This window comes from Mesorhizobium sp. WSM4846, from assembly GCF_055811415.1.
In genome coordinates, this window is sequence record NZ_JBVVPZ010000014.1 from 1 (window position 1) to 55,762 (window position 55,762).

Below are 55,762 nucleotides of genomic sequence, written 5' to 3' on the forward strand. Positions count from 1 at the left end.
GGGGGGGGGGCCCCGCCGGGGGGTTGTTGCCCCTGGGGGGGGGGGGGCTGTTCAATGGGGGGGGGGGGGGGGGGGTCTCCCCCCCCCCCCCCCCCCCCCCAAACCCCCCCCCCCCCCCGGGGGGGGCGCCTCGCACAAACCTGTCTCATCTTCTGCATTCCCCCACGCGGCCTCTACCGCAGCGACGGCCGCCGGCGGCAATTCCTTCGAGAAGGTCAGATACTCCTTCAAGGCCAACCCTTGCTCGGCCGACTCCAGCATCTCCAGCAACGCACGCGGCGTTTGCGGAATCCCTTCAACGACGTAGCCCTGTTCGCTCAGGTCGTGCAGCATCGCCAGCACGCTGGACGGCACGTCGAGGCCGACGGCGTAGCCGGTGCGGCCGGGGGCGCTCGGATAGTCGGGGATCAGGATGGCGAGCTTGCGTTTTTCGCGCGGCGTGCGCTGCAGGCGCACGAACGCCTCGACACGGTTCGCCACCTGCGCGACCCGGTCCGGCTCCGGCCGGTTGGCGAAGGCGCGGAAAGCCAATGCGGGATCGACCTCGCTTTCGCCCTTGAAGGAAACGGCGCCGGCAAGGATGCGGCCATCGAGTTCCGGCAGGACGACATGCATGGCGAGGTCGGCGGGCGCCAGGCCGCGCTGGTTGTCTTGCCAGATGTCACGGCGTGTCGTCGCGACGATGACCTGGAAGACAGGAACGCCGGCGCGGTCGAACGGGGTTTCGACGCCGGGCTCAGCACCCGAGGCGAACGCGGTCGCGGTGATGATGGCGGCCGGCTTTAGCGTGGCAAGCGCGGTTTCGACAAAGGCGAGCGAGGCTGGGTCCTTGAGGCTGGAGACGAAGATCGGCACGGGGGCCATGCCGCGCTGCCGCAGCGCTTCAAAAAGCGCGTCGATCGGCGCGACATCGGCGGCGAGCAGCATCGAGCGGTAGAAGAGGATGGGCACGACGTCCCCCTCCCCCTCGAGGCGAGGGTGGCCCGCAGGGCCGGGCGGGGTCGTTGCGGCAGTGCTCGACGTTGTTTGCTGTTGGCGCACTTCAGAGTGTTGGCGCACTTCACAGGCGACCCCACCCCCGGACTGCGGCCGGACCCTCCCCTCGAGGGGGAGGGGGACGTCGTGCTCGACGACCCCCAGTCCCGGTTGATAGTAGCCGGCTTTTGGCACGCTGACAGGCTCCGCGACCGCCACATCTGATCCGGCGAGACTTGCCAGCCTCCGCACCAGCGCCGTCATATTCTCCGGGCCGCCTTCGCGGAAATAGCCGAGCAGGCCGTCGAGTTCCTGGCGCGGCAGCGTCGAGCCTTCGATCAGCCGCAAATCCTCGTCGCGGCATTCGCCGGGCAGCAGCGCCAGTTTTATGCCGTGCGCGCGGGCGGTCGAGGCGAGCTGGTCGCAGCCGTAGCGCCACCAGTCGTAACCGCCGAGGATGCGAACCAGAACAACCCTGGCGTGCCGGGCGACGCTGTCGATCCACAGGTCGACGGACATCGGATGGCGCAGATCGCGCAAGGCGGCCAGCCGCATCGACGGCAGCCGATCCGCGTCCGCTTTCCATGCCGCCGCCAGCCCGGCCAGGTCGCTGTCGGTGAAGGACAGCGCCACGACATCCGCAGGCGTCTGCCTGAGATCGACAGGCTCGGCGAGATCGTCGAGCGAGGCGGATGTGGTGGTGAGGATGTGCATGGCGGCTCGTGCCTGAGGTCAGCCGGCGAGAATACGCTCGATGGCCGGGCGGTTCAGCCCTTTCAGGCCGATGACGACGAGGCGCGAGCGGCGGTCGTCGTCGGCGGTCCAGGCGCGGTCGTAGTAGTGGTTGACGCGCGGCCCGACAGCCTGCAGCAACAGCCGCATCGGCTTGCCGCCGACCTCGACGAAGCCTTTTACGCGCAGCACGTTTTCTTCCTCCGCCGCCGTGGCGACACGCAAAGCCAGCTCATCGGGATTGGCAATCGACGGAATGTCGATGACGAACGAGTCAAAATCGTCATGCTCGTGATCGAGCTCGTCATCGTGGTGGGTCTTGCGGTTCTCTATGTCGTCCTCGACGGCAAGGCCGAGGCCGAGCAGCACGGAGGGATCGACCTTGCCCTGCGAGGTCGGCACGATCTTCACCGCGCGGGCGGCGTGCTTGCCGATGATGGCATTGGCGCGGGCCGAACCGGCGGCGTCCATCAGGTCGCTTTTCGACAGTATGATCAGGTCAGCGCAGGCGAGTTGGTCCTCGAACACCTCCTCGACCGGATCGTCGTGGTCGAGCGTCTCGTCCTGCGCGCGCTGCGCCTGCAGGGCGTCCATGTCGTTGGCAACGCGGCCTTCGGCCAGCGCCAGTCCGTCGACCACGGCAATGACGCCGTCGACCGTCACCCGGCTCTTCACCGTCGGCCACTGGAAGGCCTGGACCAGCGGCTTGGGCAGCGCCAGCCCGGAGGTTTCGATCAGGATATGGTCGACCCTGGGCGTCAGCGACAGGATCTGGTCGAGCGCCGGGACGAAATCGTCGGCGACGGTGCAGCAGATGCAGCCATTGGCCAGTTCGACGATGTTTTCCTCAGGGCAGGTGTCAATGCCGCATCCCTTAAGAATCTCGCCATCGATGCCGATGTCGCCGAACTCGTTGACGATGATGGCCAGCCGCTTGCCGCCAGCGTTTTCGAGCAGATGGCGGATCAGCGTCGTCTTGCCGGCGCCGAGGAAGCCGGTGACGACGGTGCAGGGCACGCGCAAGACGGAAGTGGTCATATCTGGTCCTTCAAAAGGTCGAGGGGAGGGATGCGAGCGACGAGGCCGCGCTTCAGGCAATCGGGCCGGCCGCGCCATGGAATGAGACCGTCGGTCGAGGTGGCGAAGAGTTTTGCGCCGGTGATGAGATCGGCGCCGCTGGTCGCGCTCAGGTCGCCAAAGACATAGCTCCAGCAGCCGTCGCGCAGGATAGCGGCGCTGAGGCGGCGCTTGCAGTTGCCGAGGCATTCGACGCTGCGGATACGGATGTTTTCGCCAGAGGCGGCGCGGCGCGTGTCTTCGGCCAACAATTCGCCGGCGCGAGGATGGCCGTCGGAGCCGGTCTCGTCACGGCAGGAGGCGCAGACGATCACGGTGACGTCGGCCAGAGCATCATCATCGCCGGACAATACGCCCGCTGTCTCAGCCGAAAAACTGCTGTCGCGTTCCAAATTAGGCTCCTTGCCCGGAAAACCCGCCAGGCGATCGGATTTTTATGTCCTAGACGGCAGGTCTCCTGGCTCGCGGGTCATCGCCCTGGTGCCGCCTTCCCGGGATTTTCCCAGTGGTTATCGGCCTTGGCTCGTCGCTTACAGTTGCGGGGACAGCCGCGGATTTGAAATCGAGATTTCGCACCGCATTCCCTCTTGGCTCCTCCCTTTGCCGAGAAGGAGACCGTCTGAACCGGATTTAGGCTTGTGGAGGCAGTCGTGTCAACGCACGTCTACGACGCCGCAATGTCGGCGAGAGCCGAACCCAGATCCCCCGCAGGCGTCACCTCGATGCGTTCGAGCCCGAGCCAGCCCTGCATCAGCTGCAATTCCTCAAAAAGTTCGGCGGCGGTTTGCGGCGGCGCGCCGGGTTCGGCATAGGCGGCATGGACGCGCAGCACGCCGGCCGGGCGGTCAGCCTTAAGGTCGATGCGCGCCACGATCCTTTCGCCGAGCAGGAACGGCAGCACATAATAGCCGTATTGGCGCTTTTCAGCAGGGGTGTAGATCTCGATGCGATAGCGGAAGTCGAACAGTCTTTCCGTACGCGTCCGTTCGAAGACAACCGGATCGAACGGAGCGAGCAAGGCGCGCGCCTCGATCTTGCGCGGAAAACGAGCGTCCTTGTGAAGATAGGCCGGCTTGCTCCAGCCTTCGACGGTCACCGGCAAGAGGTCGCCGGCGTCGACCAGTTCCTCGATGCGGCCTTTGATATCAGCGGGAGAGAGGCGGAAATAGTCGCGCAGGTCGCCTGCTGTGGCGACGCCGTGGGCGCGGGCGGAAATGCGCAGCAATTCGCGGTGCGCATCCTCAGGCGATGGCACTGGCAGGGCAAGTATCGCCGGCGGCAGCACGCGCTGCGGCAGATCATAAAGCCGCTCGAAGCCACGACGCGACGCGGTGGTAATACGGCCGGCCCAGAACAGCCATTCGAAAGCGTGCTTGGCGTCGCTCCAGCCCCACCAGCCGCCTGAGCCTTTCTGGCCTTCCAGGGCGGAAGCGGCGATCGGGCCGCGTTCGACGACCTCGCGAAAGATGTCTTCAATGTAGGCGGCGCGCTCTCGGCCCCACTTGGCCAGCCCATTATACATTTCCTCGCCACGTTCGGCCCGCTCCATGCGCCAGCGCATCAGCGGATAGGTTTCGACCGGCAGAAAGGAGGCTTCGTGCGCCCAATATTCGAAGACTTTGCGCTTGCGCGTCACCGCGGCGTTGTCGAGCAGGGCGAGCGGGTAGGGGCCAAGCCGCGAATAGAGCGGCATATAATGGGCACGCACCACCGCGCTGACGGAATCGATCTGCAGCAGACCGGTCCGGGCAAGCACACGGGCCAGATGGCGGCGATCGGGCGTGCCGTTAGGGCGAGGATCGGCAAACCCCTGTGCGGCAAGCGCGATGCGCCGGGCCATGGCGAGCGAGATTTTTTCCTTCATGCAGACGGCACTCTGTCGGGTTCGACCAAAGGTGGGAGCGATGATTCCGCACCATGCTAGCAGGGTTTTGGCGGCATCTATGTCAGGAGAGAAAAGTGGAGTAAAAAGTGAAGGAAATCAAACAGGAGCGGATCGGACCAGTTTATTCGGATATGCCGTCGAGCACCGTGTTTTGAACAAGGTTTGACTTGCTTCGCCGAAAGCCCTGCGCTAACCCTCGCCGCGTTGCAGCATAGAGCCCCCTAAAACGGTTCAGTGGTTAAACTGTCACGCTTCCGCAAGTGGGTCCGGTGCTGTAATCAGAGTGGATTGGCCGCCAACGGAAAGCTGCAGCATGAACGCATTGTTGAGTTCGTACCTGCCCATCGTCCTGTTCATCGGCGTGGCGCTGGTCGTCGGCCTGGCGCTGCTTGCCGCACCCTTCCTGGTGGCCTACCGCAATCCCGATCCGGAGAAGCTTTCCGCCTATGAATGCGGCTTCAACTCCTTTGACGATGCCCGCATGAAGTTCGATATCCGCTTCTACCTGGTGTCGATCCTGTTCATCATCTTCGATCTGGAAGTGGCCTTCCTGTTTCCGTGGGCAGTGTCTTTCAGCCAGATCGGCATGCTCGGCTTCTGGTCGATGATGGTGTTTTTGGCGGTGCTGACCATCGGCTTTGCCTATGAATGGAAGAAAGGAGCGCTGGAATGGGATTGAGCGACAATTCCGGCACGCTTGTCGCGCCGAAGCCAAAAGGCATTCTCGACCCCAGCACCGGAAAGCCGGTGGGGGCGAATGATCCTTTCTTCCTCGAGATCAACAACGAACTGGCCGACAAGGGCTTTCTCGTCACCTCGACCGAGGCGCTGATCACCTGGGCGCGCAGTGGCTCGCTGATGTTCATGACCTTCGGTCTTGCCTGCTGTGCGGTCGAGATGATCCACACCTCGATGCCGCGCTATGACTCGGAGAGGTTCGGCGTTGCGCCGCGCGCCTCGCCGCGCCAGTCCGACATCATGATCGTCGCCGGCACGCTGACCAACAAGATGGCGCCGGCGCTGCGCAAGGTCTACGACCAGATGCCGGAACCGCGCTACGTCATCTCGATGGGCTCCTGCGCCAATGGCGGCGGCTACTACCACTATTCCTATTCGGTGGTGCGCGGCTGCGATCGCGTCGTGCCGGTCGACATCTATGTGCCCGGCTGTCCGCCGAGCGCGGAAGCGCTGCTCTACGGCATCCTTCTGTTGCAAAAGAAGATCCGCCGCACCGGCACGATCGAACGGTGAGCGCGATGATGAGCCTGAATGAACTCTCGACCTATCTCGGCGAGAAGCTGAGCGGCCGGATCGGCGATGCGGTGCTTGCCTATGGCGAACTCACGATCTCGCTCGAGCCGCACGATCTGATCGAGGTGGTGAGCTTCCTGCGCGACGATCCAAAATGCCAGTTCATCTCGATCATCGACGTCTGCGGCGCCGATTATCCGTCGCGGGCCAAGCGCTTCGACGTCGTCTATCACCTGCTGTCGCCGAAGCAGAACATTCGCATCCGCATCAAGGTCCAGGCCGACGAGGAGACGGTGGTGCCGTCGATCACCGGCGTTTATCCCGGCGCAGACTGGTTCGAGCGCGAAACCTACGATCTCTATGGCGTGCTGTTTTCGGGCCATCCCGATTTGCGCAGGATCCTGACCGACTACGGCTTCGAAGGTCATCCGCTGCGCAAGGATTTCCCACTGACCGGTTTCGTCGAGGTGCGCTACGACGACGAAGCCAAGCGGGTCATCTACGAGCCGGTCGAGCTCAAGCAGGAATTCCGCAATTTCGATTTTCTCTCGCCATGGGAAGGGACGGACTACGTTCTGCCGGGCGACGAGAAAGCCAAGACGAATTGAGACGCCAGAATGGCTGAAACCTCCGTCCGCAATTTTAACATCAACTTTGGACCTCAACACCCTGCAGCGCATGGTGTTTTGAGGCTGGTTCTTGAGTTGGACGGCGAAGTCGTCGATCGCGTCGATCCGCATATCGGGCTGTTGCATCGCGGCACCGAGAAGCTGATCGAAGCCAAGACCTATTTGCAGGCCGTGCCCTATCTCGACCGGCTCGACTATTGCGCTCCGATGAACCAGGAGCATGCCTTCGCGCTTGCCGCCGAGCGGCTGCTCGGCATCGAGGTGCCGAAGCGCGGCCAATTGATCCGCGTGCTCTATTGCGAGATCGGCCGCATCATGTCGCACATTCTCAATGTGACGACGCAGGCAATGGATGTCGGCGCGCTGACGCCGCCGCTGTGGGGTTTTGTCGAGCGCGAAAAGCTGATGGTGTTCTATGAGCGGGCCAGCGGTTCGCGCATGCATGCAGCCTATTTCCGGCCCGGCGGCGTCCACCAGGACCTGCCGCAGCAGCTGGTCGAGGACATCGGCAACTGGATCGATCCGTTCCTGAAATCGCTCGACGACCTCGACGCACTGCTCACCGGCAACCGCATCTTCAAACAGCGCAATGTCGATATCGGCACCGTCTCGCTGGCCGATGCCTGGGCCTGGGGTTTTTCCGGCGTCATGGTGCGTGGATCCGGCGTCGCCTGGGATCTGCGCAAGTCGCAGCCCTATGAATGCTATGCCGAGATGGATTTCGACATTCCGATCGGCAAGAACGGCGACTGCTACGACCGTTATCTCGTGCGCATGGAAGAGATGCGCCAGTCGGCGAAAATCATGCGCCAGTGCATCGACCTGCTGCTCGGCAAGGAAGGCAGCGGGCCGGTGTCGAACCTCGACGGCAAGGTGGTGCCGCCGAAGCGCGCGGCGATGAAGCGCTCGATGGAGGCGCTGATCCATCACTTCAAGCTCTACACCGAAGGCTATCGCGTGCCGGCCGGCGAAGTCTATGCGGCGGTCGAAGCCCCAAAAGGCGAGTTCGGCGTCTATCTGGTCTCGGACGGGACCAACAAACCCTATCGCTGCAAGCTGCGCGCGCCCGGCTTCGCGCATCTGCAGGCCATGGACTTTTTGTGCCGCGGCCACATGCTGGCCGACGTCACCGCCGTTCTCGGCTCCCTCGACATCGTGTTTGGTGAGGTGGACCGGTAGCAATGAACGCGCTTGTCACCGCAGCGGTCCTGACAATGGCGGCCCAAGTTCCTGCTTGGGGCCCCGATGATCGGCTGCTGTCACGAGACCTGCTGAAGATTGGGTTTGAGCTGGTTGCGGAAGGTGACTTATTGATGGGGCGCACGTTCGAGAGACATGCACCGTTGGATGACGGGATTGTCCTTCATTCCTTTCCGCAGTGCCAGCTGGATTCGTTCGTTGCCCAGGTGCCCAGCCGGCCACGGCCCTATTGTGTCTCCTGGGTTGGCGATCGTTACGACGAATACATCCGCCTGAAGCGCGGGAAAGAAGAGTTTGTGTGCGTGTTAGGGCAATCCGAGAACTGCTATCGCGTCTCCAGCTCGATTCAGTAAGAAACAAATAAAGCGAAACTCCATGTCAGTCCGCCGTCTCGCAGAAGCCAGCCTCCAGCCAGTCTCCTTCGCCTTCAACCGGGCGAATGCGGCAGCGGCGAAGCAATGGATCAAGAAGTATCCGAAGGGCCGCGAGCAGTCGGCGATCATCCCGTTGCTGATGCTGGCGCAGGAGCAGGAAGGCTGGGTGACCAAGGCGGCGATCGAGACGATCTCCGACATGCTCGGCATGCCCTACATCAGAGGGCTCGAAGTCGCGACCTTCTACACCCAATACCAGCTCAATCCGGTCGGCACCCGCGCGCATATCCAGGTCTGCGGCACCACGCCCTGCATGCTGCGCGGCTCGGAAGCGCTGATGGATCTGTGCCGCTCGAAAATCCATCACGACCAGTTCCACACCAACGACAAGGGCACGCTGTCGTGGGAAGAGGTCGAATGCCTCGGCGCCTGCGTCAACGCGCCGATGGTGATGATTTTCAAGGACACTTTCGAGGATCTGACGCCGGAGCGGCTTGCCGAGATCATCGACCTCTATGATGCCGGCAAGGGCGCCTCGGTGACGCCGGGGCCGCAGAACGGCCGCATCACCTCCGAGCCGATCACCGGCCTGACGACGCTGAAGAGCGAAAAGGCAATCCTGAAGACGACCCGCGACAGGGACGCCAAGGCAGCCGCCAAGGCCGCCAGGGAGCCCGCGCCAGCGGCAATTGTCGCGGCGCCGGCGGCTCCGGCCCAGGCATCGGCCGGCCCCGTTGCGCCGTCGAAGGCCAGCAAGCCGAAGACCGATGCGCCCGAAACCAGCCCGGCGCTGGAGACGCCTTCTCCGGCAAAGGTCGCACCGGAGACGGAAAAGGCGGCGAGCGTCAGAGCACCGCGGCATTCGGCGGCCAACGCCAACAGGGCCGCGCCGGAAGTCGAAAAGGTTTTGAAACAGCGCAGTGGTCCGATAGTCAAGGCTGAGCCAGCGGCTGCTTTCAAGGCGCCGGAAGCCAAGGGCACGCAGCTCGGCGCTGCCGGTAAGACGGCCGCCGCGAAGACGACCAATGCCAAGCCGACCAGTGCCAAGCCGACCAGTGCCAAGCCGACCAATGCCAAGACGGCCAAGCCTTCGCTCGAGGACAAGAACCGTCCGGCCGGCATCGCGAGGCCGGCACTGGTCGACGATCTCAAGCTGATCTCGGGCGTCGCCCCGAAGATCGAAGGCATCCTGCATTCGCTTGGTATCTTCACCTACGCGCAAGTCGCGTCATGGAAGAAGGCCGAGCGCGAGTGGGTCGATGGCTATCTCAGTTTCCACGGCCGCATCGAGCGCGAAGACTGGGTCAAGCAGGCCAAGGCGCTGGCCAAGGGCGGGATCGCCGAATATATCCGCGTCTTCGGCAAGAAGCCGGTCTGAGGGACGAACAATGCTTCAGGACAGAGACCGCATCTTCAATAACATCTACGGCCGCTTCGACAAGTCGCTGGCCGGTGCGATGGCGCGCGGCGCCTGGGACAACACGCCTGGCATCATCGCCAAGGGGCGCGACTGGATCGTCAACGAGATGAAGGCATCAGGCCTGCGCGGCCGCGGCGGCGCCGGCTTCCCGACCGGGCTAAAATGGTCGTTCATGCCCAAGCAGAGCGACGGCCGGCCGAGCTATCTCGTCGTCAACGCCGACGAATCCGAGCCCGGCACCTGCAAGGACCGCGACATATTGCGCCACGATCCGCATACGCTGGTCGAGGGCTGCCTGATCGCCGGCTTCGCCATGGGCGCGATCGCCGCCTATATCTATGTGCGCGGCGAGTTCATCCGCGAGCGCGAGGCGCTGCAGCGCGCCATCGACGAGGCCTATGCGGCCAAGCTGATCGGCAAGAACAACACGTCCGGCTACGATTTCGACATCTACATGCACCATGGCGCCGGCGCCTATATCTGCGGCGAGGAAACGGCACTGCTCGAAAGCCTCGAAGGCAAGAAGGGCCAGCCGCGGCTGAAGCCGCCGTTTCCGGCCAATGTCGGCCTCTATGGCTGCCCGACGACGGTCAACAATGTCGAGTCGATCGCGGTGGCGCCGACCATTTTGCGGCGTGGCGCTGCCTGGTTCTCGTCCATCGGCCGGCCCAACAACGTCGGCACCAAGCTGTTCTGCATCTCCGGCCACGTCAACAATCCGTGCACCGTCGAAGAGGCGATGTCGATCCCGTTCCGCGAGCTGATCGAGACGCATTGCGGCGGCATTCGCGGCGGCTGGGACAATCTGCTGGCGGTCATTCCGGGCGGCGCTTCGGTGCCGCTGGTGCCGGCGGAGCAGATCATCGACGCGCCGATGGATTTCGATGCGCTGCGCGACCTGAAATCGGGTCTCGGCACGGCGGCTGTCATCGTCATGGACAAATCGACCGATATCGTGAAGGCGATCGCCCGGCTTTCCTACTTCTACAAGCACGAGAGCTGCGGCCAGTGCACACCGTGCCGCGAAGGCACCGGCTGGATGTGGCGGGTGATGGAGCGGCTGGTGCGCGGCGAGGCGCAGAAGCGCGAGATCGACATGCTGCTCGACGTGACCAAACAGGTCGAAGGCCACACGATCTGCGCGCTGGGCGATGCGGCGGCGTGGCCGATCCAGGGCCTGATGCGGCATTTCCGCGGCGAGGTGGAGCGGCGTATCGACGAGTTTTCGCGCAATGCGCACCGGGCAGAGCCGGTGATGGTGGCGGCGGAATAGACGAGAGTTGAAAGACGGGCGAATGCCCGATTTGAGATACGGGCAAAAGTGCCCGATCTGAAATACGGGCAAGAGCCCGATCTGAAATCCGGGCAAGTGCCCGATTTGAGATACGGGCGAGGGCCCGATCTGAAATACGGGCAAGTGCCCGATTTGAGGAAACAGGCCGGGGCATACGGAAGAAACGACCAGGAGACTACCTATGTCGCTGAATTCGAGACCCGAACATTTGATGCCAGATTTGGACCCGTTCGAGAAGATGAACCAGGACCTGACCAGGATGATGCCGAAGGAGATGGCCAGCGCCGTCAATCTCCTGGCGCACCCTGTCGCGAGTGCGGCAGCGGTGTCGGCGCTCGGCATCGGGCTTGCCAATCATGCCTTTGGGGTGTGGATGGGCGTGCTCTCGGGAGCCGCCGAGGCCTCGCAGCGGCTCTTCCAGCCGATCGTCGACGATTTCGATGCCAGGGTAGAACGCTTTTCGCAGACAGGGACAAGCTCCTCGACCAAGGCGCGCGCGGCGACGAAAACCTTGATCGCCGAGGCGCAGTCCTTCGCCAGGAACGTGAATGACATAGCCGCGAACAGCATGGATGATGCACGCAGCGTGGTGGATGCGGCTGCCGCACCGGCCGGGTTGATGCCGGAGGATTTCAAGCAGCCCAAGGCACTGGATCGTCCGGAAAACCCGGCAGACCTCAAGGCAATATCGGGCATCGGGCCGAAGCTGGAACAGGTGCTGAACGGCCTGGGCATCTGGACCTACGGCCAGATCGCGACATGGACGCCGGAAGAGATCGCCTGGGTCGACGATTATCTGTCGTTCAAGGGCCGCATCGGTCGCGACAACTGGCTTGGCCAGGCAGCGGCGCTGGCCGCCAAGGCCGAGAGGTAGGCGACGCGATGGAGGTCCACGACAGGCGCGATGTTCTCGACGTGTGCAACGCCATCGTCAGCGATTCCAGTTTCGATGACGTCAACATGTCGAACACCCGGTTTCACGACGTCAACCTGTCGGCGGCCACGGTCCACCGCACCAACCTGAGCAACACCAAGGTGGAAGACGGCAATTTTTCGAATGCGTATTTCACCAACGTGAACATAAGCAACGTGAAGATAGAAAACGCGCAGGTTGCGGGCATGATGATCAACGGCATCAGCCTTGAAGACCTGTTCCAGGCATATGAGACGGCGAAGACCGCCGGGGGCAATTGATGGCAAAGCTCAAGGTCGACGGGAAAGAGATTACTGTACCCGACCACTACACGCTGCTGCAGGCAGCCGAGGACGCCGGCGCCGAAGTGCCGCGCTTCTGCTTTCATGAGCGGCTGTCGATCGCCGGCAATTGCCGCATGTGCCTGATCGAGGTGAAGGGCGGGCCGCCCAAGCCGCAGGCGTCGTGCGCCATGGGCGTGCGCGATCTGCGTCCGGGACCGAATGGCGAAACGCCGGAAATTTTCACCAACACGCCGATGGTCAAGAAGGCCCGGGAAGGCGTGATGGAATTCCTGCTGATCAACCATCCGCTCGATTGCCCGATCTGCGACCAGGGCGGCGAGTGCGACCTGCAGGACCAGGCGATGGCGTTCGGCGTCGATTCCTCGCGCTATCACGAGAACAAGCGGGCGGTCGAAGACAAGTATATCGGGCCGCTGGTCAAGACGATCATGAACCGCTGCATCCATTGCACGCGCTGCGTCCGCTTCACCACCGAAATTGCCGGCATTTCCGAGCTCGGCCTGATCGGCCGCGGCGAGGACGCCGAAATCACCACCTATCTCGAAAGCGCGATGACATCGGAACTGCAGGGCAACGTCATCGACCTCTGCCCGGTCGGTGCGCTGACCTCCAAACCCTACGCCTTCCAGGCGCGGCCGTGGGAACTGACCAAGACCGAATCCATCGATGTCATGGACGCCGTCGGCTCGGCGATCCGCGTGGATTCCAGAGGCCGCGAGGTGATGCGCATCCTGCCGCGCACCAACGAGGCGGTGAACGAGGAGTGGATTTCCGACAAGACCCGCTTCATCTGGGACGGCTTGCGCACCCAGCGCCTCGACCGGCCATATGTCCGCAAGAACGGCAAGCTGGCCCCGGCAAGCTGGGCCGAGGCTTTTTCCGCGATCAAGGAAGCGGTGTCGCGAACCGCGCCCGACAAGATCGGCGCCATATCAGGCGATCTCGCCGCCGTCGAGGAGATCTATGCGCTGAAGCTGCTGATGGCCTCGCTCGGCTCGAAGAACACCGACTGTCGCCAGGATGGCGCCGCGCTCGATCCGTCGCTCGGCCGGGCAAGCTATCTCTTCAACCCGACCATCGAGGGCATCGAGCAGGCCGACGCGGTGCTGATCATCGGCGCCAATCCGCGCTTCGAGGCGTCCTTGCTCAACGCCCGCATCCGCAAGCGCTGGCGGGTCGGCAACCTGCCGGTCGGCGTCATCGGCGATGTCGGCGATACGCGCTACGACTATGAGCAGCTCGGCGCCGGACCGGAATCGCTGAAGGATTTGGCCGACGCCAACGGCAAATTCTTCCAGGTGCTGAAGCAGGCGACGCATCCGCTTGTCATCGTCGGTCAGGGCGCGCTGTCGCGCTCGGACGGCGCGTCCGTGCTCGGCCAGGCGGCGAAGCTCAGCCTGGCGGTCAATGCCGCGAGAGCCGACTGGAACGGCTTTGCCGTGCTGCACACTGCGGCGGCGCGTGTCGGCGGTCTCGATGTCGGCTTCGTGCCGGGCGAGGGCGGCAAGAACGTCGCCGGCATGCTGGGCGATATGGAGGTGCTGTTCCTGCTCGGCGCCGACGAGATCGACATGGCCAGCACCGGCGGCGCCTTCGTCGTCTATATCGGCACGCATGGCGACCACGGCGCGCACCGCGCCGACGTCATCCTGCCGGGCGCCGCCTATACCGAAAAATCGGGTACCTACGTCAACACCGAGGGCCGGGTGCAGCAGACCAACCGTGCCGGCTTCGCGCCGGGCGATGCGCGCGAGGACTGGGCGATCCTGCGGGCGCTGTCGGATGTGCTGGGCAAGAGATTGTCGTTCGATTCGCTGCCGCAGTTGCGCGCAAAGCTTTATGGCGAATACCCGCATCTTGCCCGCATCGACCAGGTCGCGGCCGGCAATGCCGACGATATCGCCAAGGTGGCGAAGCTCGGCGGGCGGCTTGGCAAGGGCAGCTTCACCTCGCCGGTCAAGGATTTCTACCTGACCAACCCGATCGCGCGGGCTTCCGCAGTGATGGCGGAGTGCTCGGCGCTGGCGAAAAACGGTTTTAGGCAGGCGGCGGAATAGCATGGACACCTTCTTCTCCTTCTACGTGCTGCCGGCGCTGCTCATCCTGCTGAAGTCGGTCGTGCTGATCGTCGTGCTGTTGATCTTCGTCGCCTACATCCTGTACGCGGACCGCAAGATCTGGGCGGCGGTGCAGTTGCGCCGCGGCCCGAACGTCGTCGGCCCATGGGGCACGCTGCAGGCTTTCGCCGACCTTCTGAAGTTCGTGTTCAAGGAGCCGGTGATTCCGTCCGGCGCCAACAAGGGCGTTTTTCTGCTGGCGCCCTTGGTTTCGGCGGTGCTGGCGATCTCGGCCTGGGCGGTGATCCCGGTCAATGAGGGCTGGGCGATCGCCAACGTCAATGTCGGCATTCTCTATGTCTTCGCCATCTCCTCCCTCGAGGTCTATGGCGTGATCATGGGCGGCTGGGCGTCCAACTCGAAATATCCGTTCCTCGGCGCGCTGCGCTCGGCGGCGCAGATGGTGTCCTACGAGGTCTCGATCGGCTTCGTCATCGTCACCGTGCTGCTTTGCGTCGGCTCGCTCAACCTGTCCGACATCGTGCTGTCGCAGCAGGACGGCCTGGGCACAAGGGTTGGCCTGCCCAACACCTTCCTTGACTGGCATTGGCTGTCGCTGTTCCCGATGTTCGTCATCTTCTTCATCTCGGCGCTGGCCGAAACCAACCGCCCGCCCTTCGACCTGGTGGAAGCCGAATCGGAACTCGTCGCCGGCCATATGGTCGAATATTCGTCGACGCCGTTCCTGCTGTTCTTCCTCGGCGAATATGTCGCCATCGTGCTGATGTGCGCGCTGGCCACCATCCTGTTCCTCGGCGGCTGGCTGCCGCCCTTCGACTTCGCTCCCTTCACCTGGGTGCCGGGTCTGATCTGGTTCGTGCTCAAGGTCTGCCTGGTGTTCTTCATGATCTCGATGGTGAAGGCCTTCGTGCCGCGCTACCGCTACGACCAGCTGATGCGGCTCGGCTGGAAGGTCTTCCTGCCGATCTCGCTGGCGATGGTGGTGATCGTCGCCGCGTTCCTCAAGATCACGGGGTTTGCGTGATGGGCAGTCTGACCGTTGGTTTTCTAGGTGCAGCTGTCGGCGTGCTTTTTGCGCTCTTTGGCAACGCCGTTGTGCTGCCCTACGTTTTGCGACAACAGGACCAAAGGTTGGCAGCAAACTACCGAGCGCCGGTGCTTGGCTGGGATAAACAGATGTTGGCGTCGCTTACGAGGCTTGTGTACCGTTTCCTGATGCCTGTCATTTTCGGATTTGTCGGCGCAGTCGCTGCAGTACAGATTTTTGGGGGTGCTGAATGAGCCCGCTAGCCCAAGCCGCAAAATCCCTGCTGCTGCAGGATTTCGTCAGCGCCTTCTTCCTGTCGATGCGCCAGTTCTTCGCGCCGAAGGAGACGATCAACTATCCGCACGAAAAGGGGCCGACCAGCCCGCGCTTCCGCGGCGAGCATGCGCTGCGCCGCTACCCGAACGGCGAGGAACGCTGCATCGCCTGCAAATTGTGCGAGGCGATCTGCCCGGCGCAGGCGATCACCATCGAGGCCGGCCCGCGCCGCAACGACGGCACCCGCCGCACGGTGCGCTACGACATCGATATGGTGAAGTGCATCTATTGCGGCTTCTGCCAGGAGGCCTGCCCGGTCGACGCCATCGTCGAAGGGCCGAATTTCGAATTCGCGACCGAGACGCGCGAGGAACTTTATTACGACAAGGACAAGCTCCTGGCCAATGGCGACCGCTGGGAGCGCGAACTGGCGCGCAACATCTCGCTGGACGCGCCGTACCGCTGACATTTGACGCATGGACGAGGCGAAGGGCCTCGTCCAGAGGATGATCCCGAAAAGTTGCAGACTTTTCGGACAAGATCATCCTCCGGAATTGAAAGTGTCGCATGTTTCTTTCGATCGGGTCTTTCAACCCGATCGGAACATGCGATAGAAACACGCGGCTTCGGCACCGGAGGCGGAACGAAGCACACAACGGACAGTGCGAAAGCCGGTCCGACAGGAACCCCGGGGGAACCCATGCTGAATGGATTAGAGGCGGCTTTTTTCTACCTCTTCGCCTTTGTCGCGGTGGCGTCGGCGTTCATGGTCATTTCGGCGCGCAATCCCGTGCATTCGGTGCTGTTCCTGATCCTGACCTTCTTCAATGCCGCGGGCCTGTTCATGCTGACCGGCGCCGAGTTCCTGGCGATGATCCTGCTCGTCGTCTATGTCGGCGCGGTCATGGTGCTGTTCCTGTTCGTCGTCATGATGCTCGACGTCGATTTCGCCGAGATGAAAGAAGGCGCCCTGCAATACGCGCCGATCGGCGCGCTGGTCGGGCTGATCCTGGCGGCTGAGCTGATCGTCGTGCTCGGCGGCTATACATTCGCGCCGCAACTGGCGGCGACGGTTGCAAAACCCATTCCGGACCTTGCCGCGCGCTCGAACACGGCAGCGCTCGGCGACATCCTCTACACCGACTACCTCTACTACTTCCAGATTGCCGGCCTTGTGCTGCTGGTCGCCATGATCGGCGCCATCGTGCTGACGCTGCGCCACAAGCCGGGCATCAAGCGGCAGTCGATCGCCGCCCAGGTCGGCCGCACGCCGGCAACGGGGATGGAAATCCGCAAGGTCAAGACGGGCGAAGGAATCTGAGATGGTCGTCGGCATCGCACATTATCTGACCGTATCGGCGATCCTGTTCACGCTCGGCGTGTTCGGCATTTTTCTCAACCGCAGGAACATCATCGTCATCCTGATGTCGATCGAGTTGATCCTGCTCGCGGTCAACATCAATTTCGTCGCCTTCTCGGCAGCGCTCGGCGATCTCGTCGGACAGGTGTTCGCGCTGTTCGTGCTGACGGTCGCAGCGGCTGAAGCGGCGATCGGCCTCGCCATTCTCGTCGTCTTCTTCCGCAACCGCGGCTCGATCGCGGTCGAAGACGTGAACATGATGAAGGGTTGACGGAAACCACCATGTATCAGGCCATCGTCTTCCTTCCTCTGCTCGGCTTCCTGATCGTCGGCCTGTTCGGCACGTCGCTCGGCGCCAAGGCGTCCGAATACATCACCTCCGGCTTCCTGGTGATATCAGCCGTGCTGTCGTGGGTCGCCTTCTTCGCCGTCGGCTTCGGCGAGGGCGAGGTGTTCACCGTGCCGGTGCTGCGCTGGATCCAGTCGGGCGGGCTGGAGGCCGCATGGGCGCTGCGCATCGATACGCTGACGGTGGTGATGCTGGTCGTCGTCAACACGGTGTCGGCACTGGTCCACATCTACTCGATCGGCTACATGCACCACGACCCGAACCGGCCGCGCTTCTTCGCCTATCTGTCGCTGTTCACCTTCGCCATGCTGATGCTGGTGACGGCTGACAACCTCGTGCAGATGTTCTTCGGCTGGGAAGGCGTCGGCCTCGCCTCCTATCTGCTGATCGGCTTCTGGTACAAGAAGCCGTCGGCCAATGCCGCCGCGATCAAGGCCTTCGTCGTCAACCGCGTCGGCGATTTCGGTTTCGCGCTCGGCATCTTCGGCGTGTTCGTGCTGTTCGGCTCGGTCAATCTCGGCACCATCTTCGCCAATGCGGCGACGTCCATTCCGGCCGAAGGCGCGCCGGAGGGCGCAGCCGTATTGACCTTCCTCGGCTATGCGCTCGACAAGCAGGCTGCGATGACCGTCGTCTGTCTGTTGCTGTTCATGGGCGCCATGGGCAAGTCGGCCCAGGTGCCGCTGCACACCTGGCTGCCGGACGCCATGGAAGGCCCGACGCCGGTCTCGGCGCTCATCCATGCCGCCACCATGGTGACGGCCGGCGTGTTCATGCTGGCGCGGCTGTCGCCGCTGTTCGAACTGTCGCATTCGGCGCTGATCGTGGTCACCTTCATCGGCGCCTTCACCGCCTTCTTCGCGGCGACCGTCGGCCTCGTCCAGAACGACATCAAGCGCGTCATCGCCTATTCGACCTGCTCGCAGCTCGGCTACATGTTCGTGGCGCTCGGCGTCGGCGCCTATGGCGCGGCGATCTTCCATCTGTTCACGCACGCCTTCTTCAAGGCGCTGCTGTTCCTCGGCTCGGGCTCGGTGATCCATGCCGTCTCGGATGAACAGGACATGCGCAGGATGGGCGGCCTCAGAACGCTCATTCCGAAGACCTACTGGATGATGGTGATCGGCACGCTGGCGCTGACCGGCGTCGGCATTCCGGTGACGGTCATCGGCACCGCCGGCTTCTTCTCCAAGGACGCGATCATCGAAAGCGCCTTTGCCACGCACAATCCGGTCGCCGGCCTTGCCTTCGTGCTGCTGGTCGTCGCTGCCTGCTTCACCAGCTTCTATTCCTGGCGCTTGATCTTCATGACCTTCCACGGCCAGCCGCGGGCGAGCCACGAGGTCATGCACCACGTCCATGAATCACCGCCGGTCATGCTGGTGCCGCTGTACATCCTTGCGGCGGGCGCGCTGTTCGCCGGCGTGATCTTCCATGGCGCCTTCATCGGCGAGGGCTATGCCGAGTTCTGGAAGGCGTCGCTGTTCACGCTGCCGGAGAACCACATCCTGCACGACATCCACGAAGTGCCGTTTTGGGTGAAGCTGTCGCCGTTCGTCGCCATGCTGATCGGCTTTGCGGTTGCCTGGCAATTCTACATCCGCGCGCCGGAGATGCCGAAGAACCTGGCGGCGCAGCATCGCGGGCTCTACGCCTTCCTGCTCAACAAGTGGTATTTCGACGAACTCTTCGACTTCCTGTTCGTGCGGCCGACAAAACGCCTCGGCCACTTCCTGTGGAAGACCGGCGACGGCACCGTGATCGACGGACTTGGTCCGGACGGGGTTTCGGCGCGCGTCGTCGACGTCACCAACCGGGTCATCAAGCTGCAGACCGGCTACCTCTATCATTATGCCTTCGCCATGCTGATCGGCGTTGCCGCATTCGTCACCTGGATGATGCTCTGATGACCGCCTGGCCGATCCTCTCGCTGGTCACCTTCCTGCCGCTGGTTGGTGTGCTGTTCATTCTGCTGATCAACGACGACAGCGAGAATGCCCGCCGCAACATCCGCGCCATTGCCTTGTGGACGACTGGTATCACCTTCATCATCTCGCTGTTCATCTGGACCGGCTTCGACAATGCGGAGCCCGGCTTCCAGTTCGTCGAGAAGTTTGCCTGGCTGGATTCCGGCATCTCCTACCATATGGGCGTCGACGGCATCTCCATGCTGTTCGTCATCCTGACCACCTTCCTGATGCCGCTCTGCATCCTGGCTTCGTGGGAATCGATCGAGAAGCGCGTCAAGGCCTACATGATCGCTTTCCTGCTGCTGGAGACGCTGATGATCGGCGTGTTCTGCGCGCTCGACATCGTCTTGTTCTACGTTTTCTTCGAGGCCGGCCTGATCCCGATGTTCATCATCATCGGCGTGTGGGGCGGCAAGCGGCGCGTCTACGCCTCGTTCAAGTTCTTCCTCTACACGCTGGCCGGCTCGGTGCTGATGCTGCTTGCCATCATGGCGATGTTCTTCCAGTCCGGCACCACCGACATCCCGACGCTCCTGACGCACAACTTCCCGGCCTCCATGCAGACCTGGCTATGGCTCGCCTTCTTCGCGTCTTTCGCCGTGAAGATGCCGATGTGGCCGGTGCACACCTGGCTGCCGGACGCGCATGTCGAGGCGCCGACGGCCGGTTCGGTGATCCTGGCCGCCATCCTGCTGAAGATGGGCGGATATGGCTTCCTGCGCTTCTCCCTGCCGATGTTTCCGATCGCCTCGGAGATGTTTGCGCCGCTGGTCTTCGCGCTGTCCGTCGTCGCCATCATCTACACCTCGCTGGTGGCGCTGATGCAGGAGGACATGAAGAAGCTGATCGCCTATTCGTCGGTCGCCCATATGGGCTTCGTCACCATGGGCATCTTCGCGATGAACCAGGAAGGCGTCCAGGGGGCGATCTTCCAGATGCTGTCGCACGGCCTGGTCTCCGGCGCGCTGTTCCTGTGCGTCGGCGTCATCTACGACCGCATGCACACGCGCGACATCGACGCCTATGGCGGGCTGGTCAACAACATGCCGAAATACGCCACCGTGTTCATGATCTTCACCATGGCCAATGTCGGCCTGCCCGGCACCAGCGGCTTCGTCGGCGAGTTCCTGACCATGCTCGGCGTGTTCCGGGTCAACACCTGGGTGGCGTTCTTCGCCGCAACCGGCGTCATCCTGTCGGCGGCCTATGCGCTGTGGCTGTATCGCCGGGTGATCTTCGGCGCGCTGACCAAGGACAGCCTGAAAGGCCTGCTCGACCTGTCGACGCGCGAGAAGGTGATCATCTACCCGCTGGCCGTGCTGGTCATCTTCTTCGGCGTCTACCCGGCGCCGGTCTTCGACGCGACCGCCGCATCGGTCAAGGCGCTCGTCACCAATGTCACCGCATCAATCGACACCGCGCAGACCGCGGCGGCGAACTGACCCGAGAGGTTTGCGAACCATGACGCCGGACCTTCTCTCCAGCCTGTCGCTGTCGACACCAGAGCTGATCCTCGCCGTCGGCGCCCTGGCGCTGCTGATGCTCGGCGCCTATTCGCGCGCCAACACCACAACCACGGTGAGCGGCCTTGCCGTCGCCGTCCTGGTGGTTGCCGGCGTCTGGACGATCTTTTCCACCGGGCAGGGCAGCGCTTACGGCGAAGCCTTCGTCCAGGATCCCTTCGCCCGCTTCATGAAGGTGCTGGCGCTGATCGGGTCGGCGGTGACGCTGGTCATGTCGATGCGGTTCGCCAAGGCGGAGCATTTCGACAAGTTCGAATATCCGGTGCTGATCCTGCTGTGCACGCTCGGCATGATGCTGATGATCTCGGCCAACGGCATGATCGGGCTTTATCTCGGCCTCGAACTGCAGTCGCTGGCAATCTACGTGCTGGCGGCGATCAACCGGGACAATCTGCGCTCGACCGAGGCGGGGCTAAAATATTTCGTCCTCGGCGCGCTGTCGTCGGGCATGCTGCTTTACGGCATCAGCCTCGTCTACGGCTACACCGGCAACACCGGCTTCCAGGAGATCGCCGCAGCACTTGGTGGCGGCGAGCGGCAGCTTGGCCTGGTCTTTGGCCTGGTCTTCGTGCTGGCCGGCCTCGCCTTCAAGATATCGGCGGTGCCGTTCCACATGTGGACGCCCGACGTCTATGAAGGCGCGCCGACGCCGGTGACGGCCTTCCTCGCGGCGGCGCCGAAGATGGCGGCGATGGCGCTGATCGTGCGCGTCACCATGGACGCCTTCCAGCCGATCGCCGCCGACTGGCAGCAGATCATCGTCTTCATCTCGATCGCCTCGATGCTGCTCGGCGCCTTTGCGGCGATCGGCCAGACCAACATCAAGCGGCTGATGGCCTATTCCTCGATCGGCCATATGGGCTACGCCCTGGTCGGCCTCGCCGCCAACAGCCAGGCCGGCGTGCGCGGCGTTGCCATCTACATGCTGATCTATCTGGTGATGACGCTCGGCACCTTCGCCTTCATCCTCGCCATGCGGCGCAAGGAAGGCAATGTCGAACAGATCAGCGATCTCGCGGGGCTGTCGTCGACCAATCCGATCATGGCGACGATCCTGACCATCCTGATGTTCTCGCTGGCCGGCATTCCGCCGCTCGCCGGCTTCTGGGGGAAGTGGTACGTGTTCCTTGCCGCCATCAACGCCAACCTCTACGCGCTGGCGATCATCGGCGTGCTGGCCTCGGTGGTGGGCGCCTATTATTATCTGCGGATCATTAAGATCATGTGGTTCGACGAACCGGTCGGCGGCTTCGTGCCGATGGCGACCGAGCTTCGCATCGTGCTTGGCGTCTGCGGCGCCTTCGTGCTGTTCTACGTGCTGATCGGCGGGCCGATCGGCACCTATGCCGAAGCCGCCGCCAAGACATTCTTCTGACGGGATGGCATTTCGGCTGGCTCCAACAGCGGCCTCGGAAGGGTTCCGGCTCGAGGCACATGACACCGTCGGTTCCACCAATGCGCTGGCGCTCGACCATGCGCGGGCGGGAGATCCGGGCAAGCTCTGGGTCGTTTCGAAAAAACAGGAAAGCGGGCGTGGCCGGCGCGGCCGGGTCTGGGCGACGCCCGAGGGCAACCTGGCGGCGACGCTGCTGGTGGTCACCAATGCCGAGCTTCGCCTGGCCGCGACGCTCGGCTTCGTCGCCGGGCTGGCGCTGGCCGATGCGCTCGACGCCGTCGTGCCGAAGGGCAGGATCGCAATCGGCCTCGACGGCGGCAGCGATGGCAAAAACCGTTTCGAGCTGAAATGGCCGAATGATGTGCTCGCCTCCGGCGCCAAGCTTGCCGGCATCCTGCTGGAATCGGCGATACTCGAAGGCGATCGCTTTGCGGTGGCGGTGGGCATCGGCGTCAATGTTGTGGCATACCCCAAGGATTTGCCTTATCCGGCGACATCGCTTAGCGCGCTGGGCGCTGCTTGCGATGCCGAGACATTGTTTCTGGCGCTGTCGGATGCCTGGAGCGAGAATGCGCGGCTGTGGAACGATGGGCGCGGGCTGTCCGCCGTCAGGCGGCGCTGGCTGGCGCGCGCGGCAGGGCTTGGCGGGCAGGTTGCTGTCAGAATTGACGGTAATGTGGTGCGCGGCACGTTCGAGACCATTGACGAGGACTGCCGTTTCGTGATCCGCGACGATGAGGGTTCGGTTCTGACGATCGCCGCCGGCGACGTGCATTTCGGTGCGGTCGCGTCGGCCCAGGTTTGACAGGCCCCAGGTTTGGCAGGCCAAGTTTTTTACGGGCTCAGGTTTGACTGGCCCCAGATTTTGACGGGCTTGGGTTGACCGGCCAGGAAAGGAATGATCATGGCGACAGCGGAAAACGCCGAACTCGTCTTCGTGCCGCTTGGCGGCGTCGGCGAGATCGGCATGAACTTCGCCCTCTATGGCTACGGGCCGGCCAATGCGCGCGAATGGATCGTCGTCGATGTCGGCGTGACCTTTCCCGATGCCAGCCTGCCTGGCGTCGACCTGGTGCTGCCCGACACGCGCTTCATCGAGGAGAACATCGCCAATCTGCGCGGCATCGTCATCACGCACGCGCATGAGGACCACTACGGCGCGCTGCTCGACACATGGCCGAAGCTCAAGGCGCCGGTCTGGATGACGCCGTTCGGCGCTGGATTGCTGGAAGCCAAGCGGCAGGGCGAGCAGGGCGCACCAAAGATCCCGGTGACGATCTACCGCGCCGGTGAAAAGTTCAGCGTCGGCCCGTTCGAGATCGAGGCCATCCCGGTCGCGCATTCGATCCCCGAGCCGATGTCGCTGGCGATCACCTCGCCGGCCGGCACCGTCATCCACACCGGTGATTGGAAGATCGATCCGGCGCCGACGATCGGTCCGCTGACCGACGAGGCGCGCATTCGCGCCTATGGCGACAAGGGCGTGCTGGCGTTGATCTGCGATTCCACCAATGCGCTGCGGGAAGGGGTGTCGCCGTCGGAAGTCGCGGTTGGCGAAGGCCTCAAGGGCGTCATCCAGAGCGCCAAGGGCCGCGTCGCGGTCACCACCTTCTCCTCCAATGTCGGACGCATCGTCTCCATTGCCAAGGCGGCACGCGATGCCGGCCGCCAGTGCCTGGTGCTCGGCCGCTCGCTGAAGCGGGTCATCGATGTTGCCGGCGAGCTCGGCTATATGGATGGGCTGCCCGAATTCATCGCCGAGGAGGATTTTGGCTTCATCCCGCGCGAAAACCTCGTCATCATCTGCACCGGCAGCCAGGGCGAGCCGCTTGCGGCACTGGCGAAACTGTCGCGCGAGGAGATGAAATCGGTGTCGCTGACGGCAGGCGACACGGTGGTGTTTTCCTCGCGCACCATTCCCGGCAACGAGAAGGGTATCCTTGAGATCAAGAACCGTCTGATCGATCTCGGCATCAAGATCATCGAGGACGGCGATGCGCTGGTGCATGTCTCGGGCCATCCGCGCCGTAGCGAGTTGCGCAAGATGTATGAATGGGTGCGGCCGCAGATCGGCGTTCCGGTGCATGGCGAGGCGGCGCATCTGGTGGCGCAGGGATCGCTGATGTCGGTGTCCGGCATCGGCCAGGTGGCGCAGGTGCGCAACGGCGACATGCTGCGGCTCTATCCCGGTGCGGCGACGATCATCGACCAGGTGCCGTTCGGCCGCATCTACAAGGACGGCAGGCTGATCGGCACCGACCAGGCGATGGGCATTCGCGACCGGCGCAAGCTGTCTTTCGCCGGCCATGTCGCGGTCAATGTCGTGCTCGACGACAAATATGAGCTCGCCGGCGATCCCGATCTGGTCGCCATCGGCGTCGCCGAGGCCGATGCCCGCGGCGAGAGCCTGGAAGACCTGATGATCGATGCGGCAATCGGCGCCGTGGACTCCATCCCCCGTCAGCGCCGAAGAGATCTCGATCTCGTGCAGGAGGCAGTGCGCCGCGCCGTCCGCGGCGCCGCCAATGAAGCCTGGGGCAAGAAGCCGCTGGTGACGGTGTTCGTCACAAGGTAAGGGAATAGGGGAGTAGGGCAGTACGGCAGTAGGGGGAGAAAGTCGTTTTTCCCTACTCCCATACTGCCCTATTGCTTTACTGCCCTGAGGAAAACCAATGCTTGGACGCTTGAACCATGTCGCGCTCGCCGTACCGGATCTGGCTGCGGCGACAGCGGCTTATCGCGACACGCTCGGCGCTCGGGTGACCGCGCCGCAGGCGCTCCCGGAGCATGGCGTGACGGTGGTGTTCGTCGATGTCGGCAATACCAGGATCGAATTGCTGGAGCCGCTTGGCGAGGGTTCGCCGATTGCGGCATTCCTCGAGAAGAACCCTTCGGGCGGCATGCATCATCTGTGCTATGAGGTCGACGACATTCTTGCCGCGCGTGATCACCTCATCGCCAGCGGCGCCCGCGTCCTCGGCGACGGCAACCCGAAGACCGGCGCGCACGGCAAGCCGGTGCTGTTCCTGCATCCCAAGGATTTCTTCGGCACGCTGGTCGAACTGGAGCAAGCATGAGCTGGGTTTCATTTCTCGCCCTGTTCTTCATCACATGGTGGGTGGTGCTGTTCGCCATCCTGCCGTTCAGCCTGAGAACGCAGGACGAGGATGAGGACGTGACGCTGGGCACGGTATCCAGCGCGCCGCGCGGACCGCATATGCTGCGTGCGGTGCTGCGGACGACGATCGTCACGCTGGTTCTGCTTGGCATCTTTTATGGCATTACCCGGGGGCTCGGCCTCGGCATCGACGACATCCCGCACATCGTGCCGGATGTCAGCCGGAGTCCCGAAAACTAGACCGCCGGTACGGCTGGCCACATCTTGCATGCGAGCACCAATCCGGGCCGGAAGCCGATGCAGGTTTCGAACCGGCTGTGCTGACGCAAGGTAAAGCGGTTTAGCAATTTGTCGTGCTAACCAAATGATTGCACAAAAAAAATGCAAGGCACGAGGCCTTGCAATTTAAACGCGTCCGATCTGTTTCCGGTATCCGGCGGCAGCGAGTAACCGCGCCTAGATCGCATCCTCCCAAGACTTTGACCGCGTAGGAGAGCAGATTTCTTTCCGCCCTCTCGTTTATCGGCGCACATTAGACCAAGCCGGGTGAAAATGTCACGCAGAATTTTGCCCGGAAATAAGCAATCTCGTGCTGCACTGCACAATAGTATGGCAGGCGTTGCTTGCGAAACGACCAGCAAGGCGAACCCGGCACTGCGGCGCCTTTGCGACGCCCCAGTGGCCGCCCAGTTGGCTGCCAGTTGGCTTGGGGGAGGCGGGTTTCCATTCCGTCATGAAATGGCTATGAAGCCGGGGCAAGCAAGCCTGCGCTGCGCCGATTCCGGTGTGGCAATCCTCTCTCTCACGGACCGGTCCATGCGTTTGTCGCGCTATTTCCTGCCTATCCTTAAAGAAAATCCGCGCGAGGCCGAAATCGTCTCGCACCGGCTGATGCTGCGCGCCGGCATGATCCGCCAGCAGGGGCAAGGCAGTTTTTCCTGGCTGCCGCTCGGCAAGAGGGTGCTGGACAAGGTCTGCCGGATCGTTCGCGAGGAGCAGGACCGGGCCGGCGCGCTTGAGATTCTGATGCCGACCATCCAGTCGGCCGAGCTGTGGCGCGAAAGCGGCCGCTATGACGACTATGGCAAGGAGATGCTGCGCATCAAGGACCGGCAGGATCGGGACATGCTCTATGGGCCGACCAACGAGGAGGTGGTCACCGAGATTTTCCGCGCCTATGTGAAGTCCTACAAGGATCTGCCGCTCAATCTCTATCACATCCAGTGGAAATTCCGCGACGAGGTGCGGCCGCGCTTCGGCGTCATGCGCAGCAGAGAGTTCCTGATGAAGGACGCCTATTCCTTCGATCTCGACTTCGAAAGCGCCAGGGCGGCCTATAACAGGATGTTCGTGTCCTATCTCAGGACGTTCACGCGCATGGGGCTGCAGGCAATCCCGATGCGTGCCGACACCGGGCCGATCGGCGGCGACCTCAGCCACGAATTCATCATCCTGGCCGACACCGGCGAGAGCCAGGTCTATTGCCATCGCGACTATCTCGCACTTGACGTGCCGGGGGCGGACACGGACTTCTCGAACGATGCCGAGATCGGCGACATCGTCAAGAAATGGACGACGCCCTATGCGGCGACCGACGAGATGCACGACGAGGCGGCGTGGGAGAAGGTCGCGACAAGCGACCGGGTCTCGGCGCGCGGCATCGAGGTCGGCCACATCTTCCATTTCGGCGACAAATATTCGAAGCCGATGGGCGCCAAGGTGACCGGGCCCGACGGCAAGGATCATTTTGCTTCCGGAGGTTCCTACGGCATCGGCCCGACGCGGCTGGTCGCGGCGATCATCGAGGCCAGCCACGACGACAACGGCATCATCTGGCCGGAGGCGGTGGCGCCTTTCGACATCGGCCTGATCAATATGAAAGCCGGCGACGCCGACTGCGACCGCATCTGCGATGAACTCTATGCGGCGTTTGTCGCCGTCGGCAAGGACGTGCTCTACGACGACACCGATCAGCGGCCGGGCGGCAAGTTCGCCACAGCCGACCTGATCGGACTGCCGTGGCAGGTGATCGTCGGGCCGCGCGGCGTCGCCGCCGGCGAGGTCGAGATCAAGAACCGCAGGAACGGCGAGCGTGAAACGCTGCCGGTCGCGGACGTGAAGAAACGCTTCGGTCTTGCCGCATGAGTGGAGCGGCAGCAGCTAAACCCATGGCCGCCGGAGCTTTTTCCGTGTTTGAACGCATGGTCGCGTGGCGCTATCTGCGCTCGCGCCGCAAGGAGACGGTGATCTCCGTCATTGCCTCGATCTCGTTCCTCGGCATCATGCTGGGCGTCGCCACGCTGATCGTGGTGATGGCTGTCATGAACGGCTTTCGCGCCGAGCTCCTGACGCGCATCCTCGGCGTCAACGGCCATCTGATCGTTCAGCCGCTCGACATGCCGCTGGAGGACTATGCGCAGGTCGCCGGCCGCATCAACGGCGTGCCCGGCGTCCAATACGCCATTCCGCTGATCGACGGGCAGGTGCTGGCGCAAGGCAATGTCGGCGGCGGGTCGGGGGCGCTGGTGCGCGGCATACGCGGCGAGGACCTGGGCAAGATTTCAATCGTCGCCAACAATATCAAGCAGGGCTCAATCGCCGGCTTCGACACAGGCGAGGGCGTCGCCATCGGCAGCCGCATGGCCGACAATCTCGGTCTTGTGCTCGGCGACACCATCACGCTGATCGCGCCCGACGGCGATGTGACGCCGCTCGGCACGACACCGCGCATGAAGGGTTACCCGGTCACGGCGATCTTCGAGGTCGGCATGTCGGAATATGACAGCTCTATCGTCTACATGCCGTTTTCGGAAGCGCAGCTCTATTTCAACATGGATGGCCAGGCCCAGGCGATCGAGATCTATGTCGACAATCCCGACAATGTCGACGCGCTGAAGCCCAAGGTCGAGGAGGCAGCGCAGCGGCCGATCACCATGGTCGACTGGCGAGAACGAAACCGGACATTCTTCGATGCGCTGCAAGTGGAGCGCAACGTCATGTTCATGATCCTGACGCTGATCGTGCTGGTCGCGGCGCTCAACATCATTTCGGGGCTGATCATGCTGGTGAAGGACAAGGGCCACGATATCGCCATCCTGCGCACCATGGGCGCCACGCGCGGCGCAATCCTGCGCATCTTCCTGATGACGGGGGCGGCGATCGGCGTGGTGGGCACCCTCGCCGGCGTCCTACTCGGCGTTGTCATCTGCCTGAACGTCGAGCGCATCCGCCAGTTCTTCTCCTGGCTGGCCGGCGAAAGGCTGTTCAATCCCGAACTCTATTTCCTGAGCCAGTTGCCTGCCCGCATGGACGCCAGCGAGACGATCTCGGTGGTGCTGATGGCGCTGGTGCTGTCGTTCCTGGCGACCCTGTTTCCGGCATGGCGCGCGGCCAGGCTCGATCCGGTCGAAGCGCTGAGGTACGAATGATGGCCGAGGCCATTATCGAGCTGAAGAGCGTCGAGCGGCATTATGTCCAGGGGCCGCGCAAGCTGACCATCCTCAACGGCGCCGATTTTTCGTTGAAGCGCGGTGAGATCGTGGCGCTGGTGGCGCCTTCGGGCACCGGCAAATCTACGCTGTTGCACACCGCCGGGCTGCTGGAGCGGCCGGACGCCGGCGATGTGATTCTGGCAGGCCGCGCCTGCGGGCGGCTTTCCGACGACGAGCGCACGGCGATCCGCCGCAACGATGTCGGCTTCGTCTATCAGTTCCATCACCTGCTGCCCGAGTTCACGGCGCTGGAAAACATCATGATGCCGCAGCTGATAAAAGGGCTGACGCGCAAGGAGGCTGCCGAGCGGTCGGCGCAACTGCTCGACTACATGCAGATCGGCAAACGCGCGCAGCACCGGCCGTCCGAACTGTCCGGCGGCGAGCAACAGCGCGTCGCCATCGCGCGCGCCGTCGCCAATGCGCCGCTGGTGCTGCTGGCCGACGAGCCGACCGGCAACCTCGACCCGGTCACCGCCTCCTATGTGTTCGAGGCACTGGGGGCGCTGGTCCGGCAGTCGGGCCTGGCGGCGCTGATCGCCACCCACAATCACGAGCTTGCCTCGCGCATGGACCGTCGCGTCACGCTCGCCGACGGCAAGGTTGTTCCGCTTTAGGTGTATCGATATTCAGCCGGCCTGCCAACGGCGGTTTTCTGCGCTTCCGGCCTTCGCCGGCCGAAGCATTCATGAGCGGTCGCAGCAGTTAAGGCTACGGCCGGCGTAGGCCGATGCTCACGTACTTACGTACGCTCCGCTCCGGTTCTCGGAGACCACCCAGTCTGGTCGCTTCGCGCCCGTCTTCGACTCCGGCGCGGCCTGACCTGAATCTCGACACACCTAACGGGCTGACCACCAGCGGCCGTGTTTTCCCGCACGCAGCCCAGCGCGGAAACAGTGAATCCGTTCTCAACCTTTCCTTAACCGTGCCGAACTGAGCGCCCGAATTTCACGACACGCTTTGATTGAGGCCGTTGACATTCGAACAAAATCAGAACAAAATGCGAACATACTGAAAACAGGAGAGCGTTATGACCGGTCTTGTTCAGGATGTCGTGTCACTGGTGTGCATGAGCACGTTTCTCATTTCCATGGCGATCTGGATCGGAGCGATGTGAGGCAGCGCGCCCGTTCTTCACGGGGTGAGGGGCTGCGTCGGAGCTCTGCGGTTCAGCGCCGCTTTGTCAGCCGGCCTTGCGGGCCGTTTCGACAAGCAGAGCTGCGGTGGGTCCGAAGACATCCTCGAAGGCGGATTTCAGCGCGACATCGAGATCGGCCATTGCCAGGGGGAGGCCGAGGTCGACGAGGCTGGTGACGCCGTGGTCCTGCACACCGCACGGCACGATGCCGCTGAAGTGGCTGAGATCCGGCTCGACATTGATGGCGATGCCGTGAAAGCTCACCCAGCGCCTCAGCCTGATGCCGATGGCGGCGATCTTGTCCTCGGCGAGCGATCCGTCGGGCAGGGCGGGGCGATCCGGCCGCACCACCCAGACACCGACACGGTTCTCGCGCCGTTCGCCGCGCACGTTGAAAGCGGCCAGCGTGCCGATGATCCATTGTTCAAGTGCCGCGACGAAGGCGCGGACATCCTCGCGCCGCCGCTTCAGGTCGAGCATCACATAAGCGACCCGCTGGCCTGGCCCATGATAGGTGTATTCGCCGCCGCGCCCAGCTGCAAACACCGGGAAACGGTCGGGCTCGATCAGGTCCTCGATGCGGGCGCTGGTGCCGGCGGTGTAGAGCGGCGGGTGCTCGACCAGCCAGACCATCTCGCCGGCGGCGCCGCCTCGGATCGCTTCGGCACGCGCCTCCATCACGGCAAGCGCATCCGGATAGGCGGTGAGGCCGGGTTCGATCCGCCATTCGACCGGCGCCGAACCGGGCAGGGGCAGGAACGACGTGGCGATCTGGCTGCGTTCTGTCATGGTGTGTCTCGTGTCGCCTCACATATGGCGGCAATCGGCTGAAACGTCCAGTTGCGAGCGCGTTTCAGCTCTTTGGAGGGTTATGCCGAAGCCCGGGCATTTATTGCGCGACGCGCCCTTGTTTCGCTGGAAACGATTTGCTACACGCCGCGAGCCGGTTCGTTCCGGCTCCTACCACGTGCGGTCGTGGCGGAATTGGTAGACGCGCAGCGTTGAGGTCGCTGTGGGGCAACCCGTGGAAGTTCGAGTCTTCTCGACCGCACCAGCTTTATCCAATAAGCTGTTATTTTTATTGTGCGTTTTTTGTTTCCCTGCAGTCCTTCCAAGACTGTTTGTGCAAACTGAACACTGCGCGAACCCGTTGCTGTTTGGATGCGGAATGCCGCGCCCTGACCGCGTGGTTTGCCCCGCCATCATATGCCAGCTGCTTCAAAGACCGAACCGTGCCGCGAAACGGACACGTGGGAATGCTCGGCGAAATGCGCTTTCCACGCAAGCGGCTATATATTGATGTGATTGCGCGGCAAAATAGCCCGCTAGTGCGTTATCTCAAGGCTTGTTTGCGGACGCGACTTTCCAGCCGCATGAGCAAATAGTCGACCTCTTGTCTGGCCGCCGCCGACAATGCACTGCCCGGCTTGCGCTGGGCGTCCGACGCGATGGCGCCGCGCTTCATCATCACGTATTTTCGTATCGCAAGCCCCACGCCGGGTTGCTGCTCATAGCGCAGATAGGGCAGGTGGGCGTCGAAAAGATCGTGCGCCTTGTCGCGCTCGCCGGCGGCGGACAGTTTCACCATGTCGACCAGCATATCGGGGAAGGCATAGCCGGTCATCGCGCCGTCGGCACCGCGCTCCATCTCGAAGTCGAGAAAGAGGCCGCCATTACCGGTAAGGATCGACAGCGGCCGCAGCGAGCCGTCCTTCTGGAAGCCGCGTAGCGCGCTGATCTTCTCCAGGCCCGGCCAGTCCTCGTGCTTGAGCATGAAGCAGGCCGGGTTGTCGGTGACGATGCGGCGGATGACGGCCGGCGTCATGATCACCGAGAGGGTCAGCGGATAATCCTGCAGGACGAAAGGAACATCCTCGCCGACCGCTTCGGATGCGTTGCGGAAATAGGTGACGATCTGGTCGTCGGTGCGCAGCGCCGGCGGCGGCGCGATCATCACGCCCTGTGCGCCAAGCTCCATCGAGGCGCGCGCGAGGCTGCGCATGGCGGCGAAGCCGGGGGCGGAGACGCCAACGATGACCGGCAGCCTGGTGCGCGCCACGATACGTTTGACGATCTCGAGCGATTCGCCGGCATCGAGCTTCGGGGCCTCACCCATGATGCCGAGGATTGTCATCCCATCGACGCCGCAGCGCTCGTAGAAATCGACCATCGAATCAAGCGATTCCCAGTCGATCTTGCCATCCGCCTCGAACGGCGTCGGGGCAATGGTGTAGACGGTTTTGGTGTCAGGGCCGATGGCCATGAGCTCCTCCTAAATCCAGCTTTCAATCATAGCGCAGGACCGACAGTCCGATCCAACCCGGCTGTCGGTCCGGACGGGCGGGGTCCGTTCGTCGTTCCATCGTATGCGGACAACTGGTTGGCCGATCTGGACAATGGCTGCACGGGATTGCGCCGCGGGTTGAAACCCGCGGAAAAGAGAAGGTGTTGCGCCGTCGGACAATGCAATCATGCTCTGCGAGCCGTCAACCTTCTTACGCCGCGAGTTCAGCAGTTGCAGGCGGCGATCCGTGCCGCGATTGCCCTCAAGAACTGTCGATCCTGGGGAATGACTTTGCCAAAGTCAAAATCCAGCCTTAACCTTCTGCAATGCATTCCAGGTCGAGCATCCGGTTTTACCTGGGAAAGCCGCACGCAACGGAGCCCTATTTATGAGTGACAGCCAGGTAAGGATTGCGGCCGGGAACACCATTCGAAGCCTGCATGCCGATCTGCCGGTCAACGCCACCTTCCATATCTGGCTCAAGGCGACCAGGCCGGACGTTCCAGGCTCGCTGTCGTTTTCCAACGTTCGCGGCAAGTTCGGCGAGGTGAGCGTCGCGAACGCCGAAGAGCATGAATTCAGAATTTTTCACGTCTTCGGCGGCGGCAGTGTCGAACTGGATTACGATGCGGATCAGACCTCGGTTTCGGTTGCCTACTGGTTCGCATTGGCCGACGTGCTGGAGACAGGCATTACAGTTCTCCACACCAATCCGGGAAATGCCCCACCGAACATCCCCGACAGCTATCATTTTCGTCCGCCGTTCGGCTGGATGAACGATCCGAACGGATTTGGCCGGTTTGGAGGCCGCCCACATCTGTTCTATCAGCATTATTCGCATGGGCTTCGCTGGAACACGATGCATTGGGGGCACGCCGTCTCTTCGGATTATTTGCGGTGGCGTCACATGCCAATCTTCCTGTTTCCGTCGGAAGATCTCACCGCCAGGCCCGACAAACGGGGCGGCGCCTATTCCGGCTCGGCCATCCCGCTTGCCGATGGCCCGGGCATTCGCGTCTTTTTCACCGAGCAGGTACAGGACCGTATCCCGGAACAGCAGATCCAACTCACGGCCACGTCCAGCGACCTCATCATGGCGGGAGATGCGCACGTCATCCTGCCATACCGCCCGCTTGACCAGGGATTGACAGCGGATTTTCGTGACCCATACGTCTTTAGGGGACCGGATGGCCTTTGGAAAATGCTGCTGGGCAGCCAGAGCGATGAAGGCGGCGTTGTCCTGCTCTACGAAACCCGTGACCATACGGCCGCCACCGGCTGGACGTATGTCGGCAAGCTTCTGGTCGAGAAACACTATCGGACGACGGCGATCGAATGTCCCTGTCTGCTGCCGCTCGACGGGCCTGCGACCGACCCAGCGACGCGCTGGGTTCTGATTCTCGGGCTGATGAACAGTGAAGACCAGTCGACCCGGCGCAAGAACCTGACAATGGCCATTGTCGGCTGGTTCGATGGTCGGACCTTTGCCAAGGAATTCGAACAGGAACTGGACTTCGGGACGGATAATTACGCCTTCCAGGCCTTCGCCGACGGCGATGCCATTGTTGGCATAGGCTGGCTTGCCAACTGGGCCGACACCGGGCCGGCGATCGATTTTCCCACGGCCATGACGTTGCCTCGCAATATCCATCTGTCTGCAGGCGAGTTGCACACCCCGCCCATCGGCGCTGCCGAGAGCCTGCGGAGCCATATTCTGGACCGGACACGCCTCGCAGCCGGAGAGCAGGTAAGCTTTATCAACGGCGCCGTCGAAATCCTGTTCGAGCTCGAAAAGCCGGGTGCCCATTTCCACTTGAAGCTGCAACATCCAACCGTCCGGCTCGAGGTTGTCGTCGACGACGAGGGACTTGCCATTCGTCATGGAGACGACGCAGCGGCATCCCCTCACTATATTGCCAAGGGAGCCCGTCCAAAACGGCTGCGGATATTCCTCGACTACGGATCGATAGAGGTTTTTGCTGATCGCGGTCGTTGGGCTGGCACGAAACGGATCAGCGGGTTTGAGCCGGTGCAATCGGCACGTCTCATCGCCGAAACGGGCGCCATTCTACACGCGACGGTGTGGGCGCTCAAACCGTGACAACGAGATAAATATTTCCAGTTCAGGATCGGGCGTCCGCAAACACCGACCAATGAACGAGGCCTTCGACGACGCCAAGGGCGAACTGTTGCTTGGCGCTGTAGATCAGCGGGTTGTCCCGCGCCATGTCACGCAGTTCGGGAAGCGCGTTGGCGACGACAATTCCACGCGCCGCCGGCAGCTCGAACATGCTGCGGTCGTTGTTGGTATCGCCGGCGACGACCACCTCATCGAGGCCGATGCCGAGTTCATTGCAGAGCCAGGCCAGCGCCTGGCCCTTGTCTGCTGAGCGCGGCAGGATGTCGAGATCGCGTCCGCTCGAATAGACCATCGTCACCGACAGGCCGGCCTCGGCCAGAGCACGCTCGATGCTGGCAAGGGCTTCCGGACTGGCGTCGAGCAGGTACCAACTCGATTTGAAGGCGTGCTGATAGCCGTCGGGTTGGCGGACGGTGTCTTTGAGCGACCCGAGCACCGCATCGATCTTTTCAAGCGACCAGCCTTCCGAAAACCTCTGGGCAAAGTGGCTCAATTCAGGAAAATGTGCGAGGCGCGGGGTGTGCCGCGGACCGGCGAGCATCGTGCCGACACCGCCGATCACATAGTCCGGCGCCGGCAGGCCGACTTCGTCGACGAAGTTCAAAATATCATCGGCCAGGCGACCGCTGTTGTAGACGAGAACCGGCCGGTGCTCGGGATCGAGCGCTTGCCATTTTGATCGAAAGCGTGACGTCGCCGGCGCATCGCCCGCCAGGGTCCCGTCGAGATCACTCGACAAAAGCGCGATCGGTTTCAATCGCCGTCGTTCCACGGCTCGTCCCAGTCATGATCGTCGACCGCCTTCAGCACCGGACGGCCTTCGACAAGGCTGACCAGCTGCTGCGCGATGCCGGTCCAGGTGAACAGGCTGCGCGCCTTGTGCGCGCCCATGCGGCCCAGGCGGCCGTAAAGGCGCTGGTGCTTCATCGGCTTGACGATGGTGATGCCGAGATCTTCCTTGTCGAACGGATCGCCAAAAAGCGCATGCCGGCCATAGCTGATCCCGCGATAGAGGCCGCCATGGATCGTGACCACTGTCGGCGTTCCGCAGGCCATTGCCTCGATCGCGGTCATGCCGAACGGCTCGTAGCGGCTCGACAGGACGAACATGTCCGCCGCCCGATAGGTGTCGGCCAGGTCCTCGTCGGCGACATAGCCGGAGAAGACGACACGATCCTGCAAGCCTAGCTGCTCGACCTGTTGCTTGAGCTGGTTGAGGATCTTCTGTTCCTGCTCGTCCATGTTCTCGCCGCCGACAGCGAGCCTCAGGACCGCATCCGGCACACGCGGCGCCACCACGGAAAACGCATCGATCAGCAGGTCGTAGCCCTTATTGGTGGCGAGCCGGCCGAGCGCCAGGACCGTTCGCCCTTCGAAGCCGAGCCGATGGCGGATCAACCGGCGAGACGCCTCGCTGACGGGGAAGAACCGGTTGTCGTCGTAACCGGGCGGGATCATGTGCACGCGGTCGCGCTCGAGGCTGTAGTCCTCGACCAGCATGTCGACCTGCGGGGGCGTCGTTGCGATCACCATGGCGCAGCTTCGATAGATGATCGTCTCGTGCTTGATGCGCTCGGTGAAATTGAACTCGGCCTCGAACGTATCGGCCTTGTCAGGGTAGTCCGTCTTCATCTGGCGCTGCTTCCAGATGCCGAGCGAATGCGGCGTATGGATGTGCGGGATATTGAGCGCTTCCGACAGTCGCTGCCCCGCTACGCCCGCATCCCAGTAGTGACTGTTGATGAAGTCGTAGGAGAGGTTTTCCCGGCGAATCAGCCGCAGTGCGTTTTCACACCACTCGAGAAGGTGGCGGTGGAGATATTCCTTCGGAATAAAAACGGGTCCGCCACAGGCGACACGCAGGACGCGAACCCCGTCCGCCACTTCATCGACAGGAGGCTGGTCTTCAAATCGTCGCGTCCAGATATCGACGGCATAACCCAACTGGGCCAGCTTTTTGGCAAGTTCCAGGACATAGACCACCTGTCCGCCGGTATCGGCCGCGCCCAGTGGCGGGTTGGCTGCTACGTAGCCGTGGGTTGAAATGAGAGCAATTCGAGGTATCGCCGCATCCGAGTCCGGCATCTGTATCCTTCTCTACGATTGATCTGCGCACGCCGCAGCATGCACAAGTTGGGTTATATAAGGTTTCCAGCCGCCATCCGCAAATGTCGAAAGCGCCAGGCGGCCGCCAGGCTGGTGGCACGTCGGTGAGAATATTGACTCCGCCCGCAATGGTAGGCCCCAGAGACGCCGATAGGGAACATACCGAGGAGCCTCGGCGCGACGCTTATGGGAGAGCCGAAGACGTTGTGCGATTGGTGGATGATTGCGCCGGCTGACATCGACTTCGAAATCTGACAGACGCTGTAGCAATTTGACGCTGCTCATGATCCTTTCTGGAAATCGATTCCGATTTTCATGGTCATGCGCTAGACCTGACACGCAGCTTTTCCGGAATTCTGAATGGCGGGAGGCGCTTGTGGAAGGCCAGGACGAACAGACGACCGGCGCCAGGACCGCTGAGGACAGCGCCGACATCTATGGCGAGGATGGCGCCATTCTGTCGTCGTTCCTTGCCCAGATCGGCGCCGCGATCGCCGATCGCGACACGCTGACGCTAAAGCGTGAAGTCGACGACCTGCACCAATCGGAACTCGGCGACCTGATCGAGGCGCTTCATCCAGAACAGCGCCGCGCGCTGGTCGAATTGTTGGGCGCCGACTTCGATTTTTCCGCGCTGACCGAGGTCGACGAGGCTATCCGCCGCGACATCGTCGACAGCCTGCCCAACGCCCAGATTGCCCAGGGGGTGCAGGACCTCGATTCCGACGACGCGGTCTACATTCTCGAGGATCTCGAAAAGGAAGACCAGGACGAGATCCTGTCGCAACTGCCGTTCACCGAGCGGATCAGGCTGCGCCGCTCGCTCGACTATCCCGAAGAGACCGCCGGCCGCCGCATGCAGACCGAGTTCGTCGCGGTGCCGCCATTCTGGACGATCGGCCAGACCATCGACTACATGCGCGAGGACAATAACCTTCCCGACCGCTTCAGCCAGATTTTCGTCATCGATCCTAGCTTCAAGCTGCTCGGCGCCATCGACCTCGACCAGATCCTGCGCACCAAGCGCTCGATCAAGGTCGAAGAGGTGATGCATGAGACCAGGCACGCCATTCCGGCGACGATGGACCAGGAAGAGGCGGCACGCGAGTTCGAACAATACGACCTTCTCTCCGCTGCCGTCGTCGACGAGAACGAGCGGCTGGTCGGCGTACTGACCATCGACGACGTGGTCGACGTAATCCAGCAGGAAGCCGAGGAGGATTTGCTGCGCATGGGCGGTGTCGGCGACGAGGAATTGTCGGACAGCATCCTTTCGACCTCGCGCTCGCGCGTTCCGTGGCTGCTCGTCAACCTTTTGACGGCGTTCCTGGCGGCCTCGGTGATTGGTCTGTTCGACCGCACGATCGAGCACATCGTGGCGCTGGCCGTGCTGATGCCGATCGTCGCGGGCATGGGCGGCAATGCCGGCTCGCAGACCATGACGGTCACGGTGCGGGCGCTGGCGACCAGGGACCTCGACATCTACAATGCCGGCCGCATCATCCGCCGCGAGATGGGGGTGGGCTTCATCAACGGCATCATCTTCGCCATCCTGATCGGCATCGTCGCCGCCGCCTGGTTCCGCGATCCCAATCTGGGCGGCATCATCGCCGCGGCGATGATCATCAACATGTTCGTGGCCGCACTTGCCGGCATCCTGATCCCGCTGCTGCTCGACCGGTTCAAGATCGACCCGGCCGTGGCTTCGGCGGTCTTCGTCACCACGGTCACCGACGTCGTCGGCTTCTTTGCCTTTCTCGGCCTTGCCACATGGTGGTTCGGCGTGTGAGCGACGCCCGTTCAATTGACTTTTACGTAAATGCCATGCGAGATTTTGGAACAGCCTCTGGCCGATTCTGACACGCGTGCGGATAGCGAGGCCGCATGGTTGGAACTCGCAACGCGGCCGGGCATTTGGAGTAATGATGCGGGAATATTATTCGATAACCGAACTGACCCGCGAATTCGATGTTTCGACGCGGACGCTGCGCTTCTACGAGGATGAGGGGCTGGTGCAGCCGGTGCGGCGCGGCCGTACGCGGCTGTTTCGCCCGTCGGACCGGCATCTCATCCGCCAGATCATGCGCGGCAAGAGGCTCGGCTTTTCGATCAACGAGATTCGCGAAATCATCCAGATGTACAAGGAGCCGCCCGGCGAGGTCGGTCAGCTCAACCTGATGATCAAGCGCATCGAGGAAAAGCGCGAGAATCTGCGCCAGAAGCGCCGCGACCTCGAAGAAACCCTGGCCGAACTCGACCAGGCCGAGGAATCCTGCGTCGAGCGGCTGGTGGAGCTTGGCGTCAACACCTGATCGGCCTTTTTGATAATTCTACTCTGGCGGCCAGCCAGAGCGAATTCTGAAAAGACCTTGCCGCCTCAAATCCAGCGCCGCACCGTTTTCGCGTAATCCCGGTATTTCTTGCCGAATTTCGTTGCCAGAACCTTTTCCTCGCCCTCGATCGCCATTTTCTGCGTTGCGAAGGCGGCGATGATCGCCAGCGGCAGGAACCAAACGTTCCCCGAGATAAGGGCGATGCCGATCATCAGCAGCGTGTTGGCCAGATAGATCGGATTGCGGCTGACGGCGAAGGGGCCCGTCGTCACCAGATGGTCCGGCACGGCGTTCGGGTGGAGCGTCGTCTTTGCCCGGATCATGGTGCGGATCGCCGTGAACCAGAGTGCGACGACGCCGAACAATGCCACCCAGCCGGCCGCGAACAGGATGTCGCCCAAAAGGCCGCCGATCCATGGCAGCGGATAAAGCAAGCCAAGCGCGATGCTGACGGCTATGGCCGCGACATAGATCAGCGGCGGCCACGGTATGAGCCCCGATTTCGGCTGTCCCGGTTTCTGTTGGCCCGGTTTCTGCTGGCCTGGTTTCTGCTGATGGTCGGTCATTGTGCTCCTCCCTCCATCAAAGTGCCGTCGGCTTTGGCAGTGCAGGCGCCGGCGAGATCGTCGAGATGCGCCTTCCATTCCGCAGCCTGGTCGTTGCGGTAGAGCCGATCAAGCGTGGTCTCGCCCTCGAGCGTATCGAGCATGCAGACACAATAGCTGCTGCAGAACTCCGTGTCGCGCGATTGCTCGCACGATGCCTGGCACTCTTTGAGGAAGGTGACCGGCCTGGTTTCGACGGCTGCCGGCATGACTTGCGAAAACAGCCAGAGCGAGCCGATCAGCACCGGCTGGTGGATCAGGTAGAAGGCGAGGCTGTGCCGGCCGATAAAAACCAGCGGATCAGTCCAGCGGCCGGGCGCCAGGCCCGCCAGCCGCGTCAGCACGCCGGAGGCGAAGGCAAGCTTTGCCGCTGCGATGCCGGCAAGCACAGCGCCGAACCATGGAAACAGCGGGACATAATCGTTGGAGCGCGGGTTGGTTGCCGACAGGCCGACCCACCACAGGGCCGGATGATCGAAGATCTCGGACCTGAGGTAAAGCGGCGCGGTGATGACGAAAGCTGCGACAACCAGCGTCAGCAGCGCCGGCAGCCGCAGAAACGCCAGGCCGAGCAGGCTGGCCAGCGCGATCTCGTGCAGGATGCCGAAGAAGATGAAACTGTCGGGTGTGGCAAGCCTTGTGGCGGCCGATATGGCGAGCGCCGCCCCGCCGACCATGGCGAAGCGTTTCCAGAAGCCGTTCCAGCGGATTTGCTTGCCATGGGCGAGGAACAGGCTGACGCCGACCAGGAACAGGAAGGTCGAAGCGATGCAGCGCGCGTAGAATTTCCACCAGCCAAAGGCAGTCAGGCCGGGATCGGTGTAGCCGAAGAATTCGAGATCCCAGGTGAAATGGTAACTCGCCATGGCAAGCAAAGCGATGCCGCGGGCGACGTCGATAGCGATGATGCGCCTGGATCGGTCCTGAACGGCCGGCGTAGGAATGGTCATGGTCTCGCAATTCTGATTCAGTGCTGCAAGACGACTATCATGGTTGCCCCGGACAAAAGAAGACAGGCGCCGTTCCTTCTTCCTTCTCCCCTTGTTGTGGGAGAAGGTGGATTGGCGCGCAGCGCCATGACGGTTGAAGGGGTGCTGGCCGGAGCGCTGTTGGTGCCAAGCTGGAACACCCCTCATCCGACCTCGCTTCGCGAGGCCACCTTCTCCCACAAGGGGAGAAGGAAGAGCCCACGAGAAACGATTACCTTGACGGCGCATTCGCGCTGCTAGCTGGCGGAATTTGGTTTGCCGGGCGCGGCGATTCTGCCTATAGTCGCAGCCGTCGTCGGTTCCGTTTTGGAACCAAAGAGGGAATGCGGTAAGGGCAAAATCTCCCAATGCCGTGGCTGCCCCCGCAACTGTGTGCGGTAGTCCTCTCCATATGCCACTGAAGAATTTCTTCGGGAAGAGCTTCTTCGGGAAGGTGGGGAAGGGCGCTGATCCGCGAGCCAGGAGACCTGCCGGCGACAGGAGAACTGACTTCTATGCCCTCGGGTGGAGGGCGAAAGGACAAGACATGAATACCGCTTCCGTCTCGCTCGGCGCTTCCGTCTCCTCGCAGTCGCGCTTCGTGCAGTTGGCGCTTGCTGCATTTCTCGGCGTTTTCGTCATGGGTTTTGTCGGCTTCTCGCATATCGATGCGGTCCACAATGCCGCTCACGACTATCGCCATTCGATGGGCTTTCCCTGCCACTGACGAGGGGCTGTCACCATGACACTGTTTCGCAACGTCGTGTTCATCGCGGCGATCGCAGGGCTTGTGGCCGGCGTCGTTCTCGCCTGCATGCAGGCTTACGCCACGGTGCCACTCATCCTCAAGGCAGAAGTCTACGAACAGACCGGCGGTGGTCACACGCATGACCATGGTTCAGCGCCGGCCGCAGCAGGCAGCAATGCCATGAGCAGCGCCGTGCCGGCTGAAGCAGCCACCGCGGAAGAGGAAGGCTGGGCGCCGGCCGATGGCTTCGAGCGCTTCGCCTTCAACGTCGTTGCCAACGTCGTCACCGGCATCGGCTTTGCGCTGATCCTGGTCGCCGCTTCGGAGTTCGCCGGCGGCATCGGCAATTGGCGACAGGGTATGTTCTGGGGCCTTGCCGGCTTTGCCGTGTTCACGCTGGCTCCGAACCTTGGCCTGCCGCCCGAACTGCCGGCGATGCCGGCGGCCGATCTCGCCCAGCGCCAGGTCTGGTGGACGGCGACCGTGCTGGCGACCGCGGCCGGCCTCGGGCTGCTCGCCTTTCGCAAATCGCTGCCGCTCGCGGTAATTGCCGTGGCGTTGATCGTGGCGCCGCATTTTGTCGGCGCGCCGCAGCCCGACAGTTTCGAATCGCCGATCCCGGAAGGTCTGCACCATCAGTTCGTGGTGGCGGTGACGCTGACCAATCTGGTGTTCTGGCTGGTGCTCGGCGCTGTCGTCGGCTTGGTGCGCGGCCGCTTGACCGGCACCGCAACCAGCCTGCGCGATAGCCTTGCCTGATCGCGCTGCTCCAGGCAGCAAGCTGACCCTGGTCGTCGGCGGTGCACGCTCGGGCAAGAGCGCGCATGCCGAAAGCCTGGTGACGGCCTGTCCAGCGCCGTGGACCTACATCGCCACGGCGCAAGCCTATGACGACGAGATGCGCGAACGCATCGCGCTGCACTGGGCACGGCGCGGCGAGGGCTGGACGACCGTCGACGCGCCGCTCGATCTCGTCGGCGCGATCGAGGCGCTGCCTGACGGCCGGCCCGTCCTGATCGACTGCCTGACGCTGTGGCTGTCCAACCACATGCTGGCCGAACGCGACATTGAGGCCGAATGCCGAGGGCTGGCGGATGTGCTGTCGCGGCCGCGCGGGCCGTGGTTCGTGGTTTCCAACGAGGTCGGGCAAGGCATCGTGCCCGACAATGCGCTTGCCCGCCGGTTTCGCGATGCCGCCGGCCGGCTCAACCAGCAGGTCGCCGCCGTCGCCGGCACGGTGCTGCTGATAGTGGCGGGACTGCCGCTCAAGGTGAAGTGATATGACCGATATCGATGACAGGGACGAGCAACGCCACCGCGCCAAGATGGCCAAGCGCAAGGCGGTGCAGGACGCCGAGGTCGCGGCCAAGACGGTCGAGAAGGGACTGCTGATCGTTAACACCGGGCCCGGCAAGGGCAAGACCACTGCCGCCTTCGGGCTGGCGCTGAGGATGCTCGGCTACGGCAGGCGCGTCGGCGTCGTCCAGTTCATCAAGGGCAAATGGCATACCGGCGAGAAGGACGCCTTTGCCGCTTTCGGCGACCGGGTCGTCTGGCACACGATGGGCGAGGGTTTTACCTGGGAAACGCAGGATCTGAAGCGCGACATCGCCGCCGCCGAGGCTGCCTGGGCCAAGGTGCTCGAGCTGATGGCCGATCCATCGATCAGCCTTCTGGTGCTCGACGAATTGAACATCGCGCTGCGCTACGACTATCTCGATCTCGACACGGTAGTGGCGGCGCTGAAGGGCCGCCGCGAAAACCTGCATATCGTCGTCACCGGCCGCAACGCCAAGCCGGCGCTGGTCGATGCCGCCGATCTGGTCACCGAGATGGGCGTGACCAAGCATCACTTTTCCGCCGGCGTGAAAGCGCAGCAAGGCATAGAGTTTTGAGGTTTTGCCCGCCTCTTCTTCCTTCTCCCCTTGTGGGAGAAGGTGGATTGGCGCGTAGCGCCAAGACGGTTGAGGGGTGCTGGACGGAGCGCCGTCGGTACCAAGCTGGAACACCCCTCATCCGGCCGCTTCGCGGCCACCTTCTCCCACAGGGGAGAAGGGAAGGCCGCTACCGGCGCGGGTCTGGACGTCACGCAACGATGACGATCACCGACAGCAAGCCGAACAGTCCCATCAGCAGAAAGTCGGCAACCCGATAGAGTCTTAGCGCTCGCCTGATGTCCACGCTCTCGACATCGCGGCGGCCGCCTTCACCCATGAATGCGTCGTCGACCATGACGCCGTCGTAGGAGCGCGGCCCGGCCAGCGCCAGGCCGAGCGCGCCGGCCATCGCCGCCTCCGGCCAGCCGGCATTCGGCGAGCGGTGCTTTTTCGCGTCGCGCTGCACGGTGCGCCAGGCGTTGCCGGCATCGGCGTCTTTGACGAGGAACGCGGCCAGCACGATGAGCAGCGCGGTCAGCCGCGACGCCGGCAGGTTGATCAGATCGTCGAAGCGCGCCGCCGCCCTGCCGAAGGCCTCGTGGCGCGGCGTGCGGTGGCCGATCATCGAATCGGCGGTATTGGCGGCCTTGTAGGCGACGCCGCCGGCCAGCCCGCCGACGCCGATCCAGAAGACCGGCGCGACGACGCCGTCGGAAAAATTCTCGGCCAGGCTTTCGATCGCCGCGCGGCAGACGCCGGCTCTGTCGAGCTTTTCCGGATCGCGGCCGACGATCTGCGAGACGGCAACACGACCGATGTCGAGTCCGCCATTGTCGAGTCCGTCGGCCACCGCCTCGACATGCTCGGCCAGGCTCTTCTGCGACAGCAGCGATGTCGCCAGGAGCGCGGTGAGGATCAATCCGGCTGGAATGCCCGCAAGCATGGTTTCCACCGCGAAAGCGATGGTGGCCGGCACAAGCACGATGATCACCAGCGCATGAACACCGCGCCGGCGGCGCAGGGCGTCGGAATCAGTATCGCGGTTGAGCCTGCGGTCGAGAAAGGATATCAGCCTGCCGAACCAGGTGACGGGATGGCCGATGGCGCCGAGCAGCCAGCTGGGATAGCCGACAGCGAATTCAACAAGCAGTGACAGGAAAGCGATCAGGATCGACATGAAGTCTCTTGATGGAGCGGCGGCAGTGGTGGATCACGGCGGAAGCCTTGGCCGGGCGAGGGCGCTTTTTCCGCATGCGCCGCAGCCCTTCGTCGACCTCTCGACCGGTATCAATCCGCACTCCTATCCGTTTTTCGAGCTGCCCGCCACCGCCCTGTCGAGATTGCCGGAAGCTGCGCGGGTCCGTGATCTGGCCGATGTCGCGGCAAGCGCCTACGGCGCGCCATCGGCGGCCAATGTGGTGGCAGCGCCGGGCACGCAGATCCTGTTGCCGCGCGTCGCTTCGCTGGTCAGCCCCGGCAAGGCGCTGGTGCTCGGGCCGACCTATGCCGAGCATCAGCGGGCAGCGGCAATCGCCGGCCATGCGGTGACGGAGATCGATGATTTCGATACCCTGGCAGGAGCCGACCTTGCCATCGTCGTCAACCCCAACAATCCGGACGGTCGCATCGTCGAGCGCAAGAAGCTGCTTGCGCTTGCCGAAAGTTTGCGCGCCAGAGGCGGGTTGCTGGTCGTCGACGAGGCGTTCATCGATGTCGGCCCGCTTGGCGAAAGCCTGGCCGGCGATGTCGAGCATGGCGGCATCATCGTGCTGCGGTCCTTCGGCAAGTTTTTTGGCCTTGCCGGCCTGCGGCTCGGCTTTGCATTGGCCGACACACTGACGGTCGAACGGCTGGAGGCGCAGTTCGGGCCGTGGGCGGTTGCCGGACCGGCGCTCGAATATGGCATCCGCGCGCTTGCCGACAGCGGCTGGCAGGCCGAGATGCGGCGCCGTCTGGCCAGGGATGCAGCACGGCTCGATGCGCTGTTCGGCCGCTTCGGTATCCCGGTCGCCGGCGGCACCACGCTGTTTCGCTATGTCAGGCTGAGGGACGCCGCCGGTCTGTTTTCGGGGCTTGGCGAGCGCGGCATCCTGCTCCGCCATTTCTCCGGCCGGCCGGAGGTGCTGCGCGCCGGGCTGCCGGGCGAGGGCGAGGAATGGCAGCGGCTCGAATCGGCTCTTGCCGACTGGTCGCAACAGCGCGACGATGGGGCCTAAAGCGCGTCGCAATTGAACGGACTCATGCGACGCGCTTAAGTTCTTTTTTTATGCATGTCGTTATCGCAAAACCGCTGCGCACTTTTGCGCGACATGCACTGGGAGCTCAACCAATGATCCATGTCTGTTCGCTGTCGAAAGTCGAGGAAACCGTCGCGAAGACCGGGGCCGAGCGGCTGCTTTCGCTGCTGGCCGCCGGCACCGAGGTGACGCGGCCGGCGTCGATCGCCCGGGAGAACCATCTGCACCTGGTCATGCACGATATCGCGGTGGCGCAGGAGGGCATGACCATGCCGGGTGAGGAGCATGTTCGCAACCTGCTCGATTTCGCGCGCCGATGGGATCGTGCAGGGCCGCTGGTCGTGCATTGCTATGCCGGTATCAGCCGGTCGACGGCCTCGGCCTACATCATCGCGGCGGCATTGGCGCCGAAGCGCTGCGAGGTGGAATTGGCCGAGACGCTGCGCGCGCTGTCGCCCACCGCGACACCCAATCCGCGGCTGATCGCGGTCGCCGACGCGCTGCTCGATCGCAACGGCCGCATGACCGGTGCGATCCAGGCGATCGGGCGCGGCGCCGATGCCTTCGAAGGCACGCCTTTTGAGTTGAAGATCGACGGCTGATTCCTAGTCTTGAGGACAGTTGTTTATCCATCAAGCCACCAAGCAACCTACTCGTGCTGTGATCGCTGCAGGTATTGGCGACGTCGGCGCTGCCCCTCATCTGCCTGCCGGCATCTTCTCCCCGTATAGTGACGGGTAGAAGGGGCTGGCCGCAGCGCTGGCGCCTTTTTTGCAATGCCGGCGATTGGCGAAAACATTGATGAGGGCGCCCCTCGCCCCGTTTACGGGGAGAGGATGCCGGCAGGCAGGTGAGGGGCGGCGCGGCGCTGGCGAAAAGCCTCCTAGGCCAGCCAATCTGCAAGCTTGGCCTTGCGCACGTCCTTCAACAGGCTGATGAAACCGTCGGCTTGATGGTTGGCGGTCAGCCGGCCCTTTTCGGCCGTTGCAATGCTGGCGTCGCCGACCACGCCGTTCGGGTTGAGGTCGGTGGCGATCCAGGCGAAGGCGTGCGTTCCCGTATGGCGCAGCAGCGAGAATTCCTGTTCGGCGTGGGCGACGTTGGACACGAAATTGTCGGCCTTTGCCATGTCGACCAGATCCGGCCGGAAATGCAGCATCAGCGAGGTCTCGACATCGCCGCCATGGATGCCGTGGCGGTCCTCAAGCTCGGTATACATGCCGGCCGGCCGGCCAAAGCGCTGCCAACTCGTCTTCACCGCCAGCATCTTTGCCCGCACGCGCAATTCTCGCGTCATGATGCCCATGATCTCCTCGTTGCCGCCATGCGAGTTGACGACGATCAGCTTCCTTAACCCGGCCCGTGCGACCGACAGGCCAAGCTCGGTCCAGGCCTCGATCAAGGTCGCCGCCGGCAATGTAAGGGTTCCCGGCGCATGCAGGTGCTCGTTCGACTTGCCCACCGCCTGGACCGGCAGGATGCGGATGTCGAGATCGCCAGGCAGGCGCGCGATCACCGTTTCGAGCATGCCGTTCATGATCGAGGTGTCAGTCGAAACCGGCAGATGCGGCCCGTGCTGTTCGATCGCCGCCACCGGCAGAACTGCGATTGTCGCCTCCGGGTCGATGGTGGCGTATTCTGTGGTCCGATAGTCGCCCCACCACACGCGTTTCGTTGCAACGGTCATATCATGCCTCTTCGATGCAGACCTAGCGCGGGAAGGATCGCCTGTCGATCACCCTGCCGCGATGACCTCGATCTCGACCTTGAATTCCGGCCGCGCGAAACCGGATACGATCATCAGCGTCGAAGCCGGCGCCGGGCTGGTGAACAGGCGATCGCGAACGTCCATATAGGGTTTCAGAAAGACGCGATCGGTGACATAGGCGTTGATGCGCACGATGTCGGAAAGTCCAAGCCCGGCGTCGCCGAGAATCGCTGCGATGTTTTGAAAACAGAGCTCGGCCTGAGCGCCGGCATCCTCCGGGATCTGATCGTCCACAGTGATGGCGACCTGGCCAGAACACAGCACCAGCCGCTTGCCAGGCGGCACCTCGACGCCATGGCTGTAGCGGGCAAAGGGCGGCTTGATCGACTTCGGCGTCAGGAATTTGAACATGAAAATCTCCGGTCTGACTGCCAGCGTAAAGCCGGATCAGGCGAGCCTTCAAGATGCAGTGCATACTATCAGGGCGATTATGGACAGGCGTTCAAAAAATAGGCACGATGCCCCCGGTACGGCATGACCCGTCCAACTTTCGCGCCCCACTGTTGCGCAAGGCGGGCGGTCCGGGCGATGGCATGTGTCTTGCTTCTTCGATCGATGGTGTCGAGCCCGGCGCGCGGCGCGCCGGAGTCAACTGAGGGTGGTGTGAATGGACGGAAAGCTCAAGATTTCGGCTGGCGCGATCGTGCTGCTTGCCGCAAGCACGCTGAACGCGGCAGCAAACGAGAAGATCACCTTCGGCACCAACTGGCTCGCCCAGGCCGAGCACGGCGGCTATTATCAGGCGGTGGCTGATGGCACCTATGCCGCCTGCGGGCTCGACGTGACGATCATGCAAGGTGGACCGCAGGTCAGCGGCCGGCCGCTGCTGCTTGCCGGCAAGATCGACTTCTACATGGGCGGCAACATGCTGCAGGCCTTCGATGCCGTGCAGCAGGAGATTCCGCTGCGCGTCGTCGCCGCCTCGTTCCAGAAAGAGCCGCAGGTGATCATGAGCCATCCGGGTCAGGGGCTCGACAGATGGGAGGATCTGAAGAATGCGGACCAGTACATTATTGGTGACGAAGGTGCACAGAGCTACTTCCAGTGGATGATCACGGAGTTCGGCTTCGATCCGGCCAAGCGCGTGCCCTATACGTTCAACCCCGCACCTTTCATCGCCAATCCGAAGTCGATCCAGCAAGGCTACGTGACCTCGGAGCCCTTCGCCGTCGCCAAGGAAGGCGGCTTCCAGCCCAATCTGTTCCTGCTCGCCGACTACGGCTTCGACACCTATGCGACGACGATCGAGACCATGCAGGCGACGATCGACAAGCGGCCGGAGGTGGTTCAATGCTTCGTCGATGGCTCGGCCAAGGGCTGGTACAATTATCTCTACGGCGACAACGCTGCCGCCAACGCGGCGATCAAGAAGGACAACCCCGACATCAGCGACGAGCAGATCGCGTTCTCGATCGAGCAGATGAAGAAATTCGGCATCGTCGATTCCGGCGATACGGAAAAACTCGGCATCGGCGCGATGACCGACGCGCGCATCCAGAGCTTCTACGACAAGATGGTCAAGGCCAAGGTCGTGCCGGCCGACGTCGACATCAAAAAGTCCTACACACTGGCCTTCGTCAACAAGGGCGTCGGGATCGACCTGAAGAAATAGCACCCGGGCATGATGCAGGAGAAAGTGGCGCAAGCGCCGGCAAGCGCATCGGGCAAAGGTCCGATGCTGCTGGCGCTGCGCGGCGTCGGCAAAGTCTTTTCCAACGGCGTGACAGCGCTCAGCGACGTCGACCTGACGATCCGGGAAGGCGACTTCCTCAGCCTTCTCGGCCCGTCCGGCTGTGGCAAGTCAACGGCCTTGCGCCTCATCGCCGGTCTTGCAACGCCGACCTCCGGCCTGCTCGACTGGCGCGGCAGTAGCGCTGCCGATCGCTCTGACATCGGCTTCGTCTTCCAGGAACCGACGCTGCTGCCGTGGGCCGACGTCTTCGACAATGTCTGGCTGCCGCTCAGGCTGAAGGGCATGTCGCGGGCCAAGGCTGCGCCTGTCGTGATGGAGATGCTGGCGCGGGTTCATCTGACCGGCTTCGAGAAAGCCGTGCCGCGCGAATTGTCCGGCGGCATGAAGATGCGCGTCTCGATCGCCCGCGCCATGGTGACCAAGCCGCGCGTGCTTTTGATGGACGAGCCATTTGCGGCATTGGACGAGATCACCCGCTTCAAGCTCAACAACGATCTTCTGGAACTGTGGCAGGACGAGCGTTTTACCGTCGTCTTCGTCACCCACAGCGTCTTCGAAAGCGTTTTCCTCTCCAACCGCGTCGTCGTCATGGCGGCGCGGCCGGGCAGGGTGTTCAAAGAGCTCGCCATCGATGCGTCCTATCCGCGCAACGAAGCCTTCCGCACCTCGCCCGCCTATGCCGCGCTCTGCCGCCAGGCGTCCGATGTGCTGATCGGCGCCATCAACTCAACCGCCGGACCGCATCATGACGGCCATTGATCATCCTGCCGTAACCCTGGATCCAGAGGAGGCGCGTCGCGTGCGCCAGGAGCGGCTCGAGCGGATCGGCCGATGGCTGCTGCCGCTGGCGATCATGGTCCTGGCGATCTGGCTGTGGGACCGCATCTGCGTCTGGAACGACATCCCGAAATATATCCTGCCGCGCCCCGGCGTGGTGCTGCAAACGCTGTTCGACGATGCCGGGCTGCTGTTCTCCTCGCTGCTGGTGACGCTCAGGATCACCTTCCTCAGCCTGCTTCTGGCGGTCATCGGCGGTGTCGGGCTGGCGGTGCTGTTTACGCAATCGAAATGGGTGGAGATGTCGCTCTTCCCGTTTGCAATCGTGCTGCAGGTGACGCCGATCGTCGCGATCTTCCCGCTGATCAACATCTATGTCGACAACCAGACGACGAAGCTTCTGCTGTGTGCCTGGATCGTCGCCTTCTTCCCGATTCTGTCCAACACGACGCTCGGCCTCAACTCCGTCGACCGCAACCTGCGCGACATGTTCAGGCTCAACGGCGCGACCCGCTGGCAGCAATTGCGCTATCTGCGCCTGCCGGCGGCGATGCCCTATTTCCTCGGCGGGCTGAAGATCGCCGGCGGCCTGTCGCTGATCGGCGCGGTGGTGGCGGAGTTCGTCGCCGGGGCCACCGGACAGTCGTCGGGGCTGGCCTCGCGCATCATCGAGGCCGGTTACCGGCTCAACGCACCGCGGCTGTTCGCTGCGCTGATCCTGATCTCGTTCACCGGCATTTTGATTTTCCTGGTGCTGTCGCTGATCTCGCACCTGATCCTGCGACGCTGGCACGAGAGTGCGCTGAAGCAGGAGCGATGATGGTGTTGGAGATACCAGCCTCTGGTCCTTACCATCTTGCTAACGTTCGTGTTCATCAGTCGCTCACGCCCGACCTTGCCGCTGTCTATGACAGCGATGGCTTTGCACTCGCCGACATCGCCGTCGCCGACGGCAGGATTGCCAGCATCGTCGCACATCGCCGGTCCAATACACCCGCAGGCGCCGTCGACCTCGGCGGCCGCATCGTCATGCCGTGCTTCGTCGACTGCCACACGCATATCGACAAAGGGCATATCTGGCCTCGAAAACCCAATCCGGACGGCACCTTCATGGGTGCGCTGAACGCCACCGGCGCCGACCGTGCTGCCCGCTGGAGCGCCGAGGACGTCGTTCGCCGCATGGATTTTTCGCTGCGCTGCGCCTACGCGCACGGCACAAGGGCTTTGCGCACCCACCTCGACAGCGTCGCACCGCAGGAGGAGATCTCCTGGCCGGTGTTCGAGACGGTACGGGAGAAATGGCGTGGCCGCGTCGAGCTGCAGGCCGCCTGCCTGCTCGGCATCGAAGGCGTACGCGACAAGAAATGGTTCGAGAGCCTGGCCAAACGCGTCGCTGCGGCCAACGGCGTGCTTGGCGTCGTCACCTATATGCTGCCGGACCTGGAAGAGCTTCTCGATCGGGTTTTCGCGCAGGCGATCAAGCATGGCCTCGACCTCGATTTCCATGCCGATGAGACCGACAACATCTCGGCGATCTCGCTGAAGAAGATCGCCGAGGCGGCGCTGTGGAACGGGTTTGAGGGAAACATCCTCGTCGGCCACTGCTGCTCGCTGGCACGCCAGCCCGATCTCGACGTGCTCGACACGCTGGACAAGATGGCGAAGGCGGGGCTTGCCGTGGTGTCGCTGCCGATGTGCAACCTCTATCTGCAGGACCGGCGCGGCGACCAGACCACGCCGCGCTGGCGCGGCGTGACGCTGCTGCACGAGATGAAGGCGCGCGGCATTCCCGTCGCCGTCGCCTCCGACAACACCCGCGATCCGTTCTACGCCTATGGCGATCTCGACATGCTGGAGGTCTATCGCATGGCGACGCGTATCGTGCATTTCGATCACCCGGTCGGCGACTGGCCGCAAGCGGTGACTTCGACGCCGGCCAGGGTGATGCGGCTCGACGGTTTCGGCACCCTTGCCGCCGGCGGTGGTGCCGACTTCGTCGTCTTCAGGGGGCGGAACTGGACGGAATTGCTGTCGCGACCCGAATCGGATCGCATCGTGGTGCGGGATGGTCGCGCCATCGAGCGCCAATTGCCCGACTATGCCGAACTCGACGATCTGATGGAGAAATGATGGACATTTCGGCACTGAAGCGCGACCTCGACGGTCTGAAGATCGACGACCATCCGGCGATCATCCAGCAGAAGAGCCGCGATTTCTACTGGTACAGTCCGGTGCTGAAGCAACAGCTCGATCACGTGACCGGCGACCTGATCGTGACACCAAAGACCGAGGACGAGGTGATCCGCGTGCTTGCCGCGTGCCACCGGCATAGCATTCCGGTGACGCCACGCGGCAGCGGTACCGGCAATTACGGTCAGGCGATGCCGCTGTCCGGCGGCGTGGTGCTCAATCTCGCCGAGATAAATACGATCAAGATCATATCGCCTGGTCGCGTCGTGACCGGACCCGGTGCCGTCCTCGCCGACATCGACAGGGCGACGCGCGCGCATTCCAGCCAGGAGCTGCGGATGTCGCCGTCGACCTATAACACCGCTTCGATCGGCGGTTTCGTTGCCGGCGGCTCGGGCGGTGTCGGCTCGATCCGCTGGGGCGGGCTGCGCGACCTCGGCAATGTCATCCGGCTCAGGACCGTGACCATGGAGGCGGAGCCTCGCATCATGGATCTTGCCGGCGAGGAGGTGCTGAAGGTGATGCATGCCTACGGCACCAACGGCATCATCACCGAGGTCGAGATGCCGTTGACCGCATCCTACGACTGGATCGACGTCATCGTCGGCTTCGACGATTTCATGGATGCGGCCGGCTTCGGCAACGATCTCGCCATCCAGGACGGCATCCTGGCGAAGCTGATCACGCCGATCGCCGCGCCGATTCCCTACGACTATTTCAAGCGGCACCAGAAATTCTTCCGGCGCGAGCAAAGCATCGTCGTCTGCATGATCGCCCCGCAGGCGATGGACGGCTTTGTCGCCCTCACGGCGCGCAGCAAGGGCGAGATCGTCTTCCGCGCCGACAAGGAGGCCGATCTCAAGGGCTTGCCGCCGGCCTATGAGCTGACCTGGAACCACACGACGCTGCGCGCCATCAGGGTCGACCCTGATATTACCTATCTGCAGACCCGCTATCCCTCGCCGGATCACCTCGCTTACGTCAAGGCGATGATCGACCGCTTCGGCGACGAGGTGCCGGTTCATCTCGAATTCATCCGCTTCGACGGCGCGATCGGCGTCGCCGGACTGCCGCTGGTCCGCTTCACCACGGCGGAGCGGCTCGACGAGATCATCCGCATCCATGAAGACAATGGCTGCTGGGTCTTCAATCCGCACCGCTACACGCTGGAAGAGGGCGGCATGAAGCAGACGGACGAGGTGCAACTCGCCTTCAAGCGCGAGACCGATCCGCAAGGGCTGCTCAATCCCGGCAAGATGATCGCCTGGGAGAACCCTGACTACGACTATCGCTCGGGCAAGTCGTTCCTGTTCAAGGGCTTGCAGAAGGCGGGGTGAACGATGACGAGCGTGTGGCGCTGTCGCGCTGACCTGCGAGGTCTTCGGTGAAAATCCTCGTGCTCTATGCCCACCCGGTCGAAACCAGCTTCAACGCCGGTCTGCACCGGACGATCGTCGAGCGGCTGACGGCCGCCGGTCACGCCGTCGACGACTGCGATCTCTATGCCGAGGATTTCGACCCGCGGCTGACACGGGCCGAGCGGCTCGGTTATCACGACGAGCGCGGCGCCGGTGATCCGGCAGCGCCCTATGTCGAGCGCCTGCTGCGGGCAGAGGCGCTGGTGCTGTCGTTTCCGGTGTGGAACTACGGCTATCCGGCGATCCTGAAAGGTTTTTTCGACCGCGTCTTCCTGCCCGGCGTCTCGTTCAAGCTGGCCAATGGCAAGGCGCAGCCGTCGCTGCACAACATCCGCAAGCTGGCGGCGGTCACCACCTATGGCGGCAGCCGGCTCCACGCCATGCTGATGGGCGACCCGCCGCGCAAGCTGGTCAAGCGTGTGTTGCGCGCGACGGTCAAGCCAGGCACCTCGGTGTCCTATCTCGCGCATTATTCGATGAACCTGTCGACCGATGAGACGCGGAAGAGATTTACGGCGAAAGTCGCCGCCAGCATGGATGCCTTCTGATGCGGGTCCTGGTGGTTTATTGCCATCCGGTCCCGGAAAGCTTTTGCGCCGCGATCCGGGATAGTGCCGTCGAGGTGCTGAAGGCGAGAGGCTGGGAGGTGCGGCTGCTCGACCTCTATGCGGAAAATTTCGATCCGGTCATGGGCTGCGAGGAGCGACGCTCCTACAATGAGCACGCCCCGCAGGATCCGGCGCTCAAGCCGCATATCGAAAATCTCAACTGGGCCCAGGCAATCCTCTTCATCTATCCGACATGGTGGTACGGGCTGCCGGCGATGCTGAAGGGCTGGCTCGACCGGGTGTGGGCGACCGACGTCGCCTTCCGACTGCCGGCCGGCAAGGGACGGATCCAGTCACTGGTGAGGCATGTGACGAAGATCGGGGTGATCACGACCTGCGGCGCACCGACCTGGTGGAGCGTCGTCGTCGGCCAGCCGGGACGCAAGACGATCCTGCGCGGCATGCGGGCGCTATGCGCGACCCGCTGCAGGACGTTCTTTCTGGCGCACCACCTGATGGATGCGTCGACACCCCGGAGCCGGGCTGCTTTCCTTGCGAAAGTGCGGGCGAAACTGGAGCGGTTTTGAGCTGGCGGAGATCTCCTTCTCCCCCTGTGGGAGAAGGTGGATCGGCGCGCAGCGCCGAGACGGATGAGGGGTGCTGGACGGAGTGCGGGGGGTGCCAAGCTGGAACACCCCTCATCCGACCGAGCTTCGCTCGGCCACCTTCTCCCACAAGGGGAGAAGGAAGGGCGCCCTACATCCGCACCCGTTCCGCTTTCGGATCATACATCGGCTTCAGCGACACTTCCGCGGCGAAGCGCTCGCCGGCGATTTCGATCTCGTACGACGACGACAGCACATCCGCCTCGCTCTCGCCTTGGCACGACACGTAGCCGAGGCCGATAGCGCCGCCGAGATGATGGCCGTAATTGCCCGAGGTGACCGGGCCGACAATCTTGCCGTCGCGCAGGATCGCTTCGTTGTGGAAGAGCAAGGGTTGCGTGTCTTTCAGGCGGAACTGCAACAGCCGGCGGTTCAATCCGGTTTCTTTTTTTCTCAGCACGGCATCGCGGCCAAGAAAATCGCCCTTGGCAGTCTTCACTGCGAATCCAAGGCCTGCCTCCAGCACATTGTCCTCGTCGGTGATGTCGTGGCCGAAATGCCGGAATGCCTTTTCGATGCGGCAGGAATCCAGCGTGTGCAGGCCGCAAAGCTTCAGGCCGACATCGGCGCCGGCCGCCTCGATCGCCTCGAACACGTGTACGGCCTGGTCGGTCGAGACATAGAGCTCCCAGCCCAGCTCGCCGACATAGGTCACGCGATGGGCGCGGGCCAGCCCCATGCCGATTTCTATCTCCTGAAACGTTCCGAACGGATTGGTTTCGTTGGAGAAATCGTTCGGGCTCAGCTTTTGAATGAGCTTCCTCGAATCCGGGCCCATCAGGCAGAGCACGGCTTCGGCCGCGGTGACATCGGTGATGACGACGAATTCATGGGCGAGATACTTTTTCAGCCAGGCGAGATCACGCTGCAGCGTGGCGCCCGGTACGACGAGGAAAAAGGTGGTTTCAGACAGCCGCGAGACGGTGAGATCGCTCTCGATGCCACCGCGCTGGTTGAGCATCTGGGTGTAGACGATCTTGCCCGGCGCCACGTCCATATCGTTGGCGCAAAGCCTCTGCAGGAAGGCGCAGGCATCGCGGCCCTCGACACGGATCTTGCCGAACGAGGTCATGTCGAACAGGCCGACGCCGTTGCGGACCGCCAGATGTTCATCGCGCTGGTTGTCGAACCAGTTCTGCCGTTTCCAGGAATAGCGGTACTCGCGCTCCTGGCCCTCACGCGCGAACCAGTTGGCCCGCTCCCAGCCGGCAACCTCGCCGAACACCGCGCCGCGTGCCTTCAGATGTTCATGGAGCGGGGAGCGCCTCACGTTCCGAGAGGTCGCCATCTGCCGGTACGGAAAATGGTCGGCGTAGAGCAGGCCGAGCGTCTCGGAGACGCGCTCTCTGAGATAGCGGCGGTTTTTTTGGAACGGCTGGGCGCGGCGGATGTCGACCTCCCACAGATCGAAGGGTGCTTCGCCATCGTTGATCCATTGCGCCAGCGCCATGCCGGCGCCGCCCGAGGAGACGATGCCGATGGAGTTGTAGCCGGTCGCCATCCAGTAGCCGGACAACTCCGGCGCCTCGCCGAGATAATAGCGATCATCAGGCGTGAAACTCTCGGGGCCGTTGAAGAAAGTGTGGATGCCGGCGCTGGCCAGCATCGGCATGCGGTTGACGCC

General features: G+C 63.0%; 54 protein-coding genes, 1 tRNA gene, 1 pseudogene and 2 riboswitches (1 of these 58 cut by a window edge). Of the genes and pseudogenes, 42 read left to right on the forward strand and 14 right to left on the reverse strand.

Going from position 1 to position 55,762, the window contains the following annotated elements; genetic code table 11:
* Positions 1-141: 141 nt before the first annotated feature.
* The 4 genes and pseudogenes from AC0L15_RS14120 to AC0L15_RS14135 form a co-directional block, all read right to left on the reverse strand.
* A pseudogene (locus AC0L15_RS14120) lies at positions 142-1,689 on the reverse strand (cobaltochelatase subunit CobN); the annotation flags it as partial.
* A gap of 18 nt (positions 1,690-1,707) precedes the next feature.
* Positions 1,708-2,745 (reverse strand): cobalamin biosynthesis protein CobW, encoded by a 1,038-nt coding sequence (gene cobW, locus AC0L15_RS14125; RefSeq protein WP_473496503.1) that lies wholly within the window; start codon positions 2,743-2,745, stop codon positions 1,708-1,710.
* Complete coding sequence (locus AC0L15_RS14130; RefSeq protein ID WP_287235744.1) at positions 2,742-3,176, reverse strand: DUF1636 family protein; 435 nt, start codon at positions 3,174-3,176, stop codon at positions 2,742-2,744. The genes cobW and AC0L15_RS14130 overlap by 4 nt, the downstream gene beginning before the upstream one ends.
* Positions 3,177-3,214: 38 nt before the next feature.
* Positions 3,215-3,419, reverse strand: a riboswitch (cobalamin riboswitch).
* Positions 3,420-3,448: 29 nt separating this feature from the next.
* The gene (locus tag AC0L15_RS14135; RefSeq protein ID WP_287235743.1) at positions 3,449-4,648 is read right to left on the reverse strand and encodes a winged helix-turn-helix domain-containing protein; all 1,200 of its coding nucleotides are present in this window, start codon (positions 4,646-4,648) and stop codon (positions 3,449-3,451) included.
* 334 nt (positions 4,649-4,982) lie between these two features.
* Between AC0L15_RS14135 and AC0L15_RS14140 the strand changes: the two genes are divergently transcribed.
* The 25 genes from AC0L15_RS14140 to AC0L15_RS14260 all read left to right on the forward strand — a co-directional run bounded on the left by AC0L15_RS14140 (position 4,983) and on the right by AC0L15_RS14260 (position 29,260).
* A complete protein-coding gene (locus AC0L15_RS14140) occupies positions 4,983-5,348 on the forward strand; it encodes an NADH-quinone oxidoreductase subunit A (protein ID WP_023798850.1) in 366 nt (121 codons plus the stop codon).
* Complete coding sequence (locus AC0L15_RS14145; RefSeq protein ID WP_027156092.1) at positions 5,339-5,920, forward strand: NuoB/complex I 20 kDa subunit family protein; 582 nt, start codon at positions 5,339-5,341, stop codon at positions 5,918-5,920. Before AC0L15_RS14140 ends, AC0L15_RS14145 begins: the two co-directional genes overlap by 10 nt.
* A gap of 5 nt (positions 5,921-5,925) precedes the next feature.
* Positions 5,926-6,528 carry an NADH-quinone oxidoreductase subunit C gene (locus AC0L15_RS14150; RefSeq protein WP_473496504.1) on the forward strand — a complete coding sequence of 201 codons (603 nt, stop codon included), beginning with the start codon at positions 5,926-5,928 and terminating at the stop codon, positions 6,526-6,528.
* A 9-nt stretch (positions 6,529-6,537) separates the two neighbouring features.
* Complete coding sequence (locus AC0L15_RS14155) at positions 6,538-7,728, forward strand: NADH-quinone oxidoreductase subunit D (protein ID WP_287247333.1); 1,191 nt, start codon at positions 6,538-6,540, stop codon at positions 7,726-7,728.
* A gap of 2 nt (positions 7,729-7,730) precedes the next feature.
* Positions 7,731-8,102 carry a hypothetical protein gene (locus tag AC0L15_RS14160; protein WP_287247332.1) on the forward strand — a complete coding sequence of 124 codons (372 nt, stop codon included), beginning with the start codon at positions 7,731-7,733 and terminating at the stop codon, positions 8,100-8,102.
* Positions 8,103-8,124: 22 nt separating this feature from the next.
* Positions 8,125-9,501, forward strand: a complete 1,377-nt coding sequence (gene nuoE / locus AC0L15_RS14165) for an NADH-quinone oxidoreductase subunit NuoE (protein WP_287247331.1) — start codon at positions 8,125-8,127, stop codon at positions 9,499-9,501.
* Between the two features lie 10 nt (positions 9,502-9,511).
* Positions 9,512-10,816 (forward strand): NADH-quinone oxidoreductase subunit NuoF, encoded by a 1,305-nt coding sequence (nuoF, locus tag AC0L15_RS14170; protein ID WP_287192428.1) that lies wholly within the window; start codon positions 9,512-9,514, stop codon positions 10,814-10,816.
* 202 nt (positions 10,817-11,018) lie between these two features.
* Positions 11,019-11,711: an NADH-ubiquinone dehydrogenase gene (locus AC0L15_RS14175; protein WP_287247330.1), complete on the forward strand. Its 693-nt coding sequence runs from the start codon at positions 11,019-11,021 to the stop codon at positions 11,709-11,711.
* Positions 11,712-11,719: 8 nt separating this feature from the next.
* The gene (locus AC0L15_RS14180; RefSeq protein WP_473496505.1) at positions 11,720-12,031 is read left to right on the forward strand and encodes a pentapeptide repeat-containing protein; all 312 of its coding nucleotides are present in this window, start codon (positions 11,720-11,722) and stop codon (positions 12,029-12,031) included.
* A complete protein-coding gene (gene nuoG / locus AC0L15_RS14185; protein ID WP_473496506.1) occupies positions 12,031-14,112 on the forward strand; it encodes an NADH-quinone oxidoreductase subunit NuoG in 2,082 nt (693 codons plus the stop codon). Before AC0L15_RS14180 ends, nuoG begins: the two co-directional genes overlap by 1 nt.
* Position 14,113: 1 nt before the next feature.
* Positions 14,114-15,157, forward strand: a complete 1,044-nt coding sequence (nuoH, locus tag AC0L15_RS14190) for an NADH-quinone oxidoreductase subunit NuoH (protein WP_023798860.1) — start codon at positions 14,114-14,116, stop codon at positions 15,155-15,157.
* A complete protein-coding gene (locus AC0L15_RS14195) occupies positions 15,157-15,414 on the forward strand; it encodes a hypothetical protein (protein ID WP_027156084.1) in 258 nt (85 codons plus the stop codon). Before nuoH ends, AC0L15_RS14195 begins: the two co-directional genes overlap by 1 nt.
* Positions 15,411-15,902, forward strand: coding sequence for an NADH-quinone oxidoreductase subunit NuoI (gene nuoI, locus AC0L15_RS14200; RefSeq protein ID WP_027156083.1), 492 nt, complete (start codon positions 15,411-15,413; stop codon positions 15,900-15,902). Before AC0L15_RS14195 ends, nuoI begins: the two co-directional genes overlap by 4 nt.
* Positions 15,903-16,136: 234 nt before the next feature.
* The gene (locus tag AC0L15_RS14205; protein WP_091594336.1) at positions 16,137-16,757 is read left to right on the forward strand and encodes an NADH-quinone oxidoreductase subunit J; all 621 of its coding nucleotides are present in this window, start codon (positions 16,137-16,139) and stop codon (positions 16,755-16,757) included.
* Position 16,758: 1 nt separating this feature from the next.
* A complete protein-coding gene (gene nuoK, locus AC0L15_RS14210) occupies positions 16,759-17,067 on the forward strand; it encodes an NADH-quinone oxidoreductase subunit NuoK (protein WP_023798863.1) in 309 nt (102 codons plus the stop codon).
* 11 nt (positions 17,068-17,078) lie between these two features.
* Positions 17,079-19,052 (forward strand): NADH-quinone oxidoreductase subunit L, encoded by a 1,974-nt coding sequence (nuoL, locus tag AC0L15_RS14215; RefSeq protein WP_473496507.1) that lies wholly within the window; start codon positions 17,079-17,081, stop codon positions 19,050-19,052.
* Positions 19,052-20,557 carry an NADH-quinone oxidoreductase subunit M gene (locus tag AC0L15_RS14220; protein WP_023798865.1) on the forward strand — a complete coding sequence of 502 codons (1,506 nt, stop codon included), beginning with the start codon at positions 19,052-19,054 and terminating at the stop codon, positions 20,555-20,557. The genes nuoL and AC0L15_RS14220 overlap by 1 nt, the downstream gene beginning before the upstream one ends.
* Positions 20,558-20,576: 19 nt before the next feature.
* Positions 20,577-22,013, forward strand: a complete 1,437-nt coding sequence (gene nuoN / locus AC0L15_RS14225) for an NADH-quinone oxidoreductase subunit NuoN (RefSeq protein ID WP_236377072.1) — start codon at positions 20,577-20,579, stop codon at positions 22,011-22,013.
* Positions 22,014-22,017: 4 nt separating this feature from the next.
* Positions 22,018-22,839: a biotin--[acetyl-CoA-carboxylase] ligase gene (locus AC0L15_RS14230; protein WP_287247326.1), complete on the forward strand. Its 822-nt coding sequence runs from the start codon at positions 22,018-22,020 to the stop codon at positions 22,837-22,839.
* Positions 22,840-22,938: 99 nt separating this feature from the next.
* Positions 22,939-24,609, forward strand: a complete 1,671-nt coding sequence (locus tag AC0L15_RS14235; protein ID WP_287247325.1) for a ribonuclease J — start codon at positions 22,939-22,941, stop codon at positions 24,607-24,609.
* Between the two features lie 97 nt (positions 24,610-24,706).
* Positions 24,707-25,111, forward strand: a complete 405-nt coding sequence (mce, locus tag AC0L15_RS14240) for a methylmalonyl-CoA epimerase (RefSeq protein WP_287247324.1) — start codon at positions 24,707-24,709, stop codon at positions 25,109-25,111.
* Positions 25,108-25,392, forward strand: coding sequence for a DUF1467 family protein (locus tag AC0L15_RS14245; protein ID WP_287067919.1), 285 nt, complete (start codon positions 25,108-25,110; stop codon positions 25,390-25,392). Before mce ends, AC0L15_RS14245 begins: the two co-directional genes overlap by 4 nt.
* 576 nt (positions 25,393-25,968) lie before the next feature.
* Positions 25,969-27,297, forward strand: coding sequence for a proline--tRNA ligase (gene proS / locus AC0L15_RS14250; protein WP_287247323.1), 1,329 nt, complete (start codon positions 25,969-25,971; stop codon positions 27,295-27,297).
* Positions 27,294-28,580 (forward strand): lipoprotein-releasing ABC transporter permease subunit, encoded by a 1,287-nt coding sequence (locus AC0L15_RS14255; RefSeq protein WP_287247322.1) that lies wholly within the window; start codon positions 27,294-27,296, stop codon positions 28,578-28,580. The genes proS and AC0L15_RS14255 overlap by 4 nt, the downstream gene beginning before the upstream one ends.
* Positions 28,577-29,260, forward strand: a complete 684-nt coding sequence (locus AC0L15_RS14260) for an ABC transporter ATP-binding protein (RefSeq protein ID WP_174654574.1) — start codon at positions 28,577-28,579, stop codon at positions 29,258-29,260. Before AC0L15_RS14255 ends, AC0L15_RS14260 begins: the two co-directional genes overlap by 4 nt.
* Positions 29,261-29,826: 566 nt before the next feature.
* On the opposite strand, the gene lipB is transcribed toward AC0L15_RS14260, so the two are convergent.
* Positions 29,827-30,570 carry a lipoyl(octanoyl) transferase LipB gene (gene lipB, locus AC0L15_RS14265; RefSeq protein WP_287247321.1) on the reverse strand — a complete coding sequence of 248 codons (744 nt, stop codon included), beginning with the start codon at positions 30,568-30,570 and terminating at the stop codon, positions 29,827-29,829.
* 180 nt (positions 30,571-30,750) lie between these two features.
* On the opposite strand from lipB, the gene AC0L15_RS14270 reads away from it, so the two are divergent.
* A tRNA-Leu gene (locus tag AC0L15_RS14270) sits at positions 30,751-30,835 on the forward strand.
* 279 nt (positions 30,836-31,114) lie between these two features.
* On the opposite strand, the gene AC0L15_RS14275 is transcribed toward AC0L15_RS14270, so the two are convergent.
* Positions 31,115-32,044, reverse strand: a complete 930-nt coding sequence (locus AC0L15_RS14275) for a dihydrodipicolinate synthase family protein (RefSeq protein WP_287247320.1) — start codon at positions 32,042-32,044, stop codon at positions 31,115-31,117.
* A gap of 409 nt (positions 32,045-32,453) precedes the next feature.
* Here AC0L15_RS14275 and AC0L15_RS14280 point away from each other — a divergent pair, with 409 nt between their 5' ends.
* On the forward strand, positions 32,454-34,166 hold the full coding sequence (locus tag AC0L15_RS14280) for a GH32 C-terminal domain-containing protein (RefSeq protein ID WP_027156069.1): 1,713 nt from the start codon (positions 32,454-32,456) through the stop codon (positions 34,164-34,166).
* A gap of 22 nt (positions 34,167-34,188) precedes the next feature.
* On the opposite strand, the gene AC0L15_RS14285 is transcribed toward AC0L15_RS14280, so the two are convergent.
* Both AC0L15_RS14285 and AC0L15_RS14290 read right to left on the reverse strand, forming a co-directional pair.
* Positions 34,189-34,962, reverse strand: a complete 774-nt coding sequence (locus AC0L15_RS14285; RefSeq protein ID WP_287247319.1) for an HAD-IIB family hydrolase — start codon at positions 34,960-34,962, stop codon at positions 34,189-34,191.
* Positions 34,959-36,290 carry a glycosyltransferase gene (locus AC0L15_RS14290; RefSeq protein WP_287247318.1) on the reverse strand — a complete coding sequence of 444 codons (1,332 nt, stop codon included), beginning with the start codon at positions 36,288-36,290 and terminating at the stop codon, positions 34,959-34,961. Before AC0L15_RS14290 ends, AC0L15_RS14285 begins: the two co-directional genes overlap by 4 nt.
* Positions 36,291-36,687: 397 nt before the next feature.
* On the opposite strand from AC0L15_RS14290, the gene mgtE reads away from it, so the two are divergent.
* Both mgtE and AC0L15_RS14300 read left to right on the forward strand, forming a co-directional pair.
* Positions 36,688-38,100: a magnesium transporter gene (gene mgtE / locus AC0L15_RS14295; protein WP_023798879.1), complete on the forward strand. Its 1,413-nt coding sequence runs from the start codon at positions 36,688-36,690 to the stop codon at positions 38,098-38,100.
* A gap of 136 nt (positions 38,101-38,236) precedes the next feature.
* Positions 38,237-38,623: a MerR family transcriptional regulator gene (locus tag AC0L15_RS14300; RefSeq protein WP_287247317.1), complete on the forward strand. Its 387-nt coding sequence runs from the start codon at positions 38,237-38,239 to the stop codon at positions 38,621-38,623.
* A gap of 65 nt (positions 38,624-38,688) precedes the next feature.
* On the opposite strand, the gene AC0L15_RS14305 is transcribed toward AC0L15_RS14300, so the two are convergent.
* Positions 38,689-39,210: a methyltransferase family protein gene (locus tag AC0L15_RS14305; RefSeq protein ID WP_287067932.1), complete on the reverse strand. Its 522-nt coding sequence runs from the start codon at positions 39,208-39,210 to the stop codon at positions 38,689-38,691.
* Positions 39,207-40,199, reverse strand: a complete 993-nt coding sequence (locus tag AC0L15_RS14310) for a heparan-alpha-glucosaminide N-acetyltransferase (protein ID WP_287247316.1) — start codon at positions 40,197-40,199, stop codon at positions 39,207-39,209. The genes AC0L15_RS14305 and AC0L15_RS14310 overlap by 4 nt, the downstream gene beginning before the upstream one ends.
* Positions 40,200-40,517: 318 nt before the next feature.
* Positions 40,518-40,727, forward strand: a riboswitch (cobalamin riboswitch).
* A gap of 37 nt (positions 40,728-40,764) precedes the next feature.
* Here AC0L15_RS14310 and AC0L15_RS14315 point away from each other — a divergent pair.
* Genes AC0L15_RS14315 through cobO form a run of 4 tightly spaced genes read left to right on the forward strand, consistent with a single transcriptional unit; the run spans position 40,765 to position 42,860 of the window.
* Positions 40,765-40,944, forward strand: a complete 180-nt coding sequence (locus AC0L15_RS14315; protein WP_023798882.1) for a CbtB domain-containing protein — start codon at positions 40,765-40,767, stop codon at positions 40,942-40,944.
* A 15-nt stretch (positions 40,945-40,959) separates the two neighbouring features.
* Positions 40,960-41,724, forward strand: a complete 765-nt coding sequence (locus AC0L15_RS14320; RefSeq protein WP_287247314.1) for a CbtA family protein — start codon at positions 40,960-40,962, stop codon at positions 41,722-41,724.
* Between the two features lie 22 nt (positions 41,725-41,746).
* A complete protein-coding gene (gene cobU, locus AC0L15_RS14325; protein ID WP_473496530.1) occupies positions 41,747-42,244 on the forward strand; it encodes a bifunctional adenosylcobinamide kinase/adenosylcobinamide-phosphate guanylyltransferase in 498 nt (165 codons plus the stop codon).
* Between the two features lies 1 nt (position 42,245).
* The gene (gene cobO / locus AC0L15_RS14330) at positions 42,246-42,860 is read left to right on the forward strand and encodes a cob(I)yrinic acid a,c-diamide adenosyltransferase (RefSeq protein ID WP_236386308.1); all 615 of its coding nucleotides are present in this window, start codon (positions 42,246-42,248) and stop codon (positions 42,858-42,860) included.
* A gap of 190 nt (positions 42,861-43,050) precedes the next feature.
* On the opposite strand, the gene cbiB is transcribed toward cobO, so the two are convergent.
* Positions 43,051-44,019, reverse strand: a complete 969-nt coding sequence (gene cbiB / locus AC0L15_RS14335) for an adenosylcobinamide-phosphate synthase CbiB (RefSeq protein WP_287247313.1) — start codon at positions 44,017-44,019, stop codon at positions 43,051-43,053.
* Between cbiB and cobD the strand changes: the two genes are divergently transcribed.
* Both cobD and AC0L15_RS14345 read left to right on the forward strand, forming a co-directional pair.
* The gene (cobD, locus tag AC0L15_RS14340) at positions 44,018-45,058 is read left to right on the forward strand and encodes a threonine-phosphate decarboxylase CobD (RefSeq protein ID WP_287247312.1); all 1,041 of its coding nucleotides are present in this window, start codon (positions 44,018-44,020) and stop codon (positions 45,056-45,058) included. The two genes, cbiB and cobD, sit on opposite strands and share 2 nt — an antisense overlap.
* A gap of 113 nt (positions 45,059-45,171) precedes the next feature.
* On the forward strand, positions 45,172-45,681 hold the full coding sequence (locus AC0L15_RS14345; RefSeq protein ID WP_287247311.1) for a tyrosine phosphatase family protein: 510 nt from the start codon (positions 45,172-45,174) through the stop codon (positions 45,679-45,681).
* 281 nt (positions 45,682-45,962) lie between these two features.
* Here the strand turns inward: AC0L15_RS14345 and AC0L15_RS14350 are convergent, their stop codons facing one another.
* Complete coding sequence (locus AC0L15_RS14350; protein ID WP_287247310.1) at positions 45,963-46,766, reverse strand: creatininase family protein; 804 nt, start codon at positions 46,764-46,766, stop codon at positions 45,963-45,965.
* Positions 46,767-46,814: 48 nt separating this feature from the next.
* Positions 46,815-47,198 carry a RidA family protein gene (locus tag AC0L15_RS14355; RefSeq protein ID WP_287066385.1) on the reverse strand — a complete coding sequence of 128 codons (384 nt, stop codon included), beginning with the start codon at positions 47,196-47,198 and terminating at the stop codon, positions 46,815-46,817.
* A 256-nt stretch (positions 47,199-47,454) separates the two neighbouring features.
* On the opposite strand from AC0L15_RS14355, the gene AC0L15_RS14360 reads away from it, so the two are divergent.
* From AC0L15_RS14360 to AC0L15_RS14390, 7 genes are read left to right on the forward strand one after another with little or no spacing between them, the layout of a single operon-like run.
* Positions 47,455-48,459 (forward strand): ABC transporter substrate-binding protein, encoded by a 1,005-nt coding sequence (locus AC0L15_RS14360; protein WP_023798892.1) that lies wholly within the window; start codon positions 47,455-47,457, stop codon positions 48,457-48,459.
* Between the two features lie 9 nt (positions 48,460-48,468).
* Positions 48,469-49,299 (forward strand): ABC transporter ATP-binding protein, encoded by an 831-nt coding sequence (locus tag AC0L15_RS14365; RefSeq protein ID WP_287247309.1) that lies wholly within the window; start codon positions 48,469-48,471, stop codon positions 49,297-49,299.
* On the forward strand, positions 49,286-50,137 hold the full coding sequence (locus AC0L15_RS14370; RefSeq protein ID WP_287247308.1) for an ABC transporter permease: 852 nt from the start codon (positions 49,286-49,288) through the stop codon (positions 50,135-50,137). The genes AC0L15_RS14365 and AC0L15_RS14370 overlap by 14 nt, the downstream gene beginning before the upstream one ends.
* Positions 50,137-51,447, forward strand: a complete 1,311-nt coding sequence (locus AC0L15_RS14375) for a cytosine deaminase (RefSeq protein WP_287247307.1) — start codon at positions 50,137-50,139, stop codon at positions 51,445-51,447. Before AC0L15_RS14370 ends, AC0L15_RS14375 begins: the two co-directional genes overlap by 1 nt.
* On the forward strand, positions 51,444-52,844 hold the full coding sequence (locus tag AC0L15_RS14380; protein WP_473496508.1) for an FAD-binding oxidoreductase: 1,401 nt from the start codon (positions 51,444-51,446) through the stop codon (positions 52,842-52,844). The genes AC0L15_RS14375 and AC0L15_RS14380 overlap by 4 nt, the downstream gene beginning before the upstream one ends.
* Positions 52,845-52,891: 47 nt before the next feature.
* The gene (locus AC0L15_RS14385; RefSeq protein WP_473496509.1) at positions 52,892-53,473 is read left to right on the forward strand and encodes an NAD(P)H-dependent oxidoreductase; all 582 of its coding nucleotides are present in this window, start codon (positions 52,892-52,894) and stop codon (positions 53,471-53,473) included.
* On the forward strand, positions 53,473-54,060 hold the full coding sequence (locus AC0L15_RS14390) for an NAD(P)H-dependent oxidoreductase (protein WP_287247304.1): 588 nt from the start codon (positions 53,473-53,475) through the stop codon (positions 54,058-54,060). The genes AC0L15_RS14385 and AC0L15_RS14390 overlap by 1 nt, the downstream gene beginning before the upstream one ends.
* A gap of 169 nt (positions 54,061-54,229) precedes the next feature.
* Here the strand turns inward: AC0L15_RS14390 and AC0L15_RS14395 are convergent, their stop codons facing one another.
* Positions 54,230-55,762, reverse strand: the 3' portion of a protein-coding gene (locus AC0L15_RS14395; RefSeq protein ID WP_287247303.1) for a GcvT family protein. 927 nt of this gene lie beyond the right edge of the window; the window shows 1,533 of its 2,460 coding nt (coding positions 928-2,460); its start codon lies beyond the right edge, outside the window — the gene reads right to left on this strand; the stop codon is at positions 54,230-54,232.

Excerpts from the sequence above, each read along its gene's own strand:
- AC0L15_RS14180 (WP_473496505.1), top strand. The coding sequence starts at position 11,720 with ATGGAGGTCCACGACAGGCGCGATGTTCTCGACGTGTGCAACGCCATC.
- nuoH (WP_023798860.1), top strand. The coding sequence starts at position 14,114 with ATGGACACCTTCTTCTCCTTCTACGTGCTGCCGGCGCTGCTCATCCTG.
- AC0L15_RS14360 (WP_023798892.1), top strand. The coding sequence starts at position 47,455 with ATGGACGGAAAGCTCAAGATTTCGGCTGGCGCGATCGTGCTGCTTGCC.
- AC0L15_RS14160 (WP_287247332.1), top strand. The coding sequence starts at position 7,731 with ATGAACGCGCTTGTCACCGCAGCGGTCCTGACAATGGCGGCCCAAGTT.
- AC0L15_RS14155 (WP_287247333.1), top strand. The coding sequence starts at position 6,538 with ATGGCTGAAACCTCCGTCCGCAATTTTAACATCAACTTTGGACCTCAA.
- AC0L15_RS14230 (WP_287247326.1), top strand. The coding sequence starts at position 22,018 with ATGGCATTTCGGCTGGCTCCAACAGCGGCCTCGGAAGGGTTCCGGCTC.
- proS (WP_287247323.1), top strand. The coding sequence starts at position 25,969 with ATGCGTTTGTCGCGCTATTTCCTGCCTATCCTTAAAGAAAATCCGCGC.
- AC0L15_RS14205 (WP_091594336.1), top strand. The coding sequence starts at position 16,137 with ATGCTGAATGGATTAGAGGCGGCTTTTTTCTACCTCTTCGCCTTTGTC.
- mce (WP_287247324.1), top strand. The coding sequence starts at position 24,707 with ATGCTTGGACGCTTGAACCATGTCGCGCTCGCCGTACCGGATCTGGCT.
- nuoN (WP_236377072.1), top strand. The coding sequence starts at position 20,577 with ATGACGCCGGACCTTCTCTCCAGCCTGTCGCTGTCGACACCAGAGCTG.
- lipB (WP_287247321.1), bottom strand. The coding sequence starts at position 30,570 with ATGACAGAACGCAGCCAGATCGCCACGTCGTTCCTGCCCCTGCCCGGT.
- nuoL (WP_473496507.1), top strand. The coding sequence starts at position 17,079 with ATGTATCAGGCCATCGTCTTCCTTCCTCTGCTCGGCTTCCTGATCGTC.
- AC0L15_RS14290 (WP_287247318.1), bottom strand. The coding sequence starts at position 36,290 with ATGCCGGACTCGGATGCGGCGATACCTCGAATTGCTCTCATTTCAACC.
- AC0L15_RS14245 (WP_287067919.1), top strand. The coding sequence starts at position 25,108 with ATGAGCTGGGTTTCATTTCTCGCCCTGTTCTTCATCACATGGTGGGTG.
- AC0L15_RS14135 (WP_287235743.1), bottom strand. The coding sequence starts at position 4,648 with ATGAAGGAAAAAATCTCGCTCGCCATGGCCCGGCGCATCGCGCTTGCC.
- AC0L15_RS14310 (WP_287247316.1), bottom strand. The coding sequence starts at position 40,199 with ATGACCATTCCTACGCCGGCCGTTCAGGACCGATCCAGGCGCATCATC.
- cobO (WP_236386308.1), top strand. The coding sequence starts at position 42,246 with ATGACCGATATCGATGACAGGGACGAGCAACGCCACCGCGCCAAGATG.
- AC0L15_RS14275 (WP_287247320.1), bottom strand. The coding sequence starts at position 32,044 with ATGGCCATCGGCCCTGACACCAAAACCGTCTACACCATTGCCCCGACG.
- AC0L15_RS14375 (WP_287247307.1), top strand. The coding sequence starts at position 50,137 with ATGGTGTTGGAGATACCAGCCTCTGGTCCTTACCATCTTGCTAACGTT.
- AC0L15_RS14350 (WP_287247310.1), bottom strand. The coding sequence starts at position 46,766 with ATGACCGTTGCAACGAAACGCGTGTGGTGGGGCGACTATCGGACCACA.
- AC0L15_RS14390 (WP_287247304.1), top strand. The coding sequence starts at position 53,473 with ATGCGGGTCCTGGTGGTTTATTGCCATCCGGTCCCGGAAAGCTTTTGC.
- cobW (WP_473496503.1), bottom strand. The coding sequence starts at position 2,745 with ATGACCACTTCCGTCTTGCGCGTGCCCTGCACCGTCGTCACCGGCTTC.
- AC0L15_RS14235 (WP_287247325.1), top strand. The coding sequence starts at position 22,939 with ATGGCGACAGCGGAAAACGCCGAACTCGTCTTCGTGCCGCTTGGCGGC.
- AC0L15_RS14260 (WP_174654574.1), top strand. The coding sequence starts at position 28,577 with ATGATGGCCGAGGCCATTATCGAGCTGAAGAGCGTCGAGCGGCATTAT.
- AC0L15_RS14315 (WP_023798882.1), top strand. The coding sequence starts at position 40,765 with ATGAATACCGCTTCCGTCTCGCTCGGCGCTTCCGTCTCCTCGCAGTCG.
- AC0L15_RS14175 (WP_287247330.1), top strand. The coding sequence starts at position 11,019 with ATGTCGCTGAATTCGAGACCCGAACATTTGATGCCAGATTTGGACCCG.
- AC0L15_RS14220 (WP_023798865.1), top strand. The coding sequence starts at position 19,052 with ATGACCGCCTGGCCGATCCTCTCGCTGGTCACCTTCCTGCCGCTGGTT.
- nuoF (WP_287192428.1), top strand. The coding sequence starts at position 9,512 with ATGCTTCAGGACAGAGACCGCATCTTCAATAACATCTACGGCCGCTTC.
- nuoG (WP_473496506.1), top strand. The coding sequence starts at position 12,031 with ATGGCAAAGCTCAAGGTCGACGGGAAAGAGATTACTGTACCCGACCAC.
- nuoE (WP_287247331.1), top strand. The coding sequence starts at position 8,125 with ATGTCAGTCCGCCGTCTCGCAGAAGCCAGCCTCCAGCCAGTCTCCTTC.
- AC0L15_RS14300 (WP_287247317.1), top strand. The coding sequence starts at position 38,237 with ATGCGGGAATATTATTCGATAACCGAACTGACCCGCGAATTCGATGTT.
- AC0L15_RS14365 (WP_287247309.1), top strand. The coding sequence starts at position 48,469 with ATGATGCAGGAGAAAGTGGCGCAAGCGCCGGCAAGCGCATCGGGCAAA.
- AC0L15_RS14355 (WP_287066385.1), bottom strand. The coding sequence starts at position 47,198 with ATGTTCAAATTCCTGACGCCGAAGTCGATCAAGCCGCCCTTTGCCCGC.
- nuoI (WP_027156083.1), top strand. The coding sequence starts at position 15,411 with ATGAGCCCGCTAGCCCAAGCCGCAAAATCCCTGCTGCTGCAGGATTTC.
- AC0L15_RS14345 (WP_287247311.1), top strand. The coding sequence starts at position 45,172 with ATGATCCATGTCTGTTCGCTGTCGAAAGTCGAGGAAACCGTCGCGAAG.
- AC0L15_RS14370 (WP_287247308.1), top strand. The coding sequence starts at position 49,286 with ATGACGGCCATTGATCATCCTGCCGTAACCCTGGATCCAGAGGAGGCG.
- cbiB (WP_287247313.1), bottom strand. The coding sequence starts at position 44,019 with ATGTCGATCCTGATCGCTTTCCTGTCACTGCTTGTTGAATTCGCTGTC.
- cobD (WP_287247312.1), top strand. The coding sequence starts at position 44,018 with ATGAAGTCTCTTGATGGAGCGGCGGCAGTGGTGGATCACGGCGGAAGC.
- AC0L15_RS14150 (WP_473496504.1), top strand. The coding sequence starts at position 5,926 with ATGATGAGCCTGAATGAACTCTCGACCTATCTCGGCGAGAAGCTGAGC.
- AC0L15_RS14255 (WP_287247322.1), top strand. The coding sequence starts at position 27,294 with ATGAGTGGAGCGGCAGCAGCTAAACCCATGGCCGCCGGAGCTTTTTCC.
- AC0L15_RS14320 (WP_287247314.1), top strand. The coding sequence starts at position 40,960 with ATGACACTGTTTCGCAACGTCGTGTTCATCGCGGCGATCGCAGGGCTT.
- AC0L15_RS14380 (WP_473496508.1), top strand. The coding sequence starts at position 51,444 with ATGATGGACATTTCGGCACTGAAGCGCGACCTCGACGGTCTGAAGATC.
- AC0L15_RS14305 (WP_287067932.1), bottom strand. The coding sequence starts at position 39,210 with ATGACCGACCATCAGCAGAAACCAGGCCAGCAGAAACCGGGCCAACAG.
- AC0L15_RS14140 (WP_023798850.1), top strand. The coding sequence starts at position 4,983 with ATGAACGCATTGTTGAGTTCGTACCTGCCCATCGTCCTGTTCATCGGC.
- AC0L15_RS14145 (WP_027156092.1), top strand. The coding sequence starts at position 5,339 with ATGGGATTGAGCGACAATTCCGGCACGCTTGTCGCGCCGAAGCCAAAA.
- AC0L15_RS14195 (WP_027156084.1), top strand. The coding sequence starts at position 15,157 with ATGGGCAGTCTGACCGTTGGTTTTCTAGGTGCAGCTGTCGGCGTGCTT.
- nuoK (WP_023798863.1), top strand. The coding sequence starts at position 16,759 with ATGGTCGTCGGCATCGCACATTATCTGACCGTATCGGCGATCCTGTTC.
- AC0L15_RS14280 (WP_027156069.1), top strand. The coding sequence starts at position 32,454 with ATGAGTGACAGCCAGGTAAGGATTGCGGCCGGGAACACCATTCGAAGC.